The following is a 57671-nucleotide window of genomic DNA, read 5'->3' as shown; positions in this document are numbered from 1 at the left end:
TGCGCCCGCCCGCCTCGGCCGGGACCCGCGCCCGGGCCCCCGGGCCGTACCCTTCAGGAGTTGAAGGGGACGCCCGGCGGAGGGGTCCCCGACCTGGGAGGGTGGATCATGTCGACGGACACACCGGGCTCGCAGTCCTCGCTGCACCGGGCGAACCTGGAACGGGTGCTCCGCGCGGTGCGGATGGCCGGCTCGCTGACCCAGGCCGAGATCGCCCGCGGCACCGGACTGTCCGCGGCCACCGTGTCCAACATCGTGCGGGAGTTGAAGGAGAGCGGCACCGTCGTGGTCGCCGACACCTCCTCCGGCGGCCGCCGCGCGCGCAGCGTCTCGCTCAGCGGGGACGCCGGCATCGTGGTCGGCATCGACTTCGGCCACACCCACCTGCGCGTCGCGGTCGGCAACCTGGCCCACCGGGTGCTGGCCGAGGAGAGCGCCCCGATCGACGTCGACGTCTCCGCCCAGCAGGGCTTCGACCGCGCCGAGGCGATGGTCGAGCGGCTGCTGACGCAGGCCGGGTTCCGCCCCGACAAGGTGATCGGCGTCGGCCTCGGCGTGCCCGGCCCGATCGACGTGGAGACCGGCGCGCTCGGCTCCACCGCGATCCTGCCCGGCTGGACGGGCATCGCCCCGGGCCGGGAGCTGGCCGAGCGGCTCGGCATGCCGGTGCACGTGGACAACGACGCCAACCTGGGCGCGCTCGGCGAGCTGGTCTGGGGCGCCGGCCGGGGGCTGAGCGACCTCGCCTACATCAAGGTCGCCAGCGGCGTCGGCGCCGGGCTGGTGGTGAACGGGCAGATCTACCGCGGGCCGGGCGGCACCGCGGGTGAGATCGGGCACATCACGCTGGACGAGGCCGGGCCGGTCTGCCGCTGCGGCAACCGCGGCTGCCTGGAGACCTTCGTCGGTTCCCGCTACCTGCTCTCGCTGCTCGTCTCCACCCTCGGTCCGGACCTCAGCCTGCCCCGGGTGGTCGAGCTGGCCCAGCAGGGCGACCTCGGGTGCCGCCGGGTGATCGCCGACGCGGGCCGGCAGATCGGCACCGGCGTCGCCACCCTGTGCAACCTGCTCAACCCGCGCCGGGTGATCCTCGGCGGGGACCTCGCCGAGGCCGGTGAGCTGGTGCTCGCCCCGATCCGGGACTCGGTGGCCCGTTACGCGATCCCGAGCGCCGCCCGTCAGCTCTCGGTCGTCCCCGGCACCCTCGGCGGCCGGGCCGAGGTGCTCGGCGCGCTGGCCCTGGTGATGAGCGAGATGGGGGAGTCCGGCGCGCTCGGCCGGGTCTGAGGCCGGCGCGGCGAACCCTGAGTCCGGCGGGGCGAAGCCTGAGTCCGGCGCGGCGAAGCCTGAGTCCGGCGCGGGGCACATAAAGACGCTCGAACGCCCGTCCGTCAACCGGGCGTGACCCTCCTCCCCGGCCCGACCTCCCGGAATGGCGGTAACCGGACGTGGCACCGGGCGCGCCGCTCGGTGTCCGGGAGGCGGACATTAGACTCGACCGGTCGGCACCGGCCGGGATCGTCGGCGTGCCACCGGACCGGGCAGCGACGCCCGTCGGACCGTCCGTGGTCCGCGAACACTGAACGAGGAGGAACGGGTGGCCCTGCTGACCCGCATTCGGGGACCGCGCGATCTCGACCGGCTCACGCCCGGACAGCTGGCCGCACTGGCCCAGGAGATCCGGACCTTCCTGGTGACCGAGGTCTCCAAGACGGGTGGCCACCTCGGGCCCAACCTCGGCGTGGTGGAGCTGACCATCGCGCTGCACCGGGTCTTCGACTCGCCGCGCGACCGCATCCTCTTCGACACCGGCCACCAGAGCTACGTCCACAAGCTGCTCACCGGCCGCCAGGACTTCTCCCGGCTGCGGATGAAGGGCGGGCTGTCCGGCTACCCGTCCCGCGCCGAGTCCGAGCACGACGTGATCGAGAACTCGCACGCCTCCACCGTCCTCTCGTACGCCGACGGCCTGGCCAAGGCCAACCAGCTGCTGGGCAAGAACGACCCGGTCGTCGCGGTGATCGGCGACGGCGCGCTCACCGGCGGCATGGCCTGGGAGGCGCTCAACAACATCGCCGACGCCGAGGACCGCCCGCTCGTCATCGTCGTCAACGACAACGAGCGCTCCTACTCGCCGACCATCGGCGGCCTGGCCAACCACCTCGCCACCCTGCGCACCACCCAGGGCTACGAGCGGTTCCTGTCCTGGGGCAAGGACGCGCTCCAGCGCACCCCGGTGGTCGGCCAGCAGCTGTTCGAGACGCTGCACGGCGCCAAGAAGGGCCTCAAGGACTTCATCGCCCCGCAGGGCATGTTCGAGGACCTCGGCCTCAAGTACATCGGCCCGATCGACGGCCACGACCTGACCGCCCTGGAGTCCGCGCTGACCAAGGCGCGCGGCTTCGGCGGCCCGGTGATCGTGCACTGCCTCACCGAGAAGGGCCGCGGCTACCACGCCGCCGAGAACAACGACGAGGACCGCTTCCACGCGGTCGGCAAGATCCACCCGGAGACCGGCCTGCCGATCGCGAGCGGCGGCGGGCAGAGCTGGACCTCGGTCTTCGCCGAGGAGATGGTGGCGCTCGGCCGCGAGCGCGAGGACATCGTCGGCATCACCGCCGCCATGCTCCACCCGGTGGGCCTGGCCCCGTTCGCCGAGGCCTTCCCGGACCGGATCTTCGACGTCGGCATCGCCGAGCAGCACGCCGTCACCAGCGCCGCCGGCCTGGCCACCAACGGCCTGCACCCGGTGTTCGCGGTCTACGCGACCTTCCTGAACCGGGCCTTCGACCAGGTCCTGATGGACGTGGCCCTGCACAAGCTGGGCGTCACCTTCGTCCTGGACCGGGCCGGCGTCACCGGCGACGACGGCGCCTCGCACAACGGCATGTGGGACATGTCGATGCTGCAGATCATCCCGACCCTGCGGCTGGCCGCCCCGCGCGACGCCGACCAGGTCCGCGCCCAGCTGCGCGAGGCCGTCCAGGTCAAGGACGCCCCGACCGTGGTCCGCTACTCCAAGGGCACGGTCGGCCCGGCCGTCCCCGCGGTCGGCCGGGTCGGCGGCATGGACGTGCTGCGCGCCGCCGAGGAGTCCTCCGGCGCCCACCGCGCCGACGTGCTGATCGTCTCGGTCGGCGCGATGGCCCCCACCAGCCTGGAGGTCGCCGACCTGCTGGCCGCCCAGGGCATCACCGCCACCGTGGTGGACCCGCGCTGGGTCAAGCCGGTGGACCCGGCCCTGCCGGGCCTGGCCGCCGAGCACCGGGTGGTCGTCACCATCGAGGACAACGGCCGGGTGGGCGGCGTCGGCGCGGCCGTGGCGCAGGCGCTGCGGGACGCGGACGTGGACCTGCCGGTGCGCGACTTCGGCATCCCGCAGGAGTTCCTGGACCACGCCAGCCGGGCCGAGATCCTGGCCGAGATCGGCCTGAACGCCCCGGACATCGCCCGAAAGGTGACGGCGCTGGTCTCCAAGCTGGACGCGGCGCCGGTCCAGGCCTGACCGGGGGCCGTCCGGCGGGGCGGTCCCCCGTTCCGCCGACGACCGTTTGTCGTAACTCCGTAACAGTTCGTCACGGAACAAGCTGACAATCGCACTGAGGGGTGGGACCGGCGCCATCGGCGCCGATCCCGCCCGGTAGGTTGTCACTCGTGCCGACCCCCACCCGCCTCCGCCTCACCGGACTGGCCGAGCGCCTGCCCGAGCGCGTCCGCACCCGTCTCCTGACCGGGTACTGGACCAGGCTGGTGCCGGTGCTCGCGCTGGTCGCGCTGCTCACCCACATCCCCTCCTTCGCCCGGCCCGTCTGGAGCCCGGACGAGGGCTTCCTGGCCACCCAGGCCCGGATGCTGGCGGACGGCGGCGTGCTGTACGACACCGTGGTGGACCGCAAGCCACCGCTGCTGCCCTGGCTCTACCAGGCCTGCTTCGCGGTCTTCGGCTCCGCCTCGCTCTGGCCGCTGCGCACCCTGGCGGTGGTGGCCCACCTGGTCACGGCCATCCTGCTGGCCTCGATCGCCCGCGGCCGCTGGGGCAACCGGGCCGGGGCCGGGGCCGGACTGCTCTACCTGCTGGTCTCCATCGGGCTCTCCCCGGAGGACACCCAGGCGGCGACCTTCGAGGTCTTCATGCTGCCCGCCATGGTGGCCGCCTTCCGGTACGCCGAACGGCGCCGCTGGCTGGCCGCGGGCATCGCGGTCGCCCTGTGCTCACTGACCAAGCAGACCGGCGGAGCGGTGCTGCTGCCGGTGCTCTGGATGCTCTTCCAGGACACCCGCCGGCGCGGGGTGCGCTGGCCGCCCGCGCTGTTCAAGATCGGGTTCGGCTTCACCCTGCCGATAGCGCTGGTCGCGGTGATCCTCACCAAGCCCAAGGGCTTCCTCTTCTGGGTGGTCACCGGCAGTGGCGACTACGCCTCCTTCGGCGGCGCCTGGCTCCAGATGCTCGGCCGGGCCCTCGGCAACTCGGCCATCCTGGCCGCGGCCGGCCTGGGCTTCCTGCTCCCGGTCGGGCGCCGGCTCTGGCTCAAGTACCGCCACCGCCCGCTGCCGGTGGCCGGCGAGGAGCACGGCTCGACCACCGACCTGTGGGTCTGGCTGCTCTCCTCGGTCGTCGCGGTCAGCGTGGGCTTCCACTTCTTCGGCCACTACTACCTCCAGCTGATGCCGCCGCTGGTGCTGCTGGGCACCGGGGCGGTCGCCACCTCGGCGATCCGCTGGAAACCCGTCCTGGCGTACACCACGGCCGCCGCCACGGTGTTCTGGGGCCTGGCGATGGCCTGGCCGGGGGAGCGGCTCAACCGCACCACCGAGGTCGCCACCGCCGTCGCCGCCCAGACCACCCCCAAGGACACCGTGCTGGTCTGGGGCATGCACCCCGAGCTGTACTGGCTGGCCGACCGCAAACCCGCCACCCGGTACCTGACCGCCGGCTTCCTCACCAACTACAGCGGCGGCAAGGACGGCAACCAGAACGTCGGCGAGCAGTTCAGCGTCTCCAACGCCTGGCAGACCTTCGACAAGGAACTGGCCAACGGCCTGCCCGAGGTCGTGGTCGACGACTCCGGCATCGCCCCGTACCAGCCGGTCATGGTCCCCCGGATCGAGAACCTGCTGGACACCCACTACGAGATGGTCGGCGTCTTCGCCGACACCGTGGTCTACCGCCTCAAGCACTGAGGCGTCCGTACCGGGCCCCTGCGCGGGAGACGTCCGTACTCGCCTCTGCACGCGAGACGTCCGTTCCCGCCCCTGCGTGAGAGACGTCCGTACACGCAGTCCCGCGCCGAAGGCCCCGTACACACCGAGGAGCCCCGGTGACCTGGTGGTCACCGGGGCTCCTCCGTTACGGGCTGCGCCTACGCCTTACGCGGGCACCGAGGCCACGCCGGGGGCGAGGAAGGCCTTGCCGTTCACCCGCTCCGAGATGCCCTCACGGTCCAGGTACGGGGTGATCCCGCCCAGGTGGAAGGGCCAGCCGGCACCGGTGATCATGCACAGGTCGATGTCCTGCGCCTCGGCGACGACACCCTCCTCCAGCATCAGGCCGATCTCCTGAGCGACGGCCTCCAGGGAGCGGGCGCGGACCTGCTCCTCGGTGAGCACCGAGTCGCCGAAGGACAGCAGCTCCAGCACCTCGGGGTCGAGGACCTGCTGGCCGTCCACCCAGGTGTAGAAGCCGCGCTTGCCGGCCTTGACCACCTTGGCGAGGTTCTCGGAGACGGTGAACCGCTCCGGGAAGGCGCCGTGCAGGGTCTCCGAGACGTGCAGGGCGATGGCCGGGCCGACCAGCTCCAGCAGCACGATCGGGGACATCGGCAGGCCGAGCGGCTCGACGGCCTTCTCGACGTCGGCGATCGGGGTGCCCTCGTCGATGATGTTCTGGATCTCGCCCATGAAGCGGGTCAGGATCCGGTTCACCACGAACGCCGGGCGGTCCTTGCACAGGACCGAGGTCTTCTTCAGCTTCTTCGACACGGCGAAGGCGGTGGCCAGCGCGGCGTCGTCGGTCGCGTCGCCGCGGACGATCTCCAGCAGCGGCAGGATCGCGACCGGGTTGAAGAAGTGGAAGCCGACGACCCGCTCGGGGTGCTTCAGCTTCGAGGCCATCTCGGTGACCGACAGCGAGGAGGTGTTGGTCGCCAGCACGCAGGTCGGCGAGACCACGTTCTCCAGGTCCGCGAAGACGGCCTGCTTGACGCCCATCTCCTCGAACACGGCCTCGATGACGAAGTCCGCGTCGCCGAAGGCGGCGGCCTTGTCCAGCGAGCCGGAGACCAGGCCCTTGAGGCGGTTGGCCTTGTCCTGGCCGATCCGGCCCTTGCCGAGCAGCTTGTCGATCTCGGCGTGGACGTAGCCGACGCCCTTGTCGACGCGCGCCTGGTCGATGTCGGTGAGGACCACCGGCACCTCCAGACGGCGGGCGAACAGCAGCGCCAGCTGCGAGGCCATCAGACCGGCGCCGACGACGCCGACCTTGGTGACCGGGCGGGCCAGCGACTTGTCCGGCGCGCCGACCGGGCGCTTGGCCCGACGCTGCACCAGGTTGAAGGCGTAGATGCCGCTGCGCAGCTCGCCGCTCATGATGAGGTCGGCCAGGGCCGCGTCCTCGGCGTCGAAGCCGGGCTGGAGGCTCGCCTTGTCGGCGAGGTCGAAGTCCTTGGCGGCGGCGATGATGTCCAGCGCCTTGTAGGCGGCCGGAGCGGCGCCGTGCACCTTGGCGTCGGCGACCATGCGGCCCCAGAGGACGGCGTCGTCCCAGGCCTTGCCGCGGTCGATCGCCTCGCGCTCGACGACGACGTCGCCCTTGACGACCTTGGCGGCCCAGAGCAGCGACTGCTCCAGGAAGTCGGCCGGCTCGAAGATCGCGTCGGCGATCCCCAGCTCGAACACGTCCTTGCCCTTGAGCTGCTTGTTCTGGTTCATCGAGTTCTCGACGATGACCTTGACGGCCTTACCGGCACCCACCAGGTTCGGCAGGATGGTGCAGCCGCCCCAGCCGGGGACGAGGCCGAGGAAGACCTCGGGCAGCGAGAAGGCCGGGACGCCCGCCGACACCGTGCGGTAGTCGCAGTGCAGGCCGACCTCGACGCCGCCGCCCATCGCCGCGCCGTTGTAGAAGGCGAAGGTGGGGACGGGCAGCGCGGCGATCCGCTTGAAGACGTCGTGGCCGCCCTTGCCGATGGCCAGCGCGTCCGTGTGCTCCTTGAGCACCTCGACGCCCTTGAGGTCGGCGCCGACCGCGAAGATGAACGGCTTGCCGGTGATCGCGGCACCGATGATGGTGCCCTCGGCGGCCTCGGCCTCGACCTGGTCCAGCGCCTCGTTCAGCTTGAGCAGCGAGCCCGGGCCGAAGGTGGTCGGCTTGGTGTGGTCGAAGCCGTTGTCCAGGGTGATCAGGGCCAGCCGGCCGGCCTGCAGCGGCAGGTCGAGGTGGCGGACGTGCGCCGTCGTGACGACCTCGCCCGGGAAGAGCTCGGCGCCGCGGGTCAGCAGCTCAGTGGTGTCGGCCATGGTCACTTACCACCCTCGAGCTCGGTGTTCTGGGCCGCGCCGCTCCAGTGCGGGTTCTCCCAGATGATGGTCCCGCCCATGCCGAAGCCGATGCACATCGTGGTGAGGCCGTAGCGGACGTCCGGGCGCTGCTCGAAGCGGCGGGCCAGCTGGTTCATCAGGCGCACGCCGGAGGAGGCCAGCGGGTGGCCGAAGGCGATCGCACCGCCGTACGGGTTGACCCGCTCGTCGTCGTCCGCGATGCCGAAGTGGTCCAGGAAGGCCAGGACCTGGACGGCGAAGGCCTCGTTGACCTCGAAGGCCTGGATGTCGTCGATGGTCAGACCGGCCTTGGCCAGCGCCTTCTCGGTGGCCGGCACCGGGCCGACGCCCATGACCTCGGGCTCGACGCCCGCGAAGGCGAAGGAGACCAGGCGCATCCGGACCGGGAGGCCGAGCTCCTCGGCGACGTCCTCGGCGGCCAGCAGCGAGGCGGTGGCACCGTCGTTCAGACCGGCCGAGTTGCCCGCGGTGATGTTGCCGTGCGGGCGGAACGGGGTCTTGAGGCCCGCCAGGTTCTCCATCGTGGTGCCCGGGCGCATCGGCTCGTCCACGGTGGCCAGGCCCCAGCCGGTCTCGCCGACCTCGGGGTTGGTGTTGCGGATCGTGATCGGCACCAGGTCGGGCTGGATGTCGCCGTTGGCGTACGCCTTGGCGGCCTTCTCCTGCGAGCGCACGGCGTAGGCGTCGCAGCGCTCCTTGGTCAGGTGCGGGAACCGGTCGTGCAGGTTCTCCGCGGTCATGCCCATGAACAGGGCGGACTCGTCGACCAGCTTCTCAGAGACGAAGCGCGGGTTCGGGTCGACGCCCTCGCCCATCGGGTGGCGGCCCATGTGCTCGACACCGCCGGCCACGACCACGTCGTACGCGCCGAAGGCGATGCCGCCGGCGGTGGTGGTCACCGCGGTCAGCGCGCCGGCGCACATGCGGTCGATCGCGTAGCCGGGGACGGACTTCGGCAGGCCGGCCAGCAGGGCGGCGGTGCGTCCGATGGTCAGACCCTGGTCGCCGATCTGCGTGGTGGCCGCGACGGCGACCTCGTCGATGCGCTCGACGGGCAGGTTCGGGTTACGGCGCACGAGCTCCCGGATGCACTTGACGACCAGGTCGTCGGCGCGGGTCTCGTGGTAGATGCCCTTCGGGCCGGCCTTGCCGAACGGGGTGCGGACGCCATCGACGAAGACGACGTCCCTCGCGGTACGAGGCACGGGGGCTCTCCTCCCAGGGACCAACATTTCGAGGTGGGCAGGCTGCCGCCGTGGAACACCCGAGCGGCGCCGCTCACGGTCATGCTACCCGCCGGTAACCAACCTGCCCAGGCCCCTCGGAGGGATCTGACCGTGTGTCCCCCGACACGTTCCCCGGCACGTCCGACCAGGAGCTCCGTTCCCGGGCACGACGAAGGGGATGTCGCCCGTACGGACGACATCCCCTTCGTCGTGTTGCCGGATCGGCCCGGCTCGGCTCCGCGCGCGGCGCCGAGATCAGCCCCCGGCCTCGCGATCAGCCCCGGCGCCGCGGTCGGCCCTCGGTCGCGATCAGCCCTGGGCGATGGCCGCCGCGGCGAACGCGGCGGCCATCGCCGGCGCCACCAGGTCCACCTGCCACTGCCGGGCGCCGAGCCCGCGCAGCGCGGCCGCCACGTCCTCGGGGCCCGGGTCGGTCGGCGGCTGCCAGGAGACCCGCCGGACCAGGTCCGGGGTGATCAGGTTCTCGGCCGGCAGGTGGTAGCGCTCGGCCAGCTCGCCGATCGCGCTGCGCGCGCCGGAGAGCCGGGCGGCGGCCACCGGGTCCTTCTCGGCCCAGGCCCGCGGCGGCGGCGGTCCGTCGTGCGGCGCGGTGGCCGACGGCAGCAGGTTCTCGGGGATCTCCCGGCCGCGCTGCACGGCCGCCAGCCACTGCTCCAGCTGGCGCCGGTGCACCCGGGGGCCGAAGCCCTGCACGGCCTGCAACGAGGCGATGTTCAGCGGCATGGCCAGCGCGGCGTTGACGATCGCGGCGTCCGCGAGCACCCGGCCGGGGGAGACGTCGCGCTCCTGCGCCATCCGGTCACGGGCGAGCCACAGCTCGCGCACCACGGCCAGCTGACGGCGGCGGCGGATCTTGTGCAGCTGCGAGGTGCGGCGCCACGGGTCGGTGCGCGGGGCCGGGCGGGGCGCGGCGGCGATCGCGGCGAACTCCTCCATGGCCCAGCCGAGCTTGCCCTGGGCGTCCAGCTCCCGTTCGAGTGCGTCGCGCAGCTCGACCAGCACCTCGACGTCCAGAGCGGCGTAGCGCAGCCACGGCTCGGGCAGCGGACGGGTGGACCAGTCGACCGCGGAGTGCTCCTTGGCCAGGCTCAGCCCGAGCACGTTCTCGGTCATCGGCCCGAGGCCGACCCGGGCGAAGCCGGCGATCCGCCCGGCCAGCTCGGTGTCGAACAGGCGCCGGGGTCTCATGCCGACCTCGGACAGGCAGGGCAGGTCCTGGCTGGCCGCGTGGACCACCCATTCGGCGTCCTCGACGGCCCGGCCGAGCGCGCTGAGGTCCGGGCAGGCGATCGGGTCGATCAGGGCGGAGCCGGAACCCGCGCGGCGCAGCTGGATGAGGTACGCGCGCTGCCCGTAGCGGTAGCCGGAGGCCCGTTCGGCGTCGACGGCCACCGGTCCGGTGCCCGCCGCGAAGGCGGCGACGATGGCGGCCAGCGCCCGGTCGTCCGCCACCACGGGCGGGATCCCGTCCTTCGGTTCGAGGAGCGGGACCGGGGCTGCTTCTTCTGGGATGGCTGCTACGGCGTCGGTCACCCCCCAAGGGTACGACGGTCCTCACGGCCGGGAGTGTTGTCGGACTGGTCAGACTGTTGATCGCCAAGGGGTCGCCAGGGGATCGCGCAGGGACCACTCAGGGACCGCGAGGGGGCCGCACGGGGCGGTGTGGGACCGCCGGCCCGACCGTCCCCGTGCGGGGACCGCGCGCCCCGGGCCCCGGCACAGCGTGACGGCGGCCGAGGAGGAAACGTTCCTCCTCGGCCGCCGCAGCGGTCCGGCGCGCCCGGCTCAGTGGATGATGCCGGTGCGCAGCGCGACCGCGACCATCCCGGCTCGGTCCCCGGTGCCCAGCTTGCGGGCGATCCGGGCGAGGTGGCTCTTGACGGTGAGCGCCGACAGGCCCATCGCCACGCCGATCGCCTTGTTGGACTGCCCCTCGGCGACCAGCCGCAGCACCTCGACCTCGCGGCCGGAAAGCTCGCGGTACGCGGCCTGCTGCGCGCCCGGCGCACCGGGAGCTCCGGGGGCGCCCGGCGCACCCGCCGCGCCCGGCATGCCCGGCATCCCGGGGCGGCGCATCCGGCCGGCCAGCCCGGCGGCGCCGAGCGGCAGGCCCGGGCGGCCCGGCATCGCGACGTTCGTCCGGGTGCCGGTCACCACGTATCCCTTGACGCCGCCGGCCAGTGCGCTGCGGACCGCGCCGATGTCGTCGGCGGCGGACAGTGCCAGGCCGTTGGGCCAGCCCGCGGCGCGGGTCTCGGCGAGGATGGTCAGCCCGGAGCCGTCCGGGAGGTGCACGTCGGCGACGCAGATGTCGCGCGGAGTGGAGACCCTGGGGCGGGCCTCGGCGATGGAGGACACCTCGATCACGTCGCGGACGCCGAGTGCCCACAGGTGGCGGGTGACGGTGTTTCGGACGCGGGGATCGGCGATGACCACCATGGCGGTGGGCTTGGTCGGCCGGTAGGCGACCACGTTCGTGGGGTGCTCAAGAAGGACCGACACCAGGCCTCCTGCGGGGAGTGGCGGACGGAACCCCGATGGGGGCGGTCGGAGTGTTCCGCGTTCGGAAAGGGTCACAGTCTGCTTCGGCAGCAACCGTGCCCGGCTTTAGCAAGTGATCACGATCTAGTGAGTAACAATACGGACAAATCGCGCAAATGATTGATGCGACATGCCCGCTATTCGCACAAAATCGATCAGATTCGGTGTCGATCGGTCGGTATCGACCGGTGAATTGACGTAGAGCGGATCCGAAGTCACACTCCGTCAGCCCTGGGGGTGGCGTCCGGCCTCAGGGGGCCGCCGCGCCCGCACACCACCCGTCAGTGCGACCGGGGGCGTCGCCGGGCCGGCATCGGGACCACTCCACCGAGTGAAGGAACCTCGGCGGGCCCCTGCGGGGCCGGGGCGGCCGGAGGCAGGCCGGCGCTGACGCACAGCAGGTCCGCCCAGGCGGCCAGGTGCCGCTCGAAGCGGCCGTCGGACGGGGTCCAGGAGGCCCGGATCTCGATCTCGGTCGAGGACGGGCGGTCCGCCAGGCCGCCGAAGTACTGGGAGGAGGCCAGGGTCACCGTGCCGGACGGCTCCGCGTACCCTGCGCCGTGCGCCTGCAGGGTGTCCAGCAGCCAGGACCAGCCCACCTCGGAGACCATCGGGTCGCCCGCCATCTCCGGCTCCAGCTCGGCCCGGGTCATGGTGACCACCCGGAACTCCCCGTTCCAGGCCTCCTGTCCGGCAGGGTCGTACAGCAGCACCAGCCGGCCGTCCGCCAGCTCCTCGCCGTCGACCTCCACCGAGGCGGTCACCGCGAACGAGTACGGGGCGAGCCGGCGCGGCGCCGGCGCGGGGGAGAGCTGCACCTCGGGCCGCAGCCGGGCCCCGTCCAGGGCCGCCACGGCCGCCCGGAACTCGCTCGGCGCCCCCTCGCGCCCCGCTCCGCCACCTGCTCCGCCACCCTGCGCGGGGTGCCCTCCGACCGCTGCCATGCCCCGAAGACTAGGTCGAAGAACGGGGTTATCGCCGCAACTTCTCTCCCAGCGGCGTGCCGGAACGGCAAACCCGGACAGATCTTGGAGGAACCGACGAGACCGGCCGGGAAACCGGGCCCGGCACGCGTGCGAAGATTTGACGCGTGAGCGAGACAACGGCAGACACCACGGCGGCCACCCACGACGGCCCGACCACCTCCCGGCGTCGCGGCGCCGCGCACGACTCGGCGTTCCTGCGCGCCTGCCGGCACGAGCCCGTGCCGCACACCCCGGTGTGGTTCATGCGCCAGGCCGGCCGCTCGCTGCCCGAGTACCTGAAGGTCCGCGAGGGCATCCCCATGCTGGAGTCCTGCATGCGGCCCGAGCTGGTCAAGGAGATCACCCTCCAGCCGGTGCGCCGGCACAAGGTGGACGCGGCGATCTTCTTCAGCGACATCGTGGTGCCGCTCAAGGCCGTCGGCATCGACGTCGACATCAAGCCCGGCATCGGCCCCGTCATCGCCGACCCGATCCGCACCTTCGAGGACCTCAAGCGGCTGCGCCCGCTGGAGCCGGACGACGTCCCCTACATCACCGAGGCCGTCGGCCTGCTGGTGGACGAGCTCGGCGAGACCCCGCTGATCGGCTTCGCCGGGGCGCCGTACACCCTGGCCAGCTACCTGATCGAGGGCGGGCCGTCCAAGAACCACGAGAACACCAAGGCCATGATGTACGGGCAGCCCGAGCTGTGGGCCGCCCTGGTGGACCGGCTCGCGGACATCACCTCGGCCTTCCTCAAGGTCCAGATCGAGGCCGGCGCCTCGGCGGTCCAGCTGTTCGACTCCTGGGTCGGCGCGCTCGCGCCGGACGACTACCGCCGCTCGGTGATGCCGTCCAGCACCAAGGTCTTCGACGCCGTCGCCGGGTACGGCGTGCCGCGGATCCACTTCGGCGTCGGCACCGGCGAGCTGCTCGGCCTGATGGGCCAGGCCGGCGCGGACATCGTCGGCGTCGACTGGCGGGTGCCGCTGAACGTCGCCGCCGAGCGGGTCGGCCCGGGCAAGGGCCTGCAGGGCAACCTCGACCCGGCGGTGCTGTTCGCGCCCACCAAGGTCGTGGAGACCAAGGCCCGCGAGGTGCTGCACGCCGCCCAGGCGCTCGGCACCAGCGGCCACATCTTCAACCTCGGCCACGGCGTGCTGCCGTCCATGGACCCGGACGCGCTCAGCCGCCTCGTCGCCTTCGTCCACGAGGCCAGCGCCCGCTGACCTCCCGGTGGCGGGCCTCCGGCACCGGGGGCCCGCTACCCGGCCGTGACCTCGATCCCGGCCCGGCGCAGCAGCGCCGCCGTCACCCCGTCGCCGGGGCGCAGCTCCCCGGTGAACGACCCGTCGTACACCTGCCCGCAGCCGCAGGACGGGCTGCGCGCCATCAGCACCGCCCGCCGCGCCCCCGCCTCCTCGGCGGCGGACAGCGCCGCCCGGGCGCCGGCCAGGAACTCCGCGGTGCAGTCCGCCCCGGTCGCGTCCACCACCCGGGCCCGCCCGTCCAGCACGTCCGCGCCGTCCCCGCCCACGATCTCCGCCGGCGGCCGCGGCGTCGGCAGCCCGCCCGCCCCCTCCGGGCACACCACCACGGCCCGCCCCTCCTCGACCAGCCGCACGGCGCCGTCGGAGGTCTTCGCCCGCCCGTCGTACCGGCAGGGAATCCCGGCCAGACACGCACTCACCATGATCGGTTCCATAGCACACACCCTAAGCGGCGGTCCGTCGCAGCCCTCGACTCGCTATCTTGAGGGCATGAGCGAGCTGCCGGACTGGATGTACGCGCCCAGAGTCGAGGGCTGGTTCGCCGATGACCTCGACCACCTGCCGCAGGCGCCGCGGCACACCGAACTGATCGATGGAGCACTGGTCTTCATGATGTCCCCGCAGCGCTGGTGGCACGGTGAGGTCGTCGACAACCTGAAGACCGCGCTGCGCGCCCAGGTTCCGGAAGGCGTCAGGGTCGGCCGGGAGATGTCGATCAAGCTCGACCAGTGGAACCGTCCCGAGCCGGATGTTCTCGTGGTCAGGGCCGAGTTCGAGGGAAGGCGTACGCAGTTCACCCCGGATGAGGTGCTGCTCGTCATCGAAGTCGTCTCGCCGGAGTCCGCACAGCGCGACCGTACGGTCAAGGTCCGCAAGTACGCCGAGGCCGGCATCCCGCACTACTGGATCGTCGAGGAGGAAGAGGACGGCCGGGCGGCGGTACACGTCTACGAGCTGGACGGGGCGACCTCCGCGTACGCCCCGGCCGGGATCTTCCGCGGCACCCTCGAACGCCCCGTGCCGTTCCCGATCACGATCGATCTGCGGCGTGCAGCGGATTGATGGTCCGGCGTAAAGACCTGCGAGACTGCGGAGCATGTCGGATGCACAGGTCGTCGTCGTCGGTGGTGGGATCGCGGGGCTGGCTGCGGCCGCTTTCCTGAGCGGTGCGGCCGGGGGGGCCGCGCGGGCGAGGGTGACGCTGCTGGAGGCGTCCGGGCGGGTCGGCGGGAAGCTGTGGGGCGGGGAGGTCGGCGGGGTCCGGGTGGACCTCGGGGCCGAGTCGGTGCTGGCCCGGCGGCCGGAGGCGGTGGAGCTGGCGCGGGCGGTCGGGCTCGGCGAGGAGCTGGAGCCGCCGACCACCGCGAAGGCCGCGATCTGGACCCGCGGCGCGCTGCGGCCGCTGCCCGGCGGGCAGGTGATGGGCGTCCCCGGCGACCTGGAGGCGCTGGCCGCCTCCGGCGTGCTGAGCGACGAGGGGCTGGAGCGGGCCCGGAACGAGCGGCCCACCGAGGTCGGCGAGGACATCGCGATCGGCCGCTACGTCGCCGACCGGCTCGGCCGGGAGGTCGTGGACCGGCTGGTCGAGCCGCTGCTCGGCGGCGTCTACGCGGGCCGCGCCGAGGAGATCTCGCTGCGCGCCGCCGTCCCGCAGCTGCTGTCGATCGCGCGCGGCGGCGGCTCGCTGGTCGAGGGGGTGCACGAGCTGGCCTCCCGGCCGAAGGTGGTCGGCACCCCGGTGTTCCAGGGCCTGCGCGGCGGCCTCGGCACCCTGCCCGGCGCGGTCGCCGCGGCCTGCGTCGGGGCGGGCGTGGACCTGCGCACCGACGCCCCGGTGGACGAGCTGCGCCGCACCCCCGACGGCTGGCGGGTGGTGACCGGCGGCGAGGTGCTGCACGCGGACGCCGTGGTGCTGGCCGTCCCGGCCCCGGTCGCGGCCCGGCTGCTGCGCGAGGACGCCCCGGCGGCCGCCACCGAGCTGGACGCCGTCGAGTACGCGGGCATGGCCCTGGTGACCCTGGCCTTCCGCCGCGCCGACCTGCCCGAGCCGCCCGGCGGCAGCGGCTTCCTGGTGCCGCCGGTGGACGGCCGGCGGATCAAGGCCTCGACCTTCTCCTCCAACAAGTGGGGCTGGCTGGCGCGCTCCGCGCCGGACGCGTTCCTGCTGCGCACCTCGCTGGGCCGGTACCGCGAGGAGGAGGCGCTGGGGCTGCCGGACGAGGAGCTGGTGGCGCGCTCGCTGGCGGACCTGGAGGAGGCGATCGGGCTGACCGCCCGGCCGTACGACACCTTCGTCTCCCGCTTCTCGGCCGGTCTGCCGCAGTACCCGGTGGGGCACCTGGACCGGGTGGCCCGGGTGCGGGCGGCGGCCGGGCGGGTGGGCGCGCTGGCGCTGTGCGGCGCCGCGTACGACGGGGTGGGCATTCCGGCGTGCATCGGTTCGGCGGCCGCCGCCGCCGCGGCCGTCGACAGACTGCTGACCCCGGCGACCGGGGAAGGTTCCACGGAGAGGACAATGGGCGCATGACTGAGAGCGTTGAGCGGGAGCCGGAGCAGCGGCCCGAGAAGAAGAAGGCGCGCGACCTGAACCAGGTCATCCGCTACACCATGTGGTCGGTGTTCAAGCTCAAGGGCGCCCTGCCCGAGGACCGCACCGCGCTGGCCGCCGAGGTGGACGAGCTGTTCGCCCAGCTGGCCGCCAAGGACGTGACCGTGCGCGGCACGTACGACGTCTCCGGTCTGCGCGCGGACGCCGACATCCTGGTCTGGTGGCACGCCGCCGACTCGGACGACCTTCAGGAGGCGTACAACCGCTTCCGCCGCACTGGCCTCGGCCGGGCGCTGGAGCCGGTCTGGTCGAACATGGCGCTGCACCGCCCGGCCGAGTTCAACAAGTCGCACATCCCGGCCTTCCTGGCCGACGAGCGCCCGCGCGACTACGTCTGCGTGTACCCGTTCGTCCGCTCCTACGAGTGGTACCTGCTGCCGGACGAGGAGCGGCGCGCGATGCTCGCCGAGCACGGCATGATGGCGCGCGGCTACCCGGACGTGCGGGCCAACACGGTGGCCTCGTTCGCGCTCGGCGACTACGAGTGGCTGCTCGCCTTCGAGGCGGACGAGCTGCACCGGATCGTCGACCTGATGCGCGACCTGCGCCCCTCCCGGGCCCGGCTGCACGTCCGTGAGGAGGTGCCGTTCTTCACCGGTCGGCGCAAGCCGGTCAGTGAGCTGCTGAACGGCCTGGTCTGAGCGGTCCCGCTGTTCTTCGGAGGCCGGTTCCCCCACGGGGAGCCGGCCTCCGGCGTTCCCGGGCGCGGTCGGTCCACGGGCGCGGTCGGTCTACGGGCGGGGCCCGGCGAACTCGCGCAGCACGGAGGTGTAGTGGTCGCCGAGGTCGACCCGGGTGACGTCCCGGAGCCGGAACTTCGTCGGCTCCGGGTACCAGCGCGCCTCCGGGTCGACCTCGTGCAGCCGCAGGGAGGCGGGGCGCAGCGCGGTGACCGTACCGACCCGGCAGGCGTCGGGGTCGAGGCGCTCGGTGTGCAGGGCGATCAGGCCGTACTCGGCGCAGGCGGCGGTGAGCAGGCCGGGCAGGTCGTCCAGCGGCAGGTCGGCGCCGGGCGGGCGGACCGGCCACAGGCCGCGGCGGCGCAGCGCCCGTACGGTCAGGCTCTCGGGGCCGCCCTGGTCGCCGACCTTGTGCAGGTCGGCGGTGCGTACGGCGGTCCAGCCGTCGAGGCGGTGGTCGGTGCAGGCGGCGAGCAGGGTCCAGACCGGGCCGGTGCCGAGGACGAAGCCCTCCAGGCGGTCGGCTCCGGGGACGGAGCGGCGCAGCCGGACCGGGCGGCCCTCGCGGCGGGCGCGTTCCAGCGTCGCGAGGCCCTTCCTGCCGAGGCCCTGCCCGCTGACGCCGGGGTTGCCGGGGGATTCGTCCATGGGCCGGAGTCTGCCCTGGTCGGAGGGGTCGGCGCAGCCGGTTTTCAGGTCCGGTGCGGGCGCAGGGCGGCGCGCAGGCGGGCGTCGGGCAGGACGGCCGGGCCGTTCATGGCGACGGCGGTGAGCAGTTCGCGCTCCTCGTCGTCGGCCAGGCCGCGCTGGCGGGCCGGGCGGACCTCGCGCAGGACCTCCTGGCCGATCGGGGAGGCCCAGCGGGTGTACGGGTAGACGTCGACCCGGGCCATCAGCAGGGTGCCCGAGGTGAGCACCACCGGCAGCGAGAACCAGGCGAGCGGGGTGAGGACGTCACCGCCGGTGAGGCCGCCGACGGCCAGCGACGCGGCCAGCAGGACCAGCGTCAGCAGCAGCGCGTGCCGGACCTGCCGGACCACCACCACGGTGTTGCGCTGCACCAGGGCCGGGGTGGCCAGGCCGGCCAGCGTGAGCCGGGCGCCGATCTCCAGCACGGTGGGGTGTTCGGCCATGGCCCGGCGCAGGTCGTCGGTCCGGCACTGGATCTCGGGGCCGACGGTGGCGATGACCGCCCGCTCCAGGCGGCTGCGGCCCCGGGGGTCGACCACGGTGGTCCAGCCGGTGTGCGCCAGGTGCAGCCGGCCGCGGCCGGCCATCAGGACGAGGGCGAGTTCGACCACCCGGTCCGGGCCGCCGGCCAGGTAGGCGGTCTCGTAGAGGCCGATGCCGACGGCTTCGGGTGGCCGCAGGCCGGTCCGGTCGGCCAGGGCGTCGGCGGTGGCGGTCATCCGGACCAGTCGGAGGCAGGACAGGACCGCCGCGACACAGGCCGGTATGAGGAACAGCAACCACATGGGCTTGTTCTATGCCTGCGTCGACGGCGGGCGGAACGTCTTCCCGGTCCGCGATACCGAACTGTGACGTCCGAAGGCGAGTTCGAAGGCGCGTCCTGCGGGTTCGTCCGGCGGTGCGGCGCCGGTGCGCCCGGTGGGGGCTCAGGAGCCGCAGCCGCCGCCGCCACAGCTCGACCCGCAGCTGGAGGAGGACGAGGACCCGCAGCTCGACGAGGAGGACCCGCAGCTGGAGGAGGACGAGGAACCGCAACTCGACGAGGAGGATGAGGAACCGCAGCTGGACGAGCCGCAACCGGAGCCGGAGGAACCGGAGTCGGAGGAGCCGCACCAGGAGGCGGAGCCCCCGCCGCAGGAGGAACCGGACGAGGAGGACGACGAGGAGAGGGAGTTCGCGGCGACCGCCTGCCGTACGGCCTCCTCCTCGGCCGACGCGGCCAGCATCGCGGCCTCCAGCTCCGGGTTGTCCAGCCCGGCGGCGGCCAGGCCGCCGAGCGCGAGCGCGCCCAGCAGCGCGCCGCCGGCCAGCTGGGGCGGCACGCCGGCGTTGGGCTTCCACGGCGTGCCCTGCATCAGGGAGAGCTGGCGCTGCCCGGCCGGGGTGATCCGGCCCTTGAACGGCGCGGTGGCGAGCAGCGTGGCGAAGCCACCGACCAGCAGGAGGCCCGGGGTCCAGAGGTTCGGGCGGTCGTGGCCCGCGGCGCCGTCGTCGAGCAGGAGGGCGGCCACCGCGGAGGCCACCACGAGGAGCATCGCGAGCCAGAGCAGTCGGCGGGCGGTGCGGGCCCGGCGCAGTCGCTCGGGGCGGCGCAGCAGGCCGCGGTCGGCGAGCCGGTCGCCGATCTCCTGGACGGCGGCGGAGCGCATCACGGCGTGGCGCAGCGGGCCGATCTCACGGCTCCCGGTCGGGCCGACGGCGTCCTGGACGGCCTTGTCGACGGCGTCGTACGGCTTGGCGCCGGTGAGCGTGACGAGACCGGAGCGGCTGACCACGGCCTGCTCGTTCAGGTGCATCCGGACCATGGCGGTGTCGAACACCCGCCCCGGCCCGCCGGACAGGAACGCGGTGTCGAGCAGCGGCAGACCGCGGCCGGGCAGGCCCTTGGCGTAGCGGACCCGGCCGACGCGCTGTCGGGTCCGGGCGGCGTACAGGGCGGCGGTCACCAGCAGGACGGCCGGGACGATGAAGTAGCTGTTGTGCCACATGGGCGGTTCCCCCGAGGTGGTGATGGTGCGGCAGAGTTCGGTGCGGCCGGGTTCGGCGTCCGGCGCCGCCGGGTTCGGCGGCGGCCCGGCCGTCAGCGGCGCAGGGCCCGGCGCAGGCGGGCGAGCGGGCCCGGCGGCCGTACGGGTGCCGGGTGGAGCCACTGCTCCAGGGCCCGGCGGTGGTCGGCGGCGAGCGGGCCGCCGGCGGTGAGCGCCCACTGCGCGAAGGCCCGGGCGTCGGCGCGGTAGCCGCCGGTCTGCGGGTGGGAGCGGGCGTAGTCGAGGAAGAGCGGGCCGTACTGCGCCCCGAGCGTCCGGGGCAGGTCCGGGGCCACCTTGGCGGTGGTGTCCCGCCGCTTGGCGGCCAGGCCGGTGGACTGGGCGCGGACCTGGCGCTCGTCGAAGCCGGGCGGGACGGGCCCGCCGGCCACCAGGGCGGCCAGCAGCTCCTCCTGGCGCCGGGCCAGGCGCTGCCGGGCGGCGTCGAGGTCCGGGTCGGCGGTGGGGTCCGGGTCAGCGAGGTTTCGCCGGGTGAGGTCCGGGTCGGCGGTGGGGTCCGGGTGGGCGAGGTTCCGCGCCGTTCTCGTCAGGTCGCTCATCGCCGGATGCTCCCCTCCAGCACCCGGCGGATGGCGTCCAGTTCACCGGCCAGCTCGCTGGGCGGCGGGAAGTTGGCGTCCCGCTCCAGCAGCACCCCGGGCGGGGCGACCCGCGCGCAGAGTTCGGCCAGCACCTCCAGCACCGGTTCGGTGACGGGGTGGGCGTGGGTGTCGTGCCAGACGCCGTCGACCAGGGTGCCGCCCGCGACGTGGACGTAGGCGAGCGACTCCAGCGGCAGGCGGTCGAGTTCGGCGGCCGGGTCGATGCCGAGGTTGACCCGGTTGGTGTGCAGGTTGGCGACGTCGATCAGCAGCCGGACGCCGGTGCGCTCGACGAGCTCGGCGAGGAACTGGCCCTCGGTGAACTCGTCGTCCGGCCAGGCGAGCTGGGCGGCGACGTTCTCCAGGGCGAGCGGCACCGGAAGCCGGTCCTGGGCGATCCGGACGTTCTCGGCGATCACCCGCAGCGAGTCCCGGGTGCGGGGGACGGGCAGCAGGTGGCCGGCCTCCAGGCCGCCGGCCCGGACGAACGCCAGGTGCTCGGTGACCAGCGGGGAACCGAGGGCCAGCGCGGCCTCGGCGAGCCGGTCGAGCCGGCCGGGGTCGGGCAGGTCGGCGCCGCCGAGGCCGAGACCGACGCCGTGCGGGACGACGGTGACGCCGCGTTCGCGCAGGACGGTCAGGGAGTCGGGCAGGTGGTCGGCGCAGATGTTCTCGGCGACCACCTCGACCCAGTCCAGGCCCGGTTGGCGCTCGACCACGGTGTCGATCTCACTGCGCCACCCGAGGCCGACGCCCAGGCGGGTCGCGGCTTCTCGGGTCGCGGCTTCGCGGGGTGCGGTTCCCGGGGAGGTGGCCTCGTGGCTCGCGGTGGCGGAGGCAGTCAGTTCCAGGGCAGGGGAAGTCATCGGTTCGCCCCCTTCTGAGGGCCGGGTGGGAGGGCCGTCGAAGCGGTGCGGGCGTCGTCGCCGGAACCGCGTGGCCGTGCTGCTGAGAATGTCCCCGGGCGGGGTGGCTGCCAAGCCTCACCCGGTCTTCTCAGAGCATTATTTGAGCATGTCGTCCCGGCCGTGAGGGACTTTGGTCCCGAGACCGGTCCGTTCCCGCAGGTGGGGCGCCCTTCCGGCGGGAAAAACCGGAGGCGCCGGGCGGGCCGGCGAGGCTAGCGTGGGAATCCATGACTTCTTCTGATTCCTCCTCCTTGACGATCCGTGACTTCCGCCCCGAGGACGCCGTGGCCGTGGCCGCGGCCCACCGGGCCGGGCGCGAGCACCTGGTGCTCTCCGCCGAAGCCCTGGTCTGGCTGAACGCCCAGCCCAGCCCCGACGAGCACTTCCGCACCTTCGTCGCCGAACTGGGCGGCCGGGTGGTCGGCGCGGTGCGCTGCGGGGTGGTGCTCGGGACGACGACCACGGGCGTCGGCTACGCCAACGGCAGCGTGCTGCCGGAGTTCCGGCGGCGCGGCGCGGCCACCGCCCTGCTGGACGCGGCCGAGCGGCACCTGACCGGGCACGGGGTGACGGAGCTGCACACCTGGCTGGACGACGAACCCGCCTCGCTGGCCTTCGGCACCGCCCGGGGCTACCGGCTCGGGCGCGCCATGCAGTTCGCCGGACGGGACCTCGCGCTGCCGCTGCCGCCCGCGCCGGTACGGCCGGCCGGCGTCGAGCTGCGCCCGGCCGCCGACTGGGCGGCCGACCCGCACCCGGTGTTCCTGGTCGAGGCGGACGCCATCCTGGACGAGCCCGGCAGCGAGGTGCCGATGGACGCCTACGAGTACGAGGACTGGCTGCGCAACGACTGGAACCGGCCGGACCGGGACATGTCGCTGAGCGTCGTCGCGGTGGTGGACGGCCGGCCGGCCGCGTTCAGCATGGCGCTGACCGACGGGGTGGACCGCTACTGGTCCGCGTTCACCGCCTGCCGCCGGGAGTTCCGCGGCCGGGGGCTGACCAAACTGGCCAAGCTGGAGTCGCTGCGGCTCGCCGCGGCCGCTGGGCACCGGCACGCGTACACCAGCAACGACACGACCAATGCGCCGATGCTGGCGATCAACGCCTGGCTCGGCTACGAACGCTGCGCGGGGGAGCGCAAGGGGATCAAGCGGCTGAACCGGTCGGCCCGGTAGCGGATCCGACGCTCCGAGGACGCCTTCCGGTGGGATCCCCCGGCCGTCGGCCGGGTCCCAACCGGGGCGCGGGCCGGGCCACTTCGGCCAGATGTGGTCCAGACCACGTGGGACGAATCGGGACAGCTCGGGTTGCTCCGGGCGCGAAGTGGCTTGAACTGTAATAGTTTTGCTCCACTCCTGTCACGGCATGGGGATAATCGCGCACATGACGATCAACCGTGCGAACGTGAGCGCGATTGCCGAGGACCTCTACGTGTGGCTCCCGCCGAAGCGGGGATGGGGCCTGGCCAACTGCGGGCTGCTGGCCTCGGAGACCACCGCGCTCTGGATCGACACGCCGTACGACCCCTCGATGGCCGAGGAGTTCCTCGCCGCGAGCCGGCGGCTGCTGCCGGCCGGGGTCGGGATCGACCGGGTGGTCGTCACCCACGCCAACGGGGACCACCTGTGGGGCGCCGGCGTGCTGCCGGACGCCGAGGTGATCGCCACCCGCGAGGCCCTGGAGCACATCCACTGGGAGCCCACCCCGCAGCAGCAGCACGCGCTGGTCGCCAACAGCGACCCGCACTCGCCGCTCGGCGGCTACCTCAAGGAGCACTTCGGGCGGTTCGACTGGTCCGGCACCGAGCCGGTGCGCCCCGACACCGTCTTCACCGGCGAGCTGGAGCTGACCGTCGGCCGCCACCCGGTGCAGATCACCAGCCTGCCCGCCGCCCACACCGGCGGGGACCTCCTGGTCCACCTCCCGCACCAGCGCGCGGTGTTCACCGGCGACGTGATCTTCTCCTCGACGCCCGAGCAGCCCGGCGACCACCCCTCGCACTGGGCCGGACCGCTGGAGAACGTCATCGGCGCCTGCGAGCAGGCCCTGGCCACCGGCGCGGAGATCTTCGTGCCCGGCCACGGCCCGGTGCTCGACCGCGACGGCGTCCGCGAGCACATCGGCTACCTCGCCTACGTCCGCGAGCGCGCCCACGCCCTGCACGCCGCCGGCATACCCGCGCTGGACGCCGCCCGGCGGGTGATCGCCGAGCAGCGCCACCCCGAACTCGGCCTGCCCGAACGGCTGGTGCTCACCGTCGCGGCCGAGTACCGGCACCTGGACGGCTCCGCGGCCCCGGGCGTCCTGGAGGCCATGGGCCAGGTCGCCCTGGTGGCCCGGGAGCTGGCCGAGGACGCCACCCACTGCCCGCGCCCGCGCACCGCCCGGAGCTGATCCCGCCCGCGCGCCGCCCGGAACCGGGCCCACCCCGGCTCCCCGGGCAGCGCACCCCCCTCCCGGCAGGCCCCGCCGCACCCGTCTCCCGGCAGGCCCGGCCGCACCACCGAGCCACACCCGCAAGCACTCCCGAGGACTTCGATGACGCAGATCGCGCTGATCGTCCTGGCGCTGGTCGCCGCCGTGGCCGCGGCCGTGCTCGCCCGCGGCCGGGCCGGGGCCGTCGCCCGGGCCTCGGCCGCCGAGACCGCCCTCGGTCGCGGCGAGGAGCGCACCCGGGCCGCCGAGGGCAGACTCGCCCGCGCCGAGCAGCAGCAGCGCGAGGCCCAGGACGCCGCCCGGCGCTCCGCCGAGGAGACCCGGCTGGCCCAGGAACGCACCCGGGCCGCCGAGGACAGCGTCCGCGAGGCCCAGGAAGCGGCCCGGCACGCACAGGACACCGTCCGGGACACCCTGCGGCAGGGCGCCGCCGCGACCGCCCGCGCCGAGCAGGCCGAGAGCGCGCTCGCCGCCGCCGAGACCCGGGCAACCGCGCTGCTCGCCGAGATCGGCCACCTCGCCCAGGAGCGGGTCGCCGCCACCGCCGTACGGCTCACCCACACCAACGCCCCGCTGGTCGGCCCCCTGGACCCGCAGGCCGTCGGCCCCGAGGCCGTCCGGGCCCTGCAGGCCGTCCTGGACGCCGCCCACGCCGCCCTCGCCGACGAGCGCGAACGGGTGGACGCCGCCGCCCGCGCCGCCATGCGCGGCGCCACCTCCCGGATCCAGACCCTGCTGTACCAGATCCAGAGCCTGGTCCAGCAGCTCCAGCACGAGAACGACGACCCCCGGCTGCTGGAGGTCGACTTCCGCAACGAGGTCGCGCTGCGCCGGATCCAGACCATCGCGGTGCTCTGCGAGGCCTGGCCGGGCCTGGCCCGCACCGACTCGCCACTCGCCGAGGTGGTCGTCGGCGCGCTCTCCCGGGTGCCCGGCTACGCCCGGATCAAGGTCGCCAACCACCTGCGCGAGCAGCGCCTCGCCGTGGTCGCCCGGGCCGCCGAGCCGATCGCCGTCACCATCGCCGAACTGCTCGCCAACGCCACCGCCTACTCCCACCCGGAGACAGAGGTGCCGGTCACCGTCCAGCAGGGCGGCCGCGGCGCGCTGGTGATCATCGACGACAGCGGCATCGGCATGGACGAGGACCAGCTGCGCCGCGCCCGCCGACTGCTGGCCGGCCCGCCCGACATGCTGCTCACCGAGCTCGGCAACCCGCCCAAGACCGGCTTCGCGGTGATCGGCAAGCTGGCCCGCCAGTACGGCTTCTCCTGTCACATCGAGCCCTCGCCGTACGGCGGCATGCGGACCATCCTGCGCATCCCGGCCGCGCTGGTGACCGTCGTGGACGACGAGCAGCCGCTGTCGGTGCTCACCCCGCTGCCGCTGCGGGCCGGCGCCGGCCCGGCCCCGGCGCCCACCGTCGCGGCCGTCCCGCCGATGCGTGACGCGGACGAGCAGGACGGCCCGCGGCTCGCCGACCGCCACAACCGGCCGGGCCCGCACCCGGCGCCGGCCATCCGGGTGGTGCCCGATCCGGTGGCGGACGGGCTGGCGGCGGACGGGCCGGCAGCGGACGACGCGCCCGCGACGGCCGGTGCGCCCGCGCCGGACGCACCTGCGACGGACACCCCCGCGACGGACGCACCTGTGCCCGACGACGGCACCGGCCTGCCCACCCGGCGCCGCCGCCGGCCGCCGGCCGCCGAACAACCGTCTGGCGCCAAGCCCGCCCCGGCCCCTGGTCCGGCCCCGGCCCCCGCCCCGGCCCCCGCGCCCGACCGCACCCCCGAGAGGGCCGCCGCCCACTGGCAGGCGTTGCAGCGGGGCACCGACTCCGGCCGGGCCGCCGTGGCCCGGGCCGCCCGCGAGGAGGCCGCCTCCGCGCCCGGCGGCAGCACCTTCGGCACGACGAACACCCCCGGCGGCACCACCGCCGGCCGCGACCCCGGTGACCAGAGCACCGGTCCGACCCCAGAGGGAGCCCAGCAGTGACCAGCACGCCCAGCCCGACCGCCACCGACGAGATCTCGTGGGTGCTGACCCCGTTGCTGGAGCTGCCGGGTGTGCTGCACGCGGTCGTCGCCACCGGTGACGGACTGGTCGAGGGCGCCTCGGACGGCCTGGAGCGAGCCTCGGCCGAGCGGGTCGCCGCGATGACCGCCACCGTCCACGCCGCCGCCCGGGCCTTCACCGCCGCGTTCACCGACGTCGAGCGGCCCCGGCTGGCCCAGACCGTGGTGGAGTCCGACCTCGGCTACGCCATCGTGGTGCCCGCCGGGGAGAACACCTCGCTCGCCGTGTTCACCTCGCCGGACGCCCAACTCGGCAACGTGTCCTACCAGATGCAGCTACAGGTCGCCGCCCTCGGTCGCGCGCTCGCGAGCCCGACCCGGCGGCAGGACGACGACGGCCGGTCATGACCGCCACCCCCCGCAGGCGGATGGTGCCCGCCTACCTGGCCACCGGCGGCCGCAGCAGCCGCCCCGGCACCAAGGGCTTCGAGCGGCTGACCGTGCTGTTCGCCGACCGCGCCGATCCGCCGGACGCGCTCGAACCCGAACACCGCCGGCTCTGGGAACTGCTGCGCCCCGGCGCGCTGACCGTGGTGGAGGCCGCCGCGCACCTGCGCCTGCCGGTCAGCGCCACCGTCTTCCTCGCGGCCGACCTGGTCGAGTCGGGCTGCCTGCACGCCCGCGCACCGATCCCGCGCGCCCAGCAGACCGACCGCTCCATCGTCGAGAGGCTCCTCGTTGGACTCCGTGCGCTCCGGTGACCCGGCCGTCCGGCCGGACCCGGAAGACCAGAGCCGGGTGGGCTACCTGCCCGACCAGGACCAGACGCTGATGAAACTGGTGGTGGCCGGCCCGTTCGGGGTCGGCAAGACCACCCTCATCCGCACCCTCTCGGAGATCGCCACCCTGCACACCGAGGAGGCGATGACCGAGACCGGTCGCCCGGTGGACGACCTGGCAGGCGTGCCCGAGAAGGCCACCACCACCGTCGCCGTCGACTTCGGCCGGCTCACCCTGCCCGGCAACGTCGTGCTCTACCTGTTCGGCACCCCCGGCCAGCGCCGCTTCTTCCCGCTCTGGCAGGACATCGCCCGCGGCGCCGTGGGCGCCCTGGTGCTCGCCGACACCCGCCGGCTCGCCGACTCCTTCGAGATCATGGACATGGTCGAGGAGCAGGGCCTGCCGTACGCCGTCGCCGTCAACCGCTTCCCGGACGCGCCGGAGCACCCGGTCGAGGTGCTGCGCACCCACCTGGACCTGCACGCCGCCACCCCGCTGCTGCTCTGCGACGCCCGTGAGCGCGACAGCAGCCTGGACGCGCTGATCGCGCTGGCCGAGCACGTCCTGGAGGCCCTGCCCGCCGCGTCCGCCGACCGCGACGCGTCCACCGACCCCGACGCCGCCGCCGAGCCCGTCGCCCCCGCCGCCCCGGAGCAGCCGTGACCGTCGAGTCCCGCCCGACCCCGATCCACGGCCCGGCCTTCGCCGCCGACCCCCAGCCGGTCTACGAGCGGCTGCGTCGGCACGGCGCGCTCGCCCCGGTCGAGGTCGCGCCCGGCGTCGAGGCCCTGCTGGTCACCGACTACCAGGCCGCGCTGGACCTGCTGCGCGACACCGACACCTTCTCCAAGGACTCCCGGGCCTGGCAGCGCACCGTCCCGCCGGACTCCCCGCTGCTGCCCGTCCTCGGCTACCGCCCGACCGCCCTGTTCAGCGACGGCGAGACCCACGCCCGCTACCGGGCGGTGATCACCGACGCCCTCGCGCTGTTCGAACCGCACCGGCTCCAGCGCCAGGTCGCCGAGACCGCGCACCGGCTGATCGACCGCTTCGCCGCCGTCGGCCACGCCGACCTGATCGCCGAGTACGCCCGCCAGCTGCCCGCCTTCGCCCTCACCACCTGGTTCGGCGTCCCGGAGGACCAGCGCGCCGAGGTGGTGGCCGCGATCACCGGGCTCATCGAGTCCACCGCCCGGGCGGGCGCCTCGTACGGCAAGCTCCTCGCGGTGGTCACCGCGATGGTCGCCGAGCGCCGCGAGCGCCCCCGGCACGACCTCGCCTCCTGGTACGTCACCCACCCGGTCGGGCTGGACGACGACGAGGTGATCCGGCAGATCACCCTGACCCTGATCGCCGGGCACGAACCGACCACCAACCTGATCGGCAACGCCCTGCTGCGCCTGCTCACCGACGCCCGCTACGCCGGCTCGCTGTTCGGCGGCGCGATGACCGCCCACCAGGCGATCGACGAGGTGCTCTGGCACGAGCCGCCGATGGCGAACCTCTCGGCCCACTACCCGCGGTACGACATCACCTTCCACGGCCGCGAGATCAAGGCGGGCACGCTGGTCCTGGTCTCGTACGCGGCCGCCAACTCCCAGGCCGCGCCGCCCGCCGACGGCGACGGCGTGCTGCGCGGCGGCGAGAGCGCCCACCTGGCCTGGGCGGCCGGCCCGCACGCCTGCCCGGCCCGGGACCCGGCCCTGCTGATCGCGATCACCGCCATCGAGCAGCTGGGCAGCCGCCTGAGCGACCTCGAACTGTCCACCCCCGCCGGGGAACTGCTCTGGCGCCCCGGCCCGTTCCACCGCGCCCTGATGCACCTTCCGGTCCGGTTCGCGCCGGTCGCGGGGTAGCGCGAGGCCCTTCACAGCGGCGCCCGGGCAGGCACACGAGCCCGGGCAGGCACACGAGCCGGGACAGCACGCGGGCCCGGACACCGCAGGATGCCCGGGCCCGTCGCCGTTCGTCCTACTCGGCGGGCTTCAGCGTCAGCGAGACGCTGTTGATGCAGTACCGCTGGTCCGTCGGCGTGCCGTAGCCCTCGCCCTCGAAGACGTGCCCCAGGTGCCCGCCGCAGCGGGCGCAGCGCACCTCGACCCGGCGCATCCCGAGCGAGTTGTCCTCGATGTACTGGACCCGGTCCCCGGCCAGCGGCGCGTAGTAGGACGGCCAGCCGCAGTGGCTGTCGAACTTGGTCTCGGAGCTGAACAGTTCGGCCCCGCAGGCCCGGCAGCCGTAGACGCCGACCGTCTTGGTGTCGGTGTACTCACCGGTGAACGGGCGCTCGGTGCCCGCCTCGCGGAGCACGTGGTACTCCTCGGGGCTGAGCTGGGCGCGCCACTCGGCCTCGGTCTTCTCGATCTCGTAGCTCATCTCACGGCTCCCGGTCGCGGCGTACGTCGGACGGACGTGGGTCAGACGGACGTGGGTCAGACGTTGGATGCAACGTTCGCGAGGTGCTCCAGGATTTCCGGACCGAGGTTGGTGACGTCCCCGGCCCCCATGGTGAGCAGCAGGTCGCCCGGGCGGGCGAGGCCGGCCAGCAGGGCGGGGGCGGCGGCGAAGGAGTGCTCGGCGGTGACCTCGGCGCCGGCCCGGCGGGCGGCGTCGATGATCAGCTCGCTGGTCACGCCGGGGATCGGGTCCTCACGGGCCGGGTAGATGTCCAGCACCACGGAGGCGTCGGCCAGCGCCAGGGCGCGGCCCATCTCCTCGGAGAGCTGCTGGGTGCGGCTGAACAGGTGCGGCTGGAAGACCACCAGCACCCGGCCCCCGCCGGTCAGGCCCTCGCGGATCGCCTCCAGGTCGGCGGTCATCTCGGTGGGGTGGTGGGCGTAGGAGTCGATCACCTGGACCCCGGCGGCCTCGCCCTTGAGCTGGAGGCGGCGGCGCACGCCGGTGTAGGCGCCGAGCGCCTTGGCCAGGTCGGCGGCCGGGACGCCCAGCGCGACGCCGGCGGCCAGCGCGGCCACCGCGTTGTGGGCGTAGTGCCGGCCGGGCACCGAGACGGTGAAGGACAGCTCGGCGCCGTCCAGCAGCACGGTGACCTCGCTGGTCATGCCGTGGGCGACCACCGACAGCACCCGCAGGTCGGCGTCCTCGGCGGAGCCGACCGTCACCACGTTCAGGCCCTCGCGGCCGGCCACCCGGGAGGTGAGCTCGCGGGCGCCGTCGTGGTCGGCCGAGACCACCAGGGTGCCGCCGGGGACGATCCGGCCGACGAAGGTCTCGAAGGACTCGTAGATCTCCTCGATCGAGGCGTAGTTGGCGTGGTGGTCCAGCTCCACGTTGAGCACGATCGCCACCTCCGGCGCGTACTTGTGGAAGCTGCGGTCGCTCTCGTCCGCCTCGGCGACGAAGATCTCGCCGGTGCCGTGGTGGGCGTTGGAGCCGGGCGCGTCGAGGTCGCCGCCGATCGCGTAGGACGGGTCCAGGCCCAGCTCGCCGAGGGCGACGGCGAGCATGCTGGTGGTGGTGGTCTTGCCGTGGGTGCCGGCCACCGCCAGCGCCCGGCGGCCGCCCATCAGCGCGGCCAGCGCGTCGGAGCGGTGCACCACCGGGATGCCGCGCTCGTGGGCGGCGACCAGCTCCGGGTTGTCGGCGCGGATCGCGCTGGAGACGACCACGCTGCTGGTGCCGTCCGGCACGTGCTCGGCGGCGTGGCCGACGTGCACGGTGGCGCCGAGGGCGCGCAGCGCGAGAACGGTCTCGGACTCCTTGGCGTCGCTGCCGGAGACGCTGGCCCCGCGCACGGCGAGGATCTTCGCCAGGCCGGACATCCCGGCGCCGCCGATGCCGATGAAGTGCGGGGCGTGCAGGTCGTGCGCGGCGTCGTTCAAGGCGTGGCTCCGTACGGGCGGGGGCAGACAGGGCGGGCGGGCGGAACGGGAGGACGGAACCGTCCTCGCGGGCGGACCGCAAGGACGATTCTGCACCACCGGCGCGCCGGGCCAGGAGTCGCTCAGGAGTCGCTGGCGAACAGCCTGAGCACCGGGACCCCCACCTGGTGCCGGGCCCGGGAGGCCCAGTCGCGGTGGAAGAACTCCTCCACGAAGTGCGGGGAGGTGAGCACCACCACCTCGTCCGCCCGCTGCTCCTCGACGACCGTGCGCAGCCGCTCCAGCGGCTTCTCCTCGACCAGCTCGCCCACCGCCTCGGCCCCGGCCGTGCGCAGGTGGCGCAGGCTGTGCTCCAGCGACTCGGTGGCCACGGTCGGTTCGGTCTCGGACTCGTCGTGCTCGTGGACCACCTTGTCGAGGTGGCCGAGGGCGACGTCGTCGAGCGCCCGCAGCAGTTCGTCCTGCTTGCCGCGCGGCTGCATCAGGACGACGAAGGACACCTTCTCCTCGCCGTGGAGCGTGGTGACGAGTTCCACGTCCGCGTCGGAGAGAGCCTTTTCGATCATCAGTACCGTCTTGAACACGTGAGTCCCTTCCAGTGGCCGGCCCCCGGGCCCCGGCATCGCATAACGGGATCACGATCGGGGGGTCACGGGGTCATCCGAACCCAGGTGACGCAGGTAACGAGTGAAGAGGAATCCTTTCTGCTCGATCAATGAGACCAGCTGCATCCGCTGGACGTCCGGCATTCGGGCATCGTGCAGGATGCGCGGCGCGTCGCCCCCGGTGAGCAGCGGGGCCAGCGACAGGCACAGCTCGTCCAGCAGGCCGGCCGCCGCGAGCTGCCCCAGCAGGCGCGGGCCGCCCTCGGTCAGCTGCCGGGTCCAGCCCCGCCCGGCCAGGGCCGCCAGGCCCGCCCGCAGGTCCACCGAACCGGTCCCGGCGGGCACCACGTCGGCCACCTCGGCGACCGCCCTACGGCGCTCCGCGGGGGCGTCCTCGGTGGTGATCACCACCGTCCTGACCAGCGGTTCGGTGAACAGCGGCGCGGTCAGGTCCAGCCGCAGCGAGCGGCTCACCACGGCGATCGCCGGGGCGGGCGCCTGGCCCGCCGCCGCCCGGGCCGCCGCGAACTCCGCGCGCGCCCGGGCCGGCCGGTAGCCCTCGGCGCGGACCGTCTCCGCGCCCACCACTACCACGTCCGACAGGGCCCGCAGCACCCCGAAGATCCGCTTGTCCGCGTCGCCGGAGAGGCCCTCGGAGAGCCCGTCCAGCCTGGCCCCGCCGTCCAGGCCGGACACCATGTTGGCGCGCAGCCAGGGGCGCCCCTGATTCACCTGTTCGGGGTACGCGTAGACGGCGGCGAGCGACTCCAGCGCGGCCGGATCGGCGAGCCGTCCGCTCAGCGGGCTGATCAACTGTTGCATGCCCTCAGTCTTCCACCGCGGGCCGTGGGGCGTCCGGGGCGGCGGGCCGCGCCGCTCGGGGCCCCGAGTCGTGGGGCGTCCGGGCCCCGGGTCGTTCGGACGGCGTACGGGGCAGGCGTACCCTCTACTGATGTGCCCGCAGCCTCCCACTCCGCAACCGCGACCGAGCCGATAGCCGCCGCACCCGTGTCCGGCTCCCCGATCGCGCTCACCGACCGCCGTCCCGTCGTGCCCGCCGAGCGGCTGGTCGCCGAGATGGTCCCGCCGCCCCGGTTCGCCGACGTGAGCTTCGGGACGTACATCCCGGACCCGACTCAGCCGAGCCAGTACGAGGCCGTCCAGGTCCTGGAGCAGTTCGCGGCCACCCTCGGCGGAGGAAACGGTTCGGCACCCAAGCGCAGCTGGTTCCGCCGCTCCGCCCCCGCGCCCACCGGCCCGGCCGGGGTCTACCTCGACGGCGGCTACGGCGTCGGCAAGACCCACCTGCTCGCCTCGCTCTGGCACACCGCCCCCGGCCCCAAGGCCTTCGGCACCTTCGTCGAGCTGACCAACCTGGTCGGCGCGCTCGGCTTCCAGCAGGCCGTGCAGACCCTCTCCGGGCACACCCTGCTCTGCATCGACGAGTTCGAGCTGGACGACCCGGGCGACACCGTGCTGGTCTCCACCCTGCTCGGCCGGCTGGTCGACAACGGCGTGAAGCTCTGCGCCACCTCGAACACCCTGCCGGAGAAGCTCGGCGAGGGCCGCTTCGCCGCCGCCGACTTCCTGCGCGAGATCCAGGGCCTGTCCGCGCACTTCCGCCCGATGCGGATCGACGGCCAGGACTACCGCCACCGCGGCCTGCCGGACGCCCCGCCGCCGTACTCCGACGAGGCCGTCGGCGCCGTCGCGGCCCGCACCCCCGGCGCCTCGCTGGACGACTTCGACGCCCTGCTCACCCACCTCTCCGCCGTCCACCCCAGCCGCTACGGCGCGCTGCTGGACGACGTCACCGCGGTCTGCCTGCGCGGCGTCCAGCAGGTCGACGACCAGTCCACCGCGCTGCGCCTGGTCGTCCTCGCCGACCGCATGTACGACCGCGAGCTCCCGATCACCGCCTCCGGCCTCCCCTTCGACCAGGTCTTCCCGGAGGAGATGCTCCGCGGCGGCTACCGCAAGAAGTACCTGCGCGCCATCTCCCGCCTCGTCGCCCTCGCCCGGGACAGCGCCAAGTAGGACCCGTGACCTTCCCCCCGTTCGGCAGTTGTTCCCACTGCCGAGCGGGGGAGGGACGCGTGACCGGTGACGAGTGCCGGGCGGGCTACGGGATCGAGATCGAGCCCGAGGTGCGGGCGTGGCTCGGGAACTGCCCGATCGCCGAGTACCGGGCGGCCGAGCGCGCCGCCGACCGCCTCGCCGAGGACGGTGAGACGCTGCCGTTCCCGCTGGCGAGCCACCTGGGCGGACCGCTGCGGGAGCTGAGGGTCGGGCCCATGCGGATCACGTACTGGCTCGCGCCGGGGCGCAGGGCTGTGCTGCTGACGGTCTTCCGCAAGACTAGGAACCGCGAGACCGATCAGGTCGAACGGGCACGCCGCGCTCAGAAGGTCTGCGAGGCGGAGCACCTGCCCGCCGCCGATCACGAGATCTACGACCGGGAGGAGCAGCGATGAGCGGCGGCTACCACACCCGCTGGACCGTGCCGGCGGAGCACCGCGAGAGTGAGGAGTACCGCGCGGCCGGGCGCCGGATGGCGCTCGCCGAGGCCGTGTACGCCCGGCGCTCCGCGCTCGGGTGGACGCCCGCCGAACTCGCCGAGCGGGCGGGGCTGGACGAGGAGACCGTCGAGAGCATCGAGGAGAGCGGGGTCGATCCGACCCTGCCGCTGATCGAGCGGCTCGCCGCGGCCTTCGACTCCGTCGTGCGGATCGATCCCGCCCGGGAGCCGGCCATGAGCTTCGAGGCCCACGCCGCCTGATCGAACCGGACCCGGTTGTCAGTGGTGGGTCGTACCGTTGAGTGGTGCGTCCCATCACGAGTATTGAGCGGTCCGTGGCGCCCTTCGAGGTCGTCAGTCCCTTCCAGCCGAACGGTGACCAGCCGGCGGCGATCGCCGAGCTGGAGCGGCGGATCAGGGGAGGGGAGAAGGACGTCGTGCTGCTCGGTGCCACCGGTACCGGCAAGTCGGCCACCACGGCCTGGATGATCGAGAAGCTGCAGCGGCCCACCCTGGTGATGGCGCCGAACAAGACGCTGGCCGCGCAGCTGGCCAACGAGTTCCGCGAGCTGCTGCCGAACAACGCGGTCGAGTACTTCGTCTCGTACTACGACTACTACCAGCCCGAGGCGTACGTCCCGCAGACGGACACCTACATCGAGAAGGACTCCTCGATCAACGAGGAGGTCGAGCGGCTGCGCCACTCGGCGACCAACTCGCTGCTCACCCGCCGGGACGTGGTCGTGGTCGCCTCGGTCTCCTGCATCTACGGCCTCGGCACCCCGCAGGAGTACGTGGACCGCATGGTGCGGCTCAAGGTCGGCCAGGAGATCGACCGGGACGACCTGCTGCGCCGCTTCGTCGACATCCAGTACGCGCGCAACGACGTGGCCTTCACCCGCGGCACCTTCCGGGTCCGCGGCGACACCATCGAGATCTTCCCGGTGTACGAGGAGCTCGCCGTCCGGATCGAGATGTTCGGCGACGAGATCGAGGCGCTGTACACCCTGCACCCGCTCACCGGTGAGATCATCAGCCAGGACGACTCCGTCCACGTCTTCCCCGCCTCGCACTACGTGGCCGGCCCCGAGCGCATGGAGCGCGCGATCACCGGCATCGAGAAGGAGCTGGAGGGCACGCTCGCCCGGCTGGAGAAGCAGGGCAAGCTGCTGGAGGCCCAGCGGCTGCGGATGCGCACCACCTACGACATCGAGATGCTGCGCCAGATCGGCACCTGCTCGGGCGTCGAGAACTACTCGATGCACTTCGACGGCCGCGAGCCCGGCTCCCCGCCGAACACCCTGCTGGACTACTTCCCGGAGGACTTCCTCCTGGTCATCGACGAGTCGCACGTCACCGTCCCGCAGATCGGCGCGATGTACGAGGGCGACGCCTCGCGCAAGCGCACCCTGGTCGAGCACGGCTTCCGGCTGCCCTCCGCGATGGACAACCGCCCGCTGAAGTGGGAGGAGTTCCTGGAGCGGATCGGGCAGACGGTCTACCTGTCGGCGACGCCCGGCCCGTACGAGCTGTCGCGCGGCGACGGCCAGGTCGAGCAGATCATCCGCCCGACCGGCCTGATCGACCCCGAGGTGATCGTCAAGCCGACCGAGGGGCAGATCGACGACCTGGTGCACGAGGTGCGCCAGCGGGTCGAGCGGGACGAGCGGGTCCTGATCACCACGCTGACCAAGAAGATGGCCGAGGACCTCACCGACTACATGCTCGGCCTGGACATCCGGGTCCGGTACCTGCACAGCGACGTGGACACGCTGCGCCGGGTGGAGCTGCTGCGGGAGCTGCGGGCGGGCCGGTTCGACGTGCTGGTCGGCATCAACCTGCTGCGCGAGGGCTTGGACCTGCCCGAGGTGTCGCTGGTGGCGATCCTGGACGCGGACAAGGAGGGCTTCCTGCGCTCCGGCACCTCGCTGATCCAGACGATCGGCCGCGCCGCCCGGAACGTCTCCGGCCAGGTCCACATGTACGCGGACAGGATCACCCCCGCGATGGAGAAGGCCATCGACGAGACCAACCGGCGCCGGGTCGTGCAGCAGGCCTACAACAAGGAGCACGGGATCGACCCGCAGCCGCTGCGCAAGAAGATCGGCGACATCCTGGACACCCTCGCCCGCGAGGACGTGGACACCGACGAGCTGCTCTCCACCGGTTACCGCAACCAGGGCAAGGGCAAGGCCCCGGTGCCGGCGCTGGGCGCGGACCGCAAGCCGGGCAAGTCCCGGCCGGCCGCCGAACTGGCGGACCTGATCCAGGAGATGACCGACCGGATGCACACGGCCGCCGCCGACCTCCAGTTCGAGGTCGCGGCCCGGCTGCGGGACGAGGTCAAGGAGCTGAAGAAGGAGCTGCGGCAGATGCGCGAGGCCGGTGTGGCGTAGGCGGCGGCGCAGGCACACCGGAGGGGCACGCCGGAGAGGCGCGCCGGAGGGGGCGCCGACGCGGCCACCGCGGCGCCCGCGCGGTGGCCGGGCTTGGCCGGAATGGCACCCGTCAAGCCCACCGGTGTCTCAGCCTTGCCACAAACGGGGAAACCCGAGGGGGGCCGGGGTGCCGCAGGCCATAGGCTGGCCTGCGGCATCGTGCCCTCGGGACGGGGTTGCGGGCCGTACGCAGAGGGGGCCTCAGCCGGGGGACGGCGACGGGGTGTTCCACCGTGGAGCCGCGCGGGTGTGACCGCGCGGCCGGCAGAGAGGACAACGTCGTGTCGGTGAACCTGGCCAAGGGGCAGCGGGTCAGCCTCCAGAAGGAGCAGGGCGCCGCCCTGACCGTGGTCCGGATGGGCCTCGGCTGGCGGGCCGTCCCCAAGCGCGGGCTGTTCGGCAGCCGTACCCGGAAGGTCGACCTGGACGCCTCGGCGCTGCTGTACGCCGAGCGGACCCCGTCGGACGTGGTGTTCTTCTCGCACCTGGAGAGCAACGACGGCTCCGTGCGGCACACCGGCGACAACCTGGAGGGCGGCTCCGGGGCCGAGGACGACGAGGCGATCCTGGTCGACCTGGTGCACGTGCCCGTGAACATCACCCAGGTGGTGTTCACGGTGAGCTCGTACACCGGGCAGACCTTCGCCGAGGTGCAGCGGGCGCACTGCCGGCTGGTGGACGAGACGACCGGGCTGGAGCTGGCCCGCTACGAGCTGGCGGGCGGCGGGCCGCACACCGGGCAGATCATGGCCAAGGTGGTCAGGGACGGCAACGGCGGCTGGGAGATGCAGGCGATCGGCGCGCCGGCCAAGGGGCGGACCTTCCAGGATCTGCTGCCGGCGATCGAGCCGTACCTCTGAGCCCTGACGGTCCTTTACCTTCTTTACCTTTCCTTGCCCCTCCTGTTACCCTCGTTGGCAGCGGAGGGGAGTATTCCTCGACAGCCGACCCCGTCATCACGGGTGCCCGTCGCGGCACCCCGGGGCGCTGGCCCGATGGGCGGAAGAGACCTCCGGCAGTGACGATGACTGTCTCGCCTACCTGCCGGAGGAGCAGTAGTGGACGTTTCCGTAACCATGTGGGTCAGCACGATCGGTGTGCTGATCGCACTGATCGTGGCCGACTTCTTCATCGGAGGGCGCAAGCCGCACGAGGTCTCGATCAAGGAGGCCGGGATCTGGACGGCCGTCTGGGTCGCCTTGGCGGTGCTCTTCGGTGGCTTCCTCTGGTGGCACTCCGGTGGGGCGCCGGCGGGTGAGTTCTTCGCCGGCTACATCACCGAGAAGTCGCTCAGTGTCGACAACCTCTTCGTGTTCATCCTGATCATGGGCAAGTTCGCGGTGCCCAGGATCTACCAGCAGCGCGTGCTGATGTTCGGTGTGATCATCGCGCTGGTGCTCCGGGCGGTGTTCATCGCCGGCGGCGCCGCGCTGGTCGCCGAGTTCTCCTGGGTGTTCTTCATCTTCGGCGCCTTCCTGATCTGGACGGCCTGGAAGCTGATCAAGGAGGCCCGCGCCGAGGAGGAGGGCGAGGAGGAGTTCGAGGAGAACCGCGTCCTCAAGTCGATCACCCGCCGCTTCCCGGCCACCGAGGACTACCGCGGCACCAGGCTGTTCGTCCGGGAGAACGGCCGCCGGCTGATCACCCCGATGCTGATCGTCATGCTGGCGATCGGCACCACCGACGTGCTGTTCGCCCTGGACTCGATCCCGGCCATCTTCGGCCTGACCCAGGACCCGTACGTCGTCTTCACCGCCAACGCCTTCGCCCTGATGGGCCTGCGCCAGCTGTACTTCCTGATCGGCGGCCTGCTGAAGAAGCTGGTCCACCTGTCGTACGGCCTGTCGGTGATCCTCGGCTTCATCGGCGTGAAGCTGGTGCTGCACGCCGCGCACGAGGCGGGCGCGCACTGGGCCCCGGAGATCGGCATCCCGTTCTCGCTGGGCTTCATCGTGGTGGTCCTGGCGATCACCACCTTCACCAGCCTGCGGGCCTCGAAGAAGGCCGAGCACGCCGAGCGCGAGAAGCTCGACGCCTGATCTTGGCGCCGGCCGGGCCGAGCCCGCCGCACGGCGCCGCCACGGCACCGCCGAGGCCCCCGTGACCGCTTTCCGGTCGCGGGGGCCTCGGCCGTGCGGTACGGGGCCTACCAGCCCCGCTCGCGCCACTCCTCGAGGTGCGGGCGCTCGGCCCCGAGGGTGGTGTCGTTGCCGTGGCCGGGGTAGACCCAGGCCTCGTCGGGCAGGGCGTCGAAGATCTTCTCGGTGACGTCGCGGTAGAGCGTCCTGAAGGCCTCCGGGTCCCCCCAGGTGTTGCCGACGCCGCCGGGGAAGAGGCAGTCGCCGGTGAACACGTGCGGGTGGCCCTGGGGGTCGTCGTAGATCAGCACGATCGCGCCGGGGGTGTGGCCGACCAGGTGCCGGACGGTGAGCTCGACGTCGCCGACCCGCAGCCCGGCGCCGTCCGCGAGCAGCAGCTCGGTGGGGACGTCGATGCCCTCGGCGTCGTGCTCGCCGGCTGCCGTCCGGGCGCCGGTGGTGGCGACCACCTCGGCCAGCGCGCCCCAGTGGTCGTGGTGCCGGTGGGTGGTGACCACCGTTTCGAGGTCGTCCCCGACGGTCTCCAGCAGCACCGGCGCGTCGGCGGCCGCGTCGATCAGGAGCTGCTCGTCGGTGGCCCGGCAGCGCAGCAGGTAGGCGTTGTTGTCGTACGGGCCGACGGCCACCTTGGTGATGATCAGGTGGGCCAGTTCCCGCACGTCCGGCGCTCCGCCGACCTTGACCGCTCCGTGGTACGTCATCCGTTCGCTCCCTCTCCAGTGGCTCCTGGGATCATCCTCGCGCCGTCAGCCCATGGGGGGAAGCCGGGGGAGGTCCGTGCCGGGGGCGTGGCGCAGGTCGTCGCCGGTGGAGCGGCCGGAGAGCCAGGCGGTCAGCGCGCGGACCGGGCCCTCGACGGTCAGGGCCGGGGCGCCGTCGCCGATCGCGGCGCGGTCCCCGGTGTCCTCGGCGACCAGCTCCACGGCGGGCAGGTCGGCCTGCCCGGCCAGGTTCGAGGCGAGCTTGCGGAACTCGGCGACGGCGAAGGACTCGGGCCAGTCCGCCGGGGTGTAGCCGGCGGCCAGGTCGACGTGGTGGTACTCCAGCTCCAGCAGCCGCTTGTGCGGGATCTCCGAGGCGGGGAAGACGTAGCCGAAGCGGTGCTTGACGGACGCCGCCCAGGCCTCGGGGTCCATCAGTGCGGCGGCCTCGGCGAAGCGGGCGTGGGAGTCGCGCAGGTCGGCGAGCTGGACGTCCGGCGGGCGCGGCGCGTCGCGCTCGATGTCCCGGTCGCGGGCCTCGTGGTCGGCGTACTGCGGGATGTCGGTGCCGGTGCGGGCGCCGGTCAGCAGGTTGACCAGGGAGTCGGCGTTGCGGGCGAGGTGGGCCAGCACGTGGCCGCGGGTCCAGCCGGGGAGGGCGGAGGGTTCGGCGACGGCGTCGGGCTTCAGCTCGGCGGCGGTGCCCAGCACGCGCCGGGTGCTCTCCTCGACCTGGCTCAGCCAGGAGGCGGCGGCGGACTGCGGGTCGGTCATCGAATCTGCCTTCCGTACGGAACGGGGCGTTGCCCGGGGTGGGCTTCGCTCGTTGACCAGCCGACGCTACCGCCGATTCCGGGCGTTGATCAGGGGGTTTTTCGGTCCGGGTGCGGACGGCCCGGGACCGGCCGTCACTCGTTCGGGTGGTCCCCGCTGGACAGAGTCGATATTCGAACGTCTGAGCTATAGGCTGGCTGCCGCATCCTGGAAGAAGTACCGATACACACCGCAAGCCGTCTCGCCCCGGAGAAAGGCGCCAGAAGCAGTGGCCGACCGCCTCATCGTCCGCGGTGCTCGTGAGCACAATCTCAAGAACGTCTCGCTCGACCTGCCCCGCGACTCCCTCATCGTCTTCACGGGCCTCTCCGGCTCCGGCAAGTCCTCGCTCGCCTTCGACACGATCTTCGCCGAGGGCCAGCGCCGCTACGTCGAGTCGTTGTCCTCCTACGCCCGTCAGTTCCTCGGGCAGATGGACAAGCCCGACGTGGACTTCATCGAGGGCCTCTCCCCGGCCGTCTCGATCGACCAGAAGTCCACCAACCGCAACCCCCGTTCGACCGTCGGCACCATCACCGAGGTCTACGACTACCTGCGCCTGCTGTTCGCCCGGATCGGCAAGCCGCACTGTCCGCACTGCGGCCGTCCGATCGCCAAGCAGTCGCCGCAGGCGATCGTGGACAAGGTGCTGGAGCTCGCCGAGGGCACCCGTTTCCAGGTGCTGAGCCCGGTGGTGCGCGAGCGCAAGGGCGAGTTCGTCGACCTCTTCGCCGACCTCCAGTCCAAGGGCTACTCCCGCGCCCGGGTCGACGGCGGGACGATCCAGCTCGCCGAGCCGCCGAAGCTCAAGAAGCAGGAGAAGCACACCATCGAGGTGGTGATCGACCGCCTGACCGTCAAGGACAGCGCCAAGCGGCGGCTCACCGACTCGGTGGAGACGGCCCTGCGGCTGTCCGGCGGCATGGTCGTGCTCGACTTCGTCGACCTCCCCGAGGACGACCCGGAGCGCGAGCGGATGTACTCCGAGCACCTCTACTGCCCGTACGACGACGTGTCGTTCGAGGAGCTGGAGCCGCGCTCGTTCTCCTTCAACTCGCCGTTCGGCGCCTGCCCGGACTGCTCGGGCCTGGGCAACCGGATGGAGGTCGACCCGGAGCTGGTCGTGCCGGACGTCGAGCGCTCGCTCGACGAGGGCGCGATCCACCCGTGGTCGGCCGGGCACGCCAAGGAGTACTTCCAGCGCCTGATCGACGCGCTGGCCGAGGAGCTCGGCTTCCGCACCGACATCCCCTGGGCCGGGCTGCCCGCCCGGGCCAAGAAGGCGCTGCTGTACGGCCACAAGCACCAGGTGCAGGTCCGCTACCGCAACCGCTTCGGCCGGGAGCGCTCGTACAGCACCGGCTTCGAGGGCGCGATCCCGTTCATCCAGCGCCGGCACACCGAGGCGGAGAGCGACAGCAGCCGCGAGCGCTTCGAGGGCTACATGCGCGAGGTGCCCTGCCCGACGTGCCAGGGCACCCGGCTCAAGCCGGTGGTGCTGGCGGTCACCGTCGAGGGCAGGTCGATCGCCGAGGTCTCCTCGATGTCGATCAGCGACTGCTCCGAGTTCCTCGGCGCGATGAAGCTGAACGCCCGGGACAAGCAGATCGCCGAGCGGGTCCTCAAGGAGGTCAACGAGCGGCTGCGCTTCCTGGTCGACGTCGGCCTGGACTACCTCTCGCTCGACCGCGCGGCCGGCACCCTGTCCGGCGGCGAGGCCCAGCGCATCCGGCTGGCCACCCAGATCGGCTCCGGCCTGGTCGGTGTGCTGTACGTGCTGGACGAGCCGTCCATCGGCCTGCACCAGCGGGACAACCACCGGCTGATCGAGACGCTGGTGCGGCTGCGCGACATCGGCAACACCCTGATCGTCGTCGAGCACGACGAGGACACCATCAAGACCGCGGACTGGGTGGTCGACATCGGCCCGGGCGCCGGCGAGCACGGCGGCAAGGTGGTGCACTCCGGCTCGCTGAAGCAGCTGCTCACCAACAAGGAGTCGCTGACCGGCCAGTACCTCTCCGGCAAGCGGTCCATCCCGATCCCGGCCACCCGCCGCGAGCGGGACAAGAAGCGCCAGCTGACCGTCCACGGCGCCCGCGAGCACAACCTCAAGGACGTCACGGTCGGCTTCCCGCTGGGCACCTTCACGGCGATCACCGGCGTCTCCGGCTCCGGCAAGTCCACGCTGGTCAACGACATCCTGTACACCCACCTCGCGCGGGAGCTGAACGGCGCCCGCAGCGTGCCCGGCCGGCACACCCGGATCACCGGCACCGACCAGGTGGACAAGGTGGTGCACGTCGACCAGTCGCCGATCGGCCGCACCCCGCGCTCCAACCCGGCCACCTACACCGGGGTGTTCGACCACGTCCGCCGGCTCTTCGCGGAGACGCAGGAGGCCAAGGTCCGCGGCTACCTGCCCGGCCGGTTCTCCTTCAACGTCAAGGGCGGCCGCTGCGAGAACTGCTCGGGCGACGGCACCATCAAGATCGAGATGAACTTCCTGCCGGACGTCTACGTGCCGTGCGAGGTCTGCCACGGCGCCCGGTACAACCGGGAGACGCTGGAGGTCCACTACAAGGGCAAGTCCATCGCCGAGGTGCTGGACATGCCGATCGAGGAGGCCCTGGCGTTCTTCGAGGCCGTCCCGGCGATCGCCCGGCACCTGCGCACGCTCAACGACGTCGGCCTCGGCTACGTCCGGCTCGGCCAGTCCGCGCCCACCCTCTCCGGCGGTGAGGCGCAGCGCGTCAAGCTCGCCTCGGAGCTCCAGAAGCGCTCCACCGGGCGGACGGTCTACGTGCTGGACGAACCCACCACCGGCCTGCACTTCGAGGACATCAGCAAGCTGATCAAGGTGCTCAGCGGGCTGGTGGAGAAGGGCAACACGGTGATCGTCATCGAGCACAACCTCGACGTGATCAAGACCGCCGACTGGATCGTCGACATGGGCCCCGAGGGCGGCTCCGGCGGCGGCACGGTGGTCGCCGAGGGCACCCCGGAGCAGATCGCCGCCGTCCCGGAGAGCCACACCGGCAAGTTCCTGCGGGACATCCTGCCGGACGGCTTCGCGGACGCCCCGGCGGCCGCCCCGGCGAAGAAGGCGCCGCGCAAGCGCGCGGCCGCCGCGAAGAAGTAGTCCCGTCCGCCCACCCCGCCGCTCCCCGCCGCCCGCACCGTCCGGGCGGCCCGGGAGCGGCGGGGTGGCGCGGCATAGACTTCCGTGGTCCCTCGCCGCAGCAGAAACCGTAGGAGCACACCGATGTCCGAGGCCTCCGAGACCACCCCCGCCGCCTCCCGCCGCACCCTGCTCTGCGGGGCCGCGGCCGTCCTGGCGGCCGGCGGCACCGTGGCGGTCACCGGATGCAGCAGCTCCTCCTCCGACCACGGCGCCCCCAAGGGCCCGGTCGACCTCGGCCCGGCCTCGGCCGTGCCGGAGGGCGGCGGCAAGGTCTACCGCGAGCAGAAGATCGTGGTGACCCAGCCCACCGCCGGCCAGTACAAGGCGTTCAACGCCCGCTGCACCCACGCCGGCTGCCTCGTGGACCAGGTGAAGAACAACCAGATCCAGTGCCCCTGCCACGGCAGCCGCTTCGCCAGCACCGACGGCGCCGTGCAGGACGGACCGGCCCCCTCCCCGCTGCCCGCCTACACCGTCACGGTCGAGGGCGGCAACCTCAAGGTGACCCCGAGCTGACCCAGTTGAGCGCCTCCCGACCGCCACGGTCCTCCCTGACGATCTCCGCCCCGCGGCCCTGGCCCCACTCGGTACGGTGGACCCATGGCTGACCCGAGCACCTACCGCCCCGCGCCCGGTGCGATCCCGACCTCCCCCGGGGTCTACCGGTTCCGCGACGCCCACGGCCGGGTCATCTACGTCGGCAAGGCCAAGAGCCTGCGGCCGCGCCTGTCCTCGTACTTCCAGGACCTGGCCGGTCTCCACCCGCGCACCGCGACCATGGTCACCACCGCCGCCTCGGTGGAGTGGACCGTGGTCGGCACCGAGGTCGAGGCGCTCCAGCTGGAGTACTCCTGGATCAAGGAGTTCGACCCGCGGTTCAACGTCAAGTACCGCGACGACAAGAGCTATCCGGAACTCGCCGTCACCCTCGACGAGGAGTACCCCCGGGTCCAGGTGATGCGCGGGGCGCACAAGAAGGGCGTGCGCTACTTCGGCCCGTACGGGCACGCCTGGGCGATCCGCGAGACGGTCGACCTGCTGCTGCGCGTCTTCCCGGTCCGCACCTGCTCCAACGGCGTCTTCAGGCGCGCCCGCCAGGTCGGCCGGCCCTGCCTGCTCGGCTACATCGGCAAGTGCGCCGCGCCCTGCGTCGGCAAGGTCTCGGCGGACGAACACCGCGCGCTGGCCGAGGACTTCTGCGACTTCATGGTTGGGCGCACCGGCAACTACCTGCGCCGGCTGGAAGAGCAGATGCAGGAGGCCGCCGCCGAGCTGGAGTACGAGAAGGCGGCCCGGCTGCGGGACGACATCGGCGCCCTCAAGCGCGCGATGGAGAAGAACGCCATCGTGCTCGCCGACGCCACCGACGCCGACCTGCTGGCCCTCGCCGAGGACGAGCTCGAAGCCGCCGTGCAGATCTTCCACGTCCGCGGCGGCCGGGTGCGCGGCCAGCGCGGCTGGGTCACCGACAAGGTCGAGGACGTCGACACCGCCGGCCTGGTCGAGCACGCCCTCCAGCAGCTCTACGGCGGCGGCGAGTCCGTTCCGCGCGAGGTGCTCGTCCCCGCCCTGCCCGACCCGGTGGAGCCGGTCCGCGAGTGGCTGAGCGGCCTGCGCGGCAGCCAGGTCGACCTGCGCATCCCCCAGCGCGGCGACAAGAAGGACCTGATGGCCACCGTGCAGCGCAACGCCCAGCAGGCGCTCGCGCTGCACAAGACCAAGCGCGCCTCCGACCTCACCACCCGCAGCCGCGCCCTGCAGGAGATCGCCGACGCGCTGGAACTGGACTCCGTCCCGCTGCGCATCGAGTGCTACGACATCTCCCACCTCCAGGGCGAGGACGTGGTCGCCTCCATGGTCGTCTTCGAGGACGGCCTGGCCCGCAAGAGCGAGTACCGGCGCTTCCAGATCAAGGGATTCGAGGGCCAGGACGACGTCCGCTCGATGCACGAGGTGATCAGCCGGCGCTTCCGCCGCTACCTCCGGGAGCGCGAGCAGACCGGCGAGTGGGCCGTCCCGGAGTCCGAGGACGACCAGCCCGAGGACGGCCCGCGCATCGACGACGGCCCGCGCACCGACGACGGCTCGCGCACCGAGGACGGCTCGCGCACCGAGGACGGCCCGCGCACCGAGGACGGCCCGCGCACCGACGACGGCCGCCCCAAGCGCTTCGCCTACCCGCCCCAGCTGCTGGTCGTCGACGGCGGGCAGCCGCAGGTCGCCGCCGCCAGGCGCGCCCTGGACGAGCTCGGCATCGACGACGTCGCGCTGTGCGGCCTGGCCAAGCGGCTGGAGGAGGTCTGGCTGCCCGGCGAGGACGACCCGGTGGTGCTGCCCCGCTCCAGCGAGGGCCTCTACCTGCTCCAGCGGGTCCGCGACGAGGCGCACCGCTTCGCGATCAGCTATCAGCGCAACAAGCGTTCCAAGCGACTCACCGCCGGGGAACTGGACTCCGTCCCGGGCCTCGGCGAGACTCGCCGCCGGGCGCTGCTCAAGCACTTCGGCTCGCTGAAGAAGCTCCGGGCCGCCACCGTGGACGAGCTCTGCGAGGTACCCGGCATCGGACGCCGCACCGCGCAGACTGTTGCGGAGGCGTTGTCGTCCCGTACACCCGCCGCACCCGCGGTCAACACCGCGACCGGCGAGATCATCGAGGACGGGGCCGAGCAGGCCGCCGAGCCGGTGACCGCAACACCCCAGACCGCACCATCCCAGGAGACGCCATGACGGCCGACGCCGCCCGTCAGCCGGTGTGCCCCGGCCCCGCCCGCCTGCCCGGGCCGGGGAAGGGCGGCCGAGCCGTACGCGTTCTCCCCAGCAGAAAGACCGAGAGCGGGGAACCGAAGTGACCGTGTCAGACGTGGCCGAGAACGCGCCGGAGCTGGTGATCATCTCCGGGATGTCCGGAGCCGGCCGCTCCACCGCGGCCAAGTGCCTGGAGGACCTCGGCTGGTTCGTGGTGGACAACCTGCCGCCGGCCCTGATCCCGACCATGGTCGACCTGGGCGCACGCTCCCAGGGCAACGTCGCCCGGATCGGCGTGGTCGTGGACGTCCGCGGCCGGCAGTTCTTCGACGACCTGCTCACCTCGCTGGACGAGCTGGAGAAGCGCGGGGTCCGGCTCCGGGTCGTCTTCCTGGACTCCTCCGACGAGGCGCTGGTGCGCCGCTTCGAGAGCGTCCGCCGCCCGCACCCGCTGCAGGCCGACGGCCGGATCGTGGACGGCATCGCCCAGGAGCGCGACCTGCTGCGCGACCTGCGCGGCGAGGCCGACCTGGTGATCGACACCTCCAACCTCAACGTGCACCAGCTGCGCGCCAAGCTGGACGCCCAGTTCGCCGACCACGACGAGCCCGAGCTGCGGGCCACCGTGATGTCCTTCGGCTTCAAGTACGGCCTGCCGGTCGACGCCGACCTCGTGGTGGACTGCCGCTTCCTGCCCAACCCGCACTGGGTGCCCGAACTGCGGGCCCGCACCGGCACCGACGCGGACGTCGCCGACTACGTCTTCCAGCAGCCCGGAGCCAACGAGTTCCTGGACGGATACGCCCAGCTGCTGCGCGTCATCACCGAGGGATACCGCCGCGAGGGGAAGCGCTACATGACGCTTGCCGTAGGCTGCACCGGTGGCAAGCACCGCAGCGTCGCCATGTCCGAGCGTCTGACCAAGCGTCTCATCGCCGACGGAGTCGAGACGGTGCTCGTCCACCGTGACATGGGACGGGAGTAACCGCCGCCTCCCTGCCGGGGCCGCCGGCGGAGCGGTCGGCGGGCCGAGGAACGCGAGGTGATTGTGGCGGGATACGTGCCCGGGCGGCAGCCGCAGAGCAGGACCGGTGACCGGGCGGGAAGCCCGGCCCGGCCCCCGGCGCCGGGCCGTCCCCGCAGCAGTCCCTCCCGCGCCAACCCGGCGCCCAGGATCACCGCGCTGGGCGGCGGGCAGGGCCTGTCCGCCTCGCTGTCCGCGCTGCGCCGGCTCACCACCGACCTCACCGCGGTGGTCACCGTCGCCGACGACGGCGGTTCCAGCGGCCGGCTGCGCGAGGAGCTGGGCGTGCTGCCCCCGGGCGACCTGCGCAAGGCGCTGGCCGCGCTGTGCGGGGACGACGACTGGGGCCGCACCTGGTCCGAGGTGATCCAGCAGCGCTTCACCGGCAACGGCGAGCTCGGCGGCCACGCGGTGGGCAACCTGCTGATCGTCGCGCTCTGGGAGAAGCTGGGCGACCCGGTGGCGGCACTGGACTGGGTCGGCCGGCTGCTCAACGTGCAGGGCCGGGTGCTGCCGATGTCGGCGGTGCCGCTGGACATCGAGGCGACCGTCCGCGGCCACGACCCGCGGCGGCCCGGCGAGGTCACGGCCGTCCGCGGCCAGGCCGACGTCGCGGTGACCCCCGGCACCGTGCAGTCGATCCGGCTGCTGCCGGACGAGCCGCCCGCCGTCCCGGAGGCGGTCACCGCCGTCCGGGAGGCGGACTGGGTGGTACTCGGCCCCGGCTCCTGGTTCACCAGCGTGCTGCCGCACCTGCTGGTGCCCGAGCTGGCCGCGGCGCTCACCGAGACCCGCGCCCGCCGGCTGCTCACCCTGAACCTGGCCCCCCAGCCCGGGGAGACCGAGGGCTTCACGCCGCAGCGTCACCTGGAGGTCATCGCCGACCACGCTCCGGGCCTCGCCGTGGATGCGATCCTGGTGGACGAGCGCGCCGTCACCGGCGGGGCCTTCGGCCAGGCCGACCTGGACGGACTGGAGAAGGCCGCCGAACGGATGGGCGCGGCTCTGGTGCTCGACTCGGTGGCCCGCACCGACGGGACGCCGCGACACGACCCCGAGCTGTTGGCGGCAGCGTACGACCGGATTTTCCGGACACATGGAAGGATCGGGCCATGGCGATGACTCCAGCGGTGAAGGACGAGATCAGCCGGCTCCCGGTCACCCGGGCCTGCTGTCGCAAGGCGGAGGTGTCGGCGATCCTGCGGTTCGCGGGCGGACTGCACATCGTGAGCGGCCGCATCGTGATCGAGGCGGAGCTGGACACCGGAGCGGCGGCACGGCGGCTGCGCAAGGACCTGCTGGAGATCTTCGGGCACTCCTCGGACCTCGTGGTCATGGCCCCCGGCGGACTGCGCCGCGGCAGCCGCTTCGTGGTCCGGGTGGTCAAGGACGGCGAGCTGCTCGCGCGCCAGACCGGGCTGGTGGACGGCCGTGGTCGTCCGATCCGGGGGCTGCCCCCGGCGGTCGTCTCGGGGGCCACCTGCGACGCCGAGGCTGCGTGGCGCGGGGCCTTCCTGGCGCACGGCTCGCTCACCGAGCCGGGTCGCTCCTCCTCGCTGGAGATCACCTGCCCCGGCTCCGAGGCCGCCCTCGCCCTGGTCGGCGCCGCCCGCCGGCTCGGCATCCCGGCCAAGGCCCGCGAGGTGCGCGGCGTCGACCGGGTGGTGATCCGGGACGGCGACGCGATCGGCGCCCTGCTGACCCGGCTCGGCGCGCACGAGTCGGTGCTGGCCTGGGAGGAGCGCCGGATGCGGCGCGAGGTGCGCGCCACCGCCAACCGGCTGGCCAACTTCGACGACGCCAACCTGCGCCGCTCGGCCCGGGCCGCGGTGGCGGCCGGCGCCCGGGTGGCCCGCGCGCTGGAGATCCTCGGCGACGAGGTGCCCGAGCACCTGGCCGCGGCCGGCCAGCTGCGGATGCAGCACAAGCAGGCCTCACTGGAGGAGCTGGGTGCGCTCGCCGACCCGCCGCTGACCAAGGACGCGGTGGCCGGCCGGATCCGCCGCCTGCTGGCGATGGCCGACAAGCGGGCCTCCGAGCTCGGCCTGCCGAGCACCGAGGCGAGCCTCACCGACGAGATGGCGCTGAACTGACCTTCACGCTCCGTGACGGCGACACGGCCGGCGACCCGATCCGGGGCGCCGGCCGTCGGCGTTTCCGGGCGTCCCCGGCCCCCCTCCGAGCGGCCCTCCAAACGGCCCTCCGAGCAACCCTCCAAACGGCCCTCCGGACGGCCCTCTGAGCGGCCCTCCGGACCCGTCGGAACCCCCGAATTGGTAGAGACCATTGGCCCGGGACCAACTGCCCGGCGGAACAAGGCCGGACGGCCTGATATCGGGTTTCAGCCGCGCCACGCCCAGTCTCACCAGGCGACGCGATGTGCCGTCCCAGGCCCCGGAGGGGTAGGGTCATAGGCGGTCGGGGACTTCCCAAATCTCACCCCCGCCGGGCCTCGCGCCCGGCGTACCTAACGAGGAGATCGGTTCGTGACGATCCGGGTAGGCATCAACGGCTTCGGCCGCATCGGCCGCAACTTCTTCCGCGCGGTCAAGGCTCAGGGCGCGGACATCGAGATCGTCGGTGTCAACGACCTCACCGACACGAAGACCCTGGCTCACCTGCTGAAGTACGACACCACCCTGGGTACCCTCCAGGCCGAGGTCTCGCACACCGAGGACAGCATCACCGTCGACGGCCACACCTTCAAGGTGACCGCCGAGCGTGACCCGGCCAACCTCCCGTGGGCCGCTCTGGGCGCCGACATCGTCGTCGAGTCCACCGGCATCTTCACGAAGGCCGAGGCTGCGAAGAAGCACCTCGCCGCCGGCGCGAAGAAGGTCATCATCTCGGCGCCCGCGACCGACGAGGACGTCACCATCGTCCTGGGCGTCAACGACGAGAAGTACGACGCGGCCAACCACCACGTCATCTCCAACGCCTCCTGCACCACCAACTGCGTGGCGCCGATGGCCAAGGTGCTGAACGAGGCCTTCGGCATCGTCAAGGGTCTGATGACCACCGTCCACGCGTTCACCAACGACCAGGTCACCCTGGACTTCCCGCACAAGGACCTGCGCCGTGCTCGTGCGGCGAGCCAGAACATCATCCCGACCTCGACCGGTGCCGCCAAGGCGACCGCCCTGGTCCTGCCGGAGCTGAAGGGCAAGCTGGACGGCACCTCGCTGCGCGTCCCGGTCCCGACCGGCTCCATCACGGACCTGGTCGTCACCCTGGAGCGCGAGGTCACCAAGGACGAGGTCAACGCGGCCTTCCAGAAGGCCGCCCAGGAGGGCCCGCTCAAGGGCATCCTGTCCTACACCGAGGACCCGATCGTCTCCTCGGACATCGTGAACGACCCGGCCTCCTGCATCTTCGACAGCCAGCTCACCATGGTCCAGGGCAACCAGGTCAAGGTGCTCGGCTGGTACGACAACGAGTGGGGCTACTCGAACCGCGTCGTCGACCTGGTCACCCTCGTCGGCGGACAGCTCTGACCTTGCGGGAGCTGACGTGATGTAGGGGCGAGGGCCCGGGCGGCGTACGGTGCCGGCCGGGCCCTCGTTCCGCGCTCAAGGACTTCTCAGGCGGCCCCTGCGCCGTGCCGCCTCACTGCGCATCAACCATCTCCCCAGGAGAAACCGAATCCCCGTGAAGACCATCGAAGAGCTCATCGAAGCCGGTGTCGAAGGCAAGCGCGTCTTCGTGCGCGCCGACCTGAACGTGCCGCTGGACGGCGCCACGATCACCGACGACGGCCGCATCCGCGCCGTCGCGCCGACCATCGCCAAGCTGGCCGCGGCCGGCGCGAAGGTCGTCGTCGCCTCGCACCTCGGCCGCCCCAAGGGCGAGCCGGACCCGAAGTTCTCGCTCGCCCCGGCGGCCGAGCGCCTCGGCGAGATCCTCGGCAAGCCCGTCGCCTTCGCCACCGACACCGTCGGTGACAGCGCCGCGGCCGTCGTCGCCGGGCTGGCGAACGGCGAGGTCGCGCTGCTGGAGAACCTGCGCTTCAACGCCGGCGAGACCAGCAAGGACGACGCCGAGCGCAAGGCCTTCGCCGAGCAGCTGGCCGCGCTGGCCGACCTGTACGTGGGCGACGGCTTCGGTGCCGTGCACCGCAAGCACGCCTCGGTCTTCGACCTGCCGGCCCTGCTGCCGCACGCCGCCGGCGACCTGATCGCCACCGAGGTCGGCGTGCTGAAGAAGCTCACCGACGACGTCGCCCGCCCGTACGTGGTGGTGCTCGGCGGTGCCAAGGTCTCCGACAAGCTCGGTGTGATCGACAACCTGCTGAAGAAGGCCGACAAGATCCTGATCGGCGGCGGCATGGCGTACACCTTCCTCAAGGCCAAGGGCCACGAGGTCGGCATCTCGCTGCTCCAGGAGGACCAGATCCCGGTCTGCCTGCAGTACCTGGCCGAGGCCGAGAAGCGGGGCGTCGAGTTCGTCCTGCCGGTCGACGTCCTGGTCTCCTCCGACTTCCCGGACCTCAAGACCAAGGCTCCGGCGAACCCGGAGCTCGTCGCCGCGGACGCCATCCCGGCCGACAAGGAGGGCCTGGACATCGGCCCGAAGACCCGCGAGCTGTACGCGGCCAAGCTGGCCGACGCGGGCACGGTGTTCTGGAACGGCCCGATGGGCGTCTTCGAGCACCCGGACTACGCGAACGGCACCAAGGCCGTCGCGCAGGCCCTGCTGGACAGCGACGCGTTCACCGTGGTCGGCGGCGGCGACTCCGCCGCGGCCGTCCGCATCCTGGGCTTCGACGAGAACGCCTTCGGACACATCTCGACCGGCGGCGGTGCCAGCCTGGAGTACCTGGAGGGCAAGACCCTCCCCGGCCTCGCCGCTCTGGAGGACTGAAAACACATGACCGACCGTCTCCCGCTGATGGCGGGCAACTGGAAGATGAACCTCAACCACCTTGAGGCCATCCAGCACACCCAGAAGCTGGCCTTCGCGCTGGCCGACAAGGACTACGAGGCCGTCGAGGTCGCCGTCCTGGTGCCGTTCACCGACCTGCGCTCGGTGCAGACCCTGGTCTTCGGCGACAAGCTGAAGATCAAGTACGGCTCGCAGGACATCTCGCAGCACGACGGCGGGGCCTACACCGGCGAGGTCTCCGGCCCGATGCTGGCCAAGCTCCAGTGCACCTACGCGGTGATCGGCCACTCCGAGCGCCGCCAGTACCACGGCGAGAACGAGGAGATCGTCAACGCCAAGGTGAAGGCCGCCTACCGGGCCGGGGTCACCCCGATCCTGTGCGTCGGCGAGCCGCTGGAGATCCGCAAGGCCGGCACCCACGTCGAGTACACCCTGGCCCAGCTGGACGGCGGCCTGGCCGACGTCCCGGCCCACCAGGCCGAGTCGATCGTGGTCGCCTACGAGCCGGTCTGGGCGATCGGCACCGGCGAGGTGGCCACCCCGGAGGACGCGCAGGAGGTCTGCGCCGCCATCCGTCAGCGGATCGCCGAGCTGTACGACGCCGAGCTGGCCGGCAAGGTCCGCGTGCTGTACGGCGGTTCGGTGAAGTCGTCGAGCGCGGCCGGCCTGATGGCCAAGCCGGACATCGACGGCGGCCTGGTCGGCGGTGCCTCGCTGGACGCCGACGAGTTCGTCAAGATCGTGCGCTACCGTGAGCAGGCAGTAGGCTAACGCCGCCGCAGCAACGTAGGCTTTGGGGCCGGACCGCCGTACGCGGCCCGGCCCCTTCGCCGAAGATACGAGAGAGTTGGTCCCGTCGTGGTTCTCGGGTTCTCGATTGCCCTGATCATCTTCAGTCTGCTGATGATCCTGCTGGTGCTGCTGCACAAGGGGAAGGGCGGCGGCCTGTCCGACATGTTCGGCGGTGGCGCGATCTCCACCGGCGGCGGTTCGGCGGTGGCCGAGCGCAACCTGGACCGCATCACCATCGTGGTCGGCGTGGGATGGTTCGCCTCCATCATCGTCCTGGGCCTGCTGATGAAGACCTCGGTCTGACGTATTCCTGACGCCCCGTCGCCCGAGCGCTTATCCTGTAGCGGTCGGGTGCGGAGGCGATGGTGGCGGATGCTTAACTCCTGCTTACACTAGGACGACTTTCGCCACCGACGCGCACCGCGGCGGGTCGGCGCACCAGTACGCAGGGAGTCAGACCGTGGCAAGTGGCAATGCCATCCGTGGCAGCAGGGTCGGGGCCGGCCCGATGGGCGAGGCGGAGCGCGGCGAGTCCGCCCCGCGCAACCGGATCTCCTTCTGGTGCGCGAACAAGCACGAGACCCGTCCCAGCTTCGCCGCCGAAGCGGCGATCCCGGACACCTGGGACTGCCCGCGCTGCGGCTTCCCCGCGGGGCAGGACCAGCACAACCCGCCGGCACCCTCGCGCAACGAGCCGTACAAGACCCACCTCGCGTACGTCCGCGAGCGGCGCACCGACGCCGACGGCGAGGCGATCCTGGCCGAGGCGCTGGCGAAGCTCCGCGGCGAGATCTGAGCCCGGCCGAAGGGTCCGAGCCGAACGGCGACAGCAGCACGACGAAGGGCGCCACCGTCGAGTGACGGTGGCGCCCTTCGGCATGGCCGGGACCGGTCAGGCGGAGGCCGGCGGGTAGAGCTGCGGCGGGATCCGCTCCGCGGCGGCGCGGTCCAGCAGCCACAGGGTGCGGCTGCGGCCGTACGCGCCGGAGGCGGGCGCCTGGAGCTCGCCGGGGCCGGACAGGGCCAGCGCGACCGCGCCCGCCTTGTCCTCCCCGGCGGCCAGCAGCCAGACCTCGCGGGCGGTGCGGATCGCCGGGAGGGTGAGCGAGATCCGGGTCGGCGGGGGCTTGGGGGCCCCGCGCACGCCGACCACGGTCAGCTCGGTCTCCCGCACGCCCGGGTGCTCGGGGAAGAGCGAGGCGACGTGGGTGTCCGGGCCGACGCCGAGCAGCAGCACGTCGAAGGCCGGGACGCCGAGCCGGTCGCCCGGGCCGGCCGCCTTCGCCAGCTCCTCGGCGTAGCGGGCGGCGGCGGCCTCCACGTCCGAGCCGTCCACCCCGTCCGAGGCGGGCATCTCGTGCACCCGCGCCGGGTCGAGCGGGACGGCGTCCAGCAGCTCGGCGCGGGCCTGGACGGCGTTGCGGTCCGGGTCGGCGGCGGGCAGGAAGCGCTCGTCGCCCCACCAGAGGTCCAGCCGGCCCCAGTCGACCGCGTCGCGCGCCGGGGAGGCGGCGATCGCGGCCAGCAGGGCGTTGCCGTTGCGACCGCCGGTGAGCACCACCGAGGCGCTGCCGCGGGCGGCCTGGGCGTCCACGATCCGGGTGATCAGCCGGGCCGCGGCCGCCTGGGCCATCAGCTCCTTGTCCCGGTGGACGACCAGCTGCGGGGTCGCGTTGGTCATGCGCCTTCCTTGGTGGTGCGCTTGCCGGCGGCCTTCCGGGCGGGCTTCTTGTCCGACGTCTCGACGGTCACCCGGTCCGGGTTGGCCACGGCGGCCTCGGCGGCCTGCTCGACGGCGTCCTCGGCCTCCTCGGCGACCTCCCGGGCGACCTTCTCCGCCGCCGCGGTCTCGGCGTTGGTCGGCTCGTCCAGCCGGTCGACGGGCGTGCGCACGGCCGTCGCGTAGATGTCGTCCGGGTCCAGACGGCGCAGCTCCTCGGCGATCAGCTCCGAGGTCTCGCGCCGCTTGAGCGCCACCTGGCGGTCCGGCGAGCCGGGCATGGAGAGCGTGCCCAGCAGGCCGTCCGGGCGGTCCAGGGTGATGTCCCCGTCCTTGGTGCGCAGGTGCACGGCGGTGATGCCCGGGCCGTTGGTGACGACCCGCTCGACCGGCACGTGCAGCCGGTTGTTCAGCCACAGGCCGAGCAGCTCCACGCTGGGGTTGTAGGACTCGCCCTCGACCACCGCGGAGACGATCGTGGACGGCCGCTGGTCCAGCGCGGCGGCCAGCATCGAGCGCCAGCCGGTGATCCGGGTCCAGGCCAGGTCGGTGTCGCCCGGGGTGTAGCTCTGCGCGCGCTGGGCGAGCTGGCCGACCGGGGACTCGGCGGTGACGGCGTCGGTGATCCGGCGCTGGGCGATCGAGCCCAGCGGGTCCTGCGCCGGGTGCAGCGGAGCGTTGTCCGGCCACCAGACGACGGTCGGGGCGTCCGGCAGCAGCAGCGGCAGGACCACCGACTGGGCGTGCGCGGCGAGTTCGCCGTGCATCCGCAGGACGACCGTCTCGCCGGAGCCGGCGTCCGAGCCGACCAGGATCTCGGCGTCCAGCCGGGTCTCGGCGCGGGCCCGGGGCGAGCGCCCGGCGCGCTTGATCACCGCGAGGGTGCGCATCGGGTGCTCGCGGGAGGCGTCGTTGGCGGCCTTGAGGGCGTCGTAGGCGCTGCCCTCGTCGGTCACTATCACCAGGGTGAGCACCATGCCGGCGGCGCCGGAACCGCGGGCCCGGCGCGCCTCCATCAGCGCGGCGTTGATCTTGCTGGACGTCGTGTTGGTGAGGTCGATCTTCATGGCCGGCGCCAGCTCCTGCCGTCTCGTGCGAGCATCTCGTCCGCCTCGACGGGGCCCCAGGTCCCCGCCGCGTACTGGGCGGGCTTGCCGTGGGTGTCCCAGTACTTCTCGATCGGGTCGAGGATCTGCCAGGAGAGCTCGACCTCCTGGTGACGCGGGAACAGGTTGGCGTCGCCGAGCAGCACGTCGAGGATGAGCCGCTCGTACGCCTCCGGGCTGGACTCGGTGAAGGACTCGCCGTAGGCGAAGTCCATCGTGACGTCCCGGACCTCGAAGGAGGTGCCCGGCACCTTGGAGCCGAACCGCACCGTCACGCCCTCGTCCGGCTGGACCCGGATGACCAGGGCGTTCTGCCCCAGCTCCTCGGTCGCGTAGGAGTCGAAGGGCAGGTACGGGGCGCGCTGGAAGACGACCGCGATCTCGGTGACCCGGCGGCCCAGGCGCTTGCCGGTCCGCAGGTAGAACGGGACGCCCGCCCAGCGGCGGTTGTTGATCTCCAGCTTGATGGCCGCGTAGGTGTCGGTCTTGGACTCCGGGTCGATCCCGTCCTCGTCCAGGTAGCCGACGACCTCCTCGCCGCCCTGCCAGCCGGACGCGTACTGGCCGCGCACGGTGTGCTGACCGAGGTCGGCCGGGAGCTTGACGGCGCTGAGCACCTTGAGCTTCTCGGCCACCAGCGCCTTGGGGTGGAAGGACGCCGGCTCCTCGATGGCGGTGAGCGCCATCAGCTGGAGCAGGTGGTTCTGGATCACGTCACGGGCGGAGCCGATGCCGTCGTAGTAGCCGGCCCGGCCGCCGATGCCGATGTCCTCGGCCATGGTGATCTGCACGTGGTCGACGTACGACCGGTTCCAGATCGGCTCGAACATCTGGTTGGCGAAGCGCAGCGCCAGGATGTTCTGGACCGTCTCCTTGCCCAGGTAGTGGTCGATCCGGAAGACCTCGTCCCGGGGGAAGACCTCGTGGACGACCTTGTTGAGCTCCTGCGCGCTCTCCAGGTCGTGGCCGAAGGGCTTCTCGATGACCGCGCGGCGCCAGGAGCCCTGCGGGGGGTCGGCCAGGCCGTGCTTCTTGAGCTGCTGGACGACGGTGGGGAAGAACTTCGGCGGGACGGACAGGTAGAAGGCGAAGTTGCCGCCGGTGCCCTGGGCCTTGTCCAGCTCCTCGATGGTCTCGCGCAGCTTGTCGAAGGCGTCGTCGTCGTCGAAGGTGCCGTGGACGAAGCGCATGCCCTTGGCGAGCTGCTGCCAGACCTCCTCCCGGAACGGGGTGCGGGCGTGGTCCCGGACGGCGTCGTGGACCTCCTTGGCGAAGTCCTCGTCGTCCCACTCGCGGCGGGCGAAGCCGACGAGGGAGAAGCCCGGCGGAAGCAGACCGCGGTTGGCCAGGTCGTAGATGGCCGGCATCAGCTTCTTGCGGGACAGGTCGCCGGTGACCCCGAAGATGACCAGGCCGGACGGCCCCGCGATGCGCGGGAGCCGCCGGTCGGAGGGGTCACGAAGCGGGTTGACGGGGGCGGACGGGAGGTCGTCCGCGTCCGATTCCGACGTCAACTCGGGGAAATCAGTGCTCACTTGATGGGCCTTTCGTGCGCTGGCTGTGAGCAGGGGTCACTTCTCGTCGGCGAAGGAGGCGAGCGAGGCGGTGACGGTGTCGAGCAGCTCCTTCCAGGACTGCTCGAACTTCTCGACGCCCTCGTCCTCCAGCAGCTGGACGACGTCGTCGTAGTCCACGCCGGCCGCGGCGATCGCGTCCAGCACGGCCTTGGCGTCGGCGTAGTTGGGGACGATGGTGTTGCCGGTGACCACGCCGTGGTCGGCGGTGGCGTCCAGGGTGGCCTCGGGCATCGTGTTGACGGTGCCGGGGGCGACCAGCTCGGTGACGTACAGGGTGTCCGGCAGGGCCGGGTCCTTGACGCCGGTCGAGGCCCACAGCGGGCGCTGCGGCTTGGCGCCGGCGGCCTCCAGGGCGGCCCAGCGGGCGCTGCCGGCGGTCTTGCCGTCGACGCTGCCGAAGACCTCCTCGTACGCCTGGTAGGCGAGGCGGGCGTTGGCCAGCGCGGCCTTGGAGCGCAGGTTCCGGGCCTCGCCGCCGATCTTGTCCAGGCGCTTGTCGATCTCGGTGTCCACGCGGGAGACGAAGAAGGAGGCGACCGACTCGATCTGGGACAGGTCCAGGCCCTTGGCCTTGGCGGCCTCCAGACCGGTCAGGTAGGCGTCGATGACGGCCTTGTAGCGCTCCAGCGAGAAGATCAGCGTGACGTTGACGCTGATGCCCTTGCCGATGACCTCGGCGATCGCGGGCAGACCGGCCTTGGTGGCGGGGATCTTGATGAAGACGTTCGGGCGGTCGACCAGCCACCACAGCTGCTTGGCCTCGGCCACGGTGGTGGCGGTCTCGTGCGCCAGGCGCGGGTCGACCTCGATGGAGACCCGGCCGTCGCGGCCGTTGGAGGCGTCGTAGACCGGGCGCAGCACGTCGGCCGCGTCGCGCACGTCCGAGGTGGTGATCATGCGGATCGCCTCGTCGGTGGTGACCTTGCGGACGGCGAGGTCGCGCAGCTGGCCGTCGTAGGAGTCGTCCCCGGAGCCGGCGATGGCCTTCTGGAAGATGGTCGGGTTGGTGGTCACGCCCACCACGTGCTTGTTCTGCACCAGTTCGGCCAGGTTGCCGGAGTTCAGCCGCTTGCGGCTGAGGTCGTCCAGCCAGATCGCAACGCCTTCGTCGCTGAGGCGCTTCAGTGCGTCAGTCATGGTGCTTCAGTCCCTTTGTCTTCGTGCTTCGTGGGGTGGTCGGAGAGGGCCGCGGGGCCCCCGGGGGGGGGGCACCCCGCCCCGCGCCCCGAACGCGTGTCCGGATACTGGGACCCCCGCGGGGGGTTGGGCTACGCCCCCAACCGCGCCGCGCAGTTT

General features: G+C 72.7%; 50 protein-coding genes and 1 pseudogene. 31 read left to right on the top strand and 20 right to left on the bottom strand.

Annotation, left to right across the window (positions count from 1 at the left end):
• The first annotated feature begins 108 nt into the window (after positions 1–108).
• The 3 genes from ACFWP2_RS25270 (at position 109) to ACFWP2_RS25260 (ending at position 5181) form a co-directional block, all read left to right on the top strand.
• Positions 109–1287 (top strand): ROK family protein, encoded by a 1179-nt coding sequence (locus ACFWP2_RS25270; protein ID WP_380455204.1) that lies wholly within the window; start codon positions 109–111, stop codon positions 1285–1287.
• A gap of 310 nt (positions 1288–1597) precedes the next feature.
• Entirely contained in the window at positions 1598–3505 is a 1908-nt protein-coding gene (dxs, locus tag ACFWP2_RS25265; RefSeq protein ID WP_380455202.1) for a 1-deoxy-D-xylulose-5-phosphate synthase, read from the top strand.
• Between the two features lie 149 nt (positions 3506–3654).
• Complete coding sequence (locus ACFWP2_RS25260; protein WP_380455200.1) at positions 3655–5181, top strand: ArnT family glycosyltransferase; 1527 nt, start codon at positions 3655–3657, stop codon at positions 5179–5181.
• A 186-nt stretch (positions 5182–5367) separates the two neighbouring features.
• On the opposite strand, the gene ACFWP2_RS25255 is transcribed toward ACFWP2_RS25260, so the two are convergent.
• The 5 genes from ACFWP2_RS25255 to ACFWP2_RS25235 all read right to left on the bottom strand — a co-directional run bounded on the left by ACFWP2_RS25255 (position 5368) and on the right by ACFWP2_RS25235 (position 12289).
• Entirely contained in the window at positions 5368–7515 is a 2148-nt protein-coding gene (locus ACFWP2_RS25255; protein WP_380455198.1) for a 3-hydroxyacyl-CoA dehydrogenase NAD-binding domain-containing protein, read from the bottom strand.
• A gap of 2 nt (positions 7516–7517) precedes the next feature.
• A complete protein-coding gene (locus tag ACFWP2_RS25250; RefSeq protein ID WP_380455196.1) occupies positions 7518–8762 on the bottom strand; it encodes a thiolase family protein in 1245 nt (414 codons plus the stop codon).
• A gap of 330 nt (positions 8763–9092) precedes the next feature.
• On the bottom strand, positions 9093–10337 hold the full coding sequence (locus ACFWP2_RS25245) for an HRDC domain-containing protein (protein WP_380455194.1): 1245 nt from the start codon (positions 10335–10337) through the stop codon (positions 9093–9095).
• Between the two features lie 252 nt (positions 10338–10589).
• Complete coding sequence (locus ACFWP2_RS25240; RefSeq protein ID WP_360341011.1) at positions 10590–11306, bottom strand: response regulator transcription factor; 717 nt, start codon at positions 11304–11306, stop codon at positions 10590–10592.
• Positions 11307–11626: 320 nt separating this feature from the next.
• Positions 11627–12289, bottom strand: coding sequence for a DUF3000 domain-containing protein (locus ACFWP2_RS25235; RefSeq protein WP_380455191.1), 663 nt, complete (start codon positions 12287–12289; stop codon positions 11627–11629).
• A gap of 236 nt (positions 12290–12525) precedes the next feature.
• On the opposite strand from ACFWP2_RS25235, the gene hemE reads away from it, so the two are divergent.
• Positions 12526–13539 carry a uroporphyrinogen decarboxylase gene (hemE, locus tag ACFWP2_RS25230; RefSeq protein WP_380455286.1) on the top strand — a complete coding sequence of 338 codons (1014 nt, stop codon included), beginning with the start codon at positions 12526–12528 and terminating at the stop codon, positions 13537–13539.
• Between the two features lie 35 nt (positions 13540–13574).
• Here the strand turns inward: hemE and ACFWP2_RS25225 are convergent, their stop codons facing one another.
• The gene (locus ACFWP2_RS25225) at positions 13575–14015 is read right to left on the bottom strand and encodes a DUF523 domain-containing protein (protein ID WP_380455189.1); all 441 of its coding nucleotides are present in this window, start codon (positions 14013–14015) and stop codon (positions 13575–13577) included.
• Positions 14016–14070: 55 nt separating this feature from the next.
• Here ACFWP2_RS25225 and ACFWP2_RS25220 point away from each other — a divergent pair, with 55 nt between their 5' ends.
• The 3 genes from ACFWP2_RS25220 to hemQ are packed head-to-tail and all read left to right on the top strand — an operon-like array spanning position 14071 to position 16830.
• Positions 14071–14643, top strand: coding sequence for a Uma2 family endonuclease (locus tag ACFWP2_RS25220; protein ID WP_380455187.1), 573 nt, complete (start codon positions 14071–14073; stop codon positions 14641–14643).
• Positions 14644–14677: 34 nt separating this feature from the next.
• Positions 14678–16108, top strand: a complete 1431-nt coding sequence (gene hemG, locus ACFWP2_RS25215; RefSeq protein ID WP_380455185.1) for a protoporphyrinogen oxidase — start codon at positions 14678–14680, stop codon at positions 16106–16108.
• Positions 16105–16830, top strand: a complete 726-nt coding sequence (gene hemQ / locus ACFWP2_RS25210; protein WP_380455183.1) for a hydrogen peroxide-dependent heme synthase — start codon at positions 16105–16107, stop codon at positions 16828–16830. Before hemG ends, hemQ begins: the two co-directional genes overlap by 4 nt.
• A 90-nt stretch (positions 16831–16920) precedes the next feature.
• Here the strand turns inward: hemQ and ACFWP2_RS25205 are convergent, their stop codons facing one another.
• The 4 genes and pseudogenes from ACFWP2_RS25205 to ACFWP2_RS25190 all read right to left on the bottom strand — a co-directional run bounded on the left by ACFWP2_RS25205 (position 16921) and on the right by ACFWP2_RS25190 (position 21054).
• The gene (locus ACFWP2_RS25205; RefSeq protein ID WP_380455181.1) at positions 16921–17517 is read right to left on the bottom strand and encodes a hypothetical protein; all 597 of its coding nucleotides are present in this window, start codon (positions 17515–17517) and stop codon (positions 16921–16923) included.
• A 44-nt stretch (positions 17518–17561) separates the two neighbouring features.
• The gene (locus ACFWP2_RS25200) at positions 17562–18344 is read right to left on the bottom strand and encodes a TIGR04222 domain-containing membrane protein (protein WP_380455179.1); all 783 of its coding nucleotides are present in this window, start codon (positions 18342–18344) and stop codon (positions 17562–17564) included.
• Positions 18345–18485: 141 nt separating this feature from the next.
• Complete coding sequence (locus ACFWP2_RS25195) at positions 18486–19547, bottom strand: TIGR04222 domain-containing membrane protein (protein WP_380455177.1); 1062 nt, start codon at positions 19545–19547, stop codon at positions 18486–18488.
• Positions 19548–19639: 92 nt separating this feature from the next.
• Positions 19640–21054: pseudogene (locus ACFWP2_RS25190) on the bottom strand (DUF692 domain-containing protein).
• 269 nt (positions 21055–21323) lie between these two features.
• Between ACFWP2_RS25190 and ACFWP2_RS25185 the strand changes: the two are divergent.
• The 7 genes from ACFWP2_RS25185 (at position 21324) to ACFWP2_RS25155 (ending at position 28186) form a co-directional block, all read left to right on the top strand.
• Positions 21324–22274: a GNAT family N-acetyltransferase gene (locus tag ACFWP2_RS25185; RefSeq protein WP_380455175.1), complete on the top strand. Its 951-nt coding sequence runs from the start codon at positions 21324–21326 to the stop codon at positions 22272–22274.
• A gap of 208 nt (positions 22275–22482) precedes the next feature.
• Positions 22483–23493, top strand: a complete 1011-nt coding sequence (locus ACFWP2_RS25180) for an MBL fold metallo-hydrolase (RefSeq protein WP_380455173.1) — start codon at positions 22483–22485, stop codon at positions 23491–23493.
• A gap of 144 nt (positions 23494–23637) precedes the next feature.
• The gene (locus ACFWP2_RS25175) at positions 23638–25530 is read left to right on the top strand and encodes an ATP-binding protein (RefSeq protein ID WP_380455171.1); all 1893 of its coding nucleotides are present in this window, start codon (positions 23638–23640) and stop codon (positions 25528–25530) included.
• Positions 25527–25958, top strand: a complete 432-nt coding sequence (locus ACFWP2_RS25170) for a roadblock/LC7 domain-containing protein (RefSeq protein ID WP_380455169.1) — start codon at positions 25527–25529, stop codon at positions 25956–25958. The genes ACFWP2_RS25175 and ACFWP2_RS25170 overlap by 4 nt, the downstream gene beginning before the upstream one ends.
• Positions 25955–26311: a DUF742 domain-containing protein gene (locus ACFWP2_RS25165; protein ID WP_380455167.1), complete on the top strand. Its 357-nt coding sequence runs from the start codon at positions 25955–25957 to the stop codon at positions 26309–26311. Before ACFWP2_RS25170 ends, ACFWP2_RS25165 begins: the two co-directional genes overlap by 4 nt.
• Positions 26312–26381: 70 nt before the next feature.
• On the top strand, positions 26382–26993 hold the full coding sequence (locus ACFWP2_RS25160; protein ID WP_380455284.1) for an ATP/GTP-binding protein: 612 nt from the start codon (positions 26382–26384) through the stop codon (positions 26991–26993).
• Complete coding sequence (locus ACFWP2_RS25155; RefSeq protein ID WP_380455165.1) at positions 26990–28186, top strand: cytochrome P450; 1197 nt, start codon at positions 26990–26992, stop codon at positions 28184–28186. The genes ACFWP2_RS25160 and ACFWP2_RS25155 overlap by 4 nt, the downstream gene beginning before the upstream one ends.
• Before the next feature lie 115 nt (positions 28187–28301).
• On the opposite strand, the gene msrB is transcribed toward ACFWP2_RS25155, so the two are convergent.
• The 4 genes from msrB to ACFWP2_RS25135 form a co-directional block, all read right to left on the bottom strand.
• On the bottom strand, positions 28302–28706 hold the full coding sequence (msrB, locus tag ACFWP2_RS25150) for a peptide-methionine (R)-S-oxide reductase MsrB (protein WP_380455163.1): 405 nt from the start codon (positions 28704–28706) through the stop codon (positions 28302–28304).
• Positions 28707–28762: 56 nt separating this feature from the next.
• Entirely contained in the window at positions 28763–30151 is a 1389-nt protein-coding gene (murC, locus tag ACFWP2_RS25145) for a UDP-N-acetylmuramate--L-alanine ligase (protein WP_380455282.1), read from the bottom strand.
• 143 nt (positions 30152–30294) lie between these two features.
• A complete protein-coding gene (locus ACFWP2_RS25140) occupies positions 30295–30756 on the bottom strand; it encodes an indole-3-glycerol phosphate synthase (protein WP_380455161.1) in 462 nt (153 codons plus the stop codon).
• A gap of 51 nt (positions 30757–30807) precedes the next feature.
• The gene (locus ACFWP2_RS25135) at positions 30808–31599 is read right to left on the bottom strand and encodes a pyrimidine reductase family protein (protein ID WP_380455159.1); all 792 of its coding nucleotides are present in this window, start codon (positions 31597–31599) and stop codon (positions 30808–30810) included.
• Between the two features lie 171 nt (positions 31600–31770).
• Between ACFWP2_RS25135 and zapE the strand changes: the two genes are divergently transcribed.
• The 6 genes from zapE (at position 31771) to ACFWP2_RS25105 (ending at position 37772) form a co-directional block, all read left to right on the top strand.
• Positions 31771–32814, top strand: coding sequence for a cell division protein ZapE (zapE, locus tag ACFWP2_RS25130; RefSeq protein ID WP_380455280.1), 1044 nt, complete (start codon positions 31771–31773; stop codon positions 32812–32814).
• 59 nt (positions 32815–32873) lie between these two features.
• Positions 32874–33251, top strand: coding sequence for a type II toxin-antitoxin system RelE/ParE family toxin (locus ACFWP2_RS25125; RefSeq protein WP_380455157.1), 378 nt, complete (start codon positions 32874–32876; stop codon positions 33249–33251).
• Complete coding sequence (locus tag ACFWP2_RS25120) at positions 33248–33556, top strand: helix-turn-helix domain-containing protein (RefSeq protein ID WP_380455155.1); 309 nt, start codon at positions 33248–33250, stop codon at positions 33554–33556. The genes ACFWP2_RS25125 and ACFWP2_RS25120 overlap by 4 nt, the downstream gene beginning before the upstream one ends.
• A gap of 44 nt (positions 33557–33600) precedes the next feature.
• A complete protein-coding gene (gene uvrB / locus ACFWP2_RS25115; RefSeq protein WP_380455153.1) occupies positions 33601–35691 on the top strand; it encodes an excinuclease ABC subunit UvrB in 2091 nt (696 codons plus the stop codon).
• 323 nt (positions 35692–36014) lie between these two features.
• On the top strand, positions 36015–36593 hold the full coding sequence (locus ACFWP2_RS25110; protein WP_380455151.1) for a TerD family protein: 579 nt from the start codon (positions 36015–36017) through the stop codon (positions 36591–36593).
• 198 nt (positions 36594–36791) lie between these two features.
• A complete protein-coding gene (locus ACFWP2_RS25105) occupies positions 36792–37772 on the top strand; it encodes a TerC family protein (RefSeq protein ID WP_380455149.1) in 981 nt (326 codons plus the stop codon).
• 107 nt (positions 37773–37879) lie between these two features.
• Here the strand turns inward: ACFWP2_RS25105 and ACFWP2_RS25100 are convergent, their stop codons facing one another.
• The gene (locus ACFWP2_RS25100) at positions 37880–38533 is read right to left on the bottom strand and encodes an MBL fold metallo-hydrolase (RefSeq protein ID WP_380455147.1); all 654 of its coding nucleotides are present in this window, start codon (positions 38531–38533) and stop codon (positions 37880–37882) included.
• Positions 38534–38578: 45 nt separating this feature from the next.
• Positions 38579–39307, bottom strand: coding sequence for a maleylpyruvate isomerase family mycothiol-dependent enzyme (locus ACFWP2_RS25095; protein ID WP_380455145.1), 729 nt, complete (start codon positions 39305–39307; stop codon positions 38579–38581).
• A gap of 268 nt (positions 39308–39575) precedes the next feature.
• Here ACFWP2_RS25095 and uvrA point away from each other — a divergent pair, with 268 nt between their 5' ends.
• The 11 genes from uvrA to ACFWP2_RS25040 all read left to right on the top strand — a co-directional run bounded on the left by uvrA (position 39576) and on the right by ACFWP2_RS25040 (position 52768).
• The gene (gene uvrA, locus ACFWP2_RS25090; RefSeq protein WP_380455143.1) at positions 39576–42488 is read left to right on the top strand and encodes an excinuclease ABC subunit UvrA; all 2913 of its coding nucleotides are present in this window, start codon (positions 39576–39578) and stop codon (positions 42486–42488) included.
• A gap of 123 nt (positions 42489–42611) precedes the next feature.
• Entirely contained in the window at positions 42612–43046 is a 435-nt protein-coding gene (locus tag ACFWP2_RS25085) for a Rieske (2Fe-2S) protein (protein ID WP_380455141.1), read from the top strand.
• 84 nt (positions 43047–43130) lie between these two features.
• Positions 43131–45257: an excinuclease ABC subunit UvrC gene (uvrC, locus tag ACFWP2_RS25080; protein WP_380455139.1), complete on the top strand. Its 2127-nt coding sequence runs from the start codon at positions 43131–43133 to the stop codon at positions 45255–45257.
• A 118-nt stretch (positions 45258–45375) separates the two neighbouring features.
• The gene (gene rapZ, locus ACFWP2_RS25075; RefSeq protein ID WP_380455137.1) at positions 45376–46260 is read left to right on the top strand and encodes an RNase adapter RapZ; all 885 of its coding nucleotides are present in this window, start codon (positions 45376–45378) and stop codon (positions 46258–46260) included.
• 63 nt (positions 46261–46323) lie between these two features.
• Complete coding sequence (gene yvcK, locus ACFWP2_RS25070) at positions 46324–47421, top strand: uridine diphosphate-N-acetylglucosamine-binding protein YvcK (protein WP_380455278.1); 1098 nt, start codon at positions 46324–46326, stop codon at positions 47419–47421.
• Positions 47412–48392: a DNA-binding protein WhiA gene (gene whiA / locus ACFWP2_RS25065; protein ID WP_360340925.1), complete on the top strand. Its 981-nt coding sequence runs from the start codon at positions 47412–47414 to the stop codon at positions 48390–48392. The genes yvcK and whiA overlap by 10 nt, the downstream gene beginning before the upstream one ends.
• Positions 48393–48785: 393 nt before the next feature.
• On the top strand, positions 48786–49793 hold the full coding sequence (gene gap / locus ACFWP2_RS25060; protein WP_355255227.1) for a type I glyceraldehyde-3-phosphate dehydrogenase: 1008 nt from the start codon (positions 48786–48788) through the stop codon (positions 49791–49793).
• 154 nt (positions 49794–49947) lie between these two features.
• Positions 49948–51159: a phosphoglycerate kinase gene (locus ACFWP2_RS25055; protein WP_380455134.1), complete on the top strand. Its 1212-nt coding sequence runs from the start codon at positions 49948–49950 to the stop codon at positions 51157–51159.
• Between the two features lie 6 nt (positions 51160–51165).
• Positions 51166–51951 carry a triose-phosphate isomerase gene (gene tpiA, locus ACFWP2_RS25050; RefSeq protein ID WP_380455132.1) on the top strand — a complete coding sequence of 262 codons (786 nt, stop codon included), beginning with the start codon at positions 51166–51168 and terminating at the stop codon, positions 51949–51951.
• A gap of 87 nt (positions 51952–52038) precedes the next feature.
• Entirely contained in the window at positions 52039–52275 is a 237-nt protein-coding gene (gene secG / locus ACFWP2_RS25045) for a preprotein translocase subunit SecG (RefSeq protein ID WP_380455130.1), read from the top strand.
• 205 nt (positions 52276–52480) lie between these two features.
• Positions 52481–52768: an RNA polymerase-binding protein RbpA gene (locus ACFWP2_RS25040; protein WP_030238413.1), complete on the top strand. Its 288-nt coding sequence runs from the start codon at positions 52481–52483 to the stop codon at positions 52766–52768.
• A gap of 96 nt (positions 52769–52864) precedes the next feature.
• Here the strand turns inward: ACFWP2_RS25040 and pgl are convergent, their stop codons facing one another.
• From pgl to tal, 4 genes are read right to left on the bottom strand one after another with little or no spacing between them, the layout of a single operon-like run.
• Complete coding sequence (pgl, locus tag ACFWP2_RS25035; RefSeq protein WP_355265233.1) at positions 52865–53653, bottom strand: 6-phosphogluconolactonase; 789 nt, start codon at positions 53651–53653, stop codon at positions 52865–52867.
• The gene (opcA, locus tag ACFWP2_RS25030) at positions 53650–54759 is read right to left on the bottom strand and encodes a glucose-6-phosphate dehydrogenase assembly protein OpcA (RefSeq protein WP_380455127.1); all 1110 of its coding nucleotides are present in this window, start codon (positions 54757–54759) and stop codon (positions 53650–53652) included. The genes pgl and opcA overlap by 4 nt, the downstream gene beginning before the upstream one ends.
• Complete coding sequence (gene zwf, locus ACFWP2_RS25025) at positions 54756–56312, bottom strand: glucose-6-phosphate dehydrogenase (RefSeq protein WP_380455276.1); 1557 nt, start codon at positions 56310–56312, stop codon at positions 54756–54758. The genes opcA and zwf overlap by 4 nt, the downstream gene beginning before the upstream one ends.
• Positions 56313–56369: 57 nt before the next feature.
• The gene (gene tal / locus ACFWP2_RS25020) at positions 56370–57512 is read right to left on the bottom strand and encodes a transaldolase (protein ID WP_380455125.1); all 1143 of its coding nucleotides are present in this window, start codon (positions 57510–57512) and stop codon (positions 56370–56372) included.
• Positions 57513–57671: the final 159 nt, after the last annotated feature.

The sequence above is a fragment of the Kitasatospora sp. NPDC058444 genome, assembly GCF_042721415.1.
Lineage (GTDB): Bacteria > Actinomycetota > Actinomycetes > Streptomycetales > Streptomycetaceae > Kitasatospora.
Note: the sequence above shows the minus strand (reverse complement) of the source record. Positions and strands in the feature narration are given on the sequence as shown.

What these genes read in the sequence shown, in the direction of transcription:
- ACFWP2_RS25255 (WP_380455198.1), bottom strand. Translation starts at nt 7,515, where the DNA reads ATGGCCGACACCACTGAGCTGCTGACCCGCGGCGCCGAGCTCTTCCCG.
- msrB (WP_380455163.1), bottom strand. Translation starts at nt 28,706, where the DNA reads ATGAGCTACGAGATCGAGAAGACCGAGGCCGAGTGGCGCGCCCAGCTC.
- ACFWP2_RS25200 (WP_380455179.1), bottom strand. Translation starts at nt 18,344, where the DNA reads ATGTGGTTGCTGTTCCTCATACCGGCCTGTGTCGCGGCGGTCCTGTCC.
- tal (WP_380455125.1), bottom strand. Translation starts at nt 57,512, where the DNA reads ATGACTGACGCACTGAAGCGCCTCAGCGACGAAGGCGTTGCGATCTGG.
- ACFWP2_RS25160 (WP_380455284.1), top strand. Translation starts at nt 26,382, where the DNA reads ATGAAACTGGTGGTGGCCGGCCCGTTCGGGGTCGGCAAGACCACCCTC.
- ACFWP2_RS25205 (WP_380455181.1), bottom strand. Translation starts at nt 17,517, where the DNA reads ATGGACGAATCCCCCGGCAACCCCGGCGTCAGCGGGCAGGGCCTCGGC.
- ACFWP2_RS25165 (WP_380455167.1), top strand. Translation starts at nt 25,955, where the DNA reads ATGACCGCCACCCCCCGCAGGCGGATGGTGCCCGCCTACCTGGCCACC.
- ACFWP2_RS25220 (WP_380455187.1), top strand. Translation starts at nt 14,071, where the DNA reads ATGAGCGAGCTGCCGGACTGGATGTACGCGCCCAGAGTCGAGGGCTGG.
- hemG (WP_380455185.1), top strand. Translation starts at nt 14,678, where the DNA reads ATGTCGGATGCACAGGTCGTCGTCGTCGGTGGTGGGATCGCGGGGCTG.
- ACFWP2_RS25085 (WP_380455141.1), top strand. Translation starts at nt 42,612, where the DNA reads ATGTCCGAGGCCTCCGAGACCACCCCCGCCGCCTCCCGCCGCACCCTG.
- ACFWP2_RS25100 (WP_380455147.1), bottom strand. Translation starts at nt 38,533, where the DNA reads ATGACGTACCACGGAGCGGTCAAGGTCGGCGGAGCGCCGGACGTGCGG.
- ACFWP2_RS25235 (WP_380455191.1), bottom strand. Translation starts at nt 12,289, where the DNA reads ATGGCAGCGGTCGGAGGGCACCCCGCGCAGGGTGGCGGAGCAGGTGGC.
- hemQ (WP_380455183.1), top strand. Translation starts at nt 16,105, where the DNA reads ATGACTGAGAGCGTTGAGCGGGAGCCGGAGCAGCGGCCCGAGAAGAAG.
- ACFWP2_RS25040 (WP_030238413.1), top strand. Translation starts at nt 52,481, where the DNA reads ATGGGCGAGGCGGAGCGCGGCGAGTCCGCCCCGCGCAACCGGATCTCC.
- opcA (WP_380455127.1), bottom strand. Translation starts at nt 54,759, where the DNA reads ATGAAGATCGACCTCACCAACACGACGTCCAGCAAGATCAACGCCGCG.
- ACFWP2_RS25120 (WP_380455155.1), top strand. Translation starts at nt 33,248, where the DNA reads ATGAGCGGCGGCTACCACACCCGCTGGACCGTGCCGGCGGAGCACCGC.
- ACFWP2_RS25195 (WP_380455177.1), bottom strand. Translation starts at nt 19,547, where the DNA reads ATGTGGCACAACAGCTACTTCATCGTCCCGGCCGTCCTGCTGGTGACC.
- uvrC (WP_380455139.1), top strand. Translation starts at nt 43,131, where the DNA reads ATGGCTGACCCGAGCACCTACCGCCCCGCGCCCGGTGCGATCCCGACC.
- tpiA (WP_380455132.1), top strand. Translation starts at nt 51,166, where the DNA reads ATGACCGACCGTCTCCCGCTGATGGCGGGCAACTGGAAGATGAACCTC.
- ACFWP2_RS25095 (WP_380455145.1), bottom strand. Translation starts at nt 39,307, where the DNA reads ATGACCGACCCGCAGTCCGCCGCCGCCTCCTGGCTGAGCCAGGTCGAG.
- ACFWP2_RS25185 (WP_380455175.1), top strand. Translation starts at nt 21,324, where the DNA reads ATGACTTCTTCTGATTCCTCCTCCTTGACGATCCGTGACTTCCGCCCC.
- whiA (WP_360340925.1), top strand. Translation starts at nt 47,412, where the DNA reads ATGGCGATGACTCCAGCGGTGAAGGACGAGATCAGCCGGCTCCCGGTC.
- ACFWP2_RS25175 (WP_380455171.1), top strand. Translation starts at nt 23,638, where the DNA reads ATGACGCAGATCGCGCTGATCGTCCTGGCGCTGGTCGCCGCCGTGGCC.
- pgl (WP_355265233.1), bottom strand. Translation starts at nt 53,653, where the DNA reads ATGACCAACGCGACCCCGCAGCTGGTCGTCCACCGGGACAAGGAGCTG.
- ACFWP2_RS25180 (WP_380455173.1), top strand. Translation starts at nt 22,483, where the DNA reads ATGACGATCAACCGTGCGAACGTGAGCGCGATTGCCGAGGACCTCTAC.
- ACFWP2_RS25270 (WP_380455204.1), top strand. Translation starts at nt 109, where the DNA reads ATGTCGACGGACACACCGGGCTCGCAGTCCTCGCTGCACCGGGCGAAC.
- ACFWP2_RS25135 (WP_380455159.1), bottom strand. Translation starts at nt 31,599, where the DNA reads ATGCAACAGTTGATCAGCCCGCTGAGCGGACGGCTCGCCGATCCGGCC.
- ACFWP2_RS25225 (WP_380455189.1), bottom strand. Translation starts at nt 14,015, where the DNA reads ATGGAACCGATCATGGTGAGTGCGTGTCTGGCCGGGATTCCCTGCCGG.